The organism is Klebsiella sp. HMSC25G12, assembly GCF_001807705.1.
Taxonomy (GTDB): domain Bacteria; phylum Pseudomonadota; class Gammaproteobacteria; order Enterobacterales; family Enterobacteriaceae; genus Klebsiella; species Klebsiella variicola.
In genome coordinates, this window is sequence record NZ_KV789927.1 from 142,568 (window position 1) to 199,709 (window position 57,142).

The window sequence follows — 57,142 nt, forward strand, 5'->3', positions numbered from 1 at the left end:
GGCGCCGGCTCTGGCTGATACGCCTGCGGCGCCGGCTGACCGGCATGCGGAGCATAAGCCGGCTGCTGATACGGCGCCGACTCTGGCTGGTACGCCTGCGGCGCAGGCTGAGCGGCATACGGATCGTAAGTCGGCTGCTGATACGGCGCCGGCTCTGGCTGATACGCCTGCGGCGCAGGCTGAGCAGCATGCGAAGCATAAGCCGGCTGCTGATACGGCGCCGGCTCTGGCTGATACCCTTGCGGCGCAGGCTGAGCGGCATACGGATCGTAAGTCGGCTGCTGATACGGCGCCGGCTCTGGCTGATACGCCTGCGGCGCAGGCTGAGCAGCATGCGAAGCATAAGCCGGCTGCTGATACGGCGCCGGCTCTGGCTGGTACGCCTGCAGCGCCGGCTGACCAGCGTGCGGATCGTAAACCGGCTGCTGATACGGCGCCGGCTCTGGCTGGTACGCCTGCGGCGGGTAACCCGCTTCCGGCTGATAAGCAGGCGCAGCGCCCTGATGGCCAGCCGCGGATTCAGCCCACGCCTGTGGCGCGGCAGTGGCCGCCGCCGCTGCACCCACGGGCTCAGCGATACTATGACCATTCAGCAACGGATCGTAAGGGTCGAAATCTCCAGGGCGCGCGGCGCTGGCGCCGGAGAACAGCACATCATCCTCTGTGGGACGTGCCGCGCTGGCGCCGGAAAACAGTACATCGTCGGCGGCGACAGGCGCACCGCTGGCGCTGTATTGCACCGCCTCTTCACCGTCATCCATCCGTTTGCCGGAGAAAAGCGCCGCGTCGGTTTTACGCCCCATGGGGTTGGTAAACTTCTCGGCCAGACGCTTACGTCGCGCCAGCGCGCTGCGTAAAATACGGGCACGACGCGACTCCTGAGGGGTTGCCGCCTCTTCGTCGTCGTACTCTTCATCATCGTCTTCGTATTCGCCTTCATCGACCCAGGTATCATCCCGACGGGTACGGTTGCTGGCAAAGGTCAGTACCGACAGGATGCCGCCGCCCAGTTTTTCCGCAATGCTGACCCACGACCAGCCGGTGAACAGCGTCAGGCCGGCCGCCCAGATGCATAACAGGGCGATGGTGCCGCCGCTGCTGTGCAGCAGCGGTTGCAGCGTGGTGCTCAGCAGGCTGCCGATCACTCCGCCCGAGGCAAAGTACCAGATATCATCGGCGTTAATGGCTGCCAGACCACAGGAGGTCAGGATCAGGGCTAACGCGCCAATGAGGCGCAGGGAAACGGCGAAATAATCAATGTATTCGTCGTTTTCCTGATGCCGCCAGGCAAACCAGCATCCGCCAATAATGATGACCGGGATGGTGTAGGCCATGACGCCAAAAATGAAAAAGAGGGTATCGGCAAGCCAGGCTCCAGGGGCGCCGCCTAAATTATGAATAGGCTCATGCCACGCCGTCTGCGACCAGCTTGGATCCGAGGGGTTAAAGCTCAGTAGTGCCGCCATCAGCCAGATGGCGAAGAGGGAGCAAAGGATGAGCATCGCCTCAAGGAGTCGGCGCCCGCTGCTGAGTTTGGTTAGTTTGACTTCTTTGTCTTCGGTGTATTCCTGGCTCAAGAAAGGCTCTCCAGGTATCAGGCTGTTTCCTGCCTGCTGCTAAAACGGACAACAGCGCCGGGTCTCCCCGGCACTGTTGCTGTATGGATTAACAGGAGTGTAATCAAACTACGTCGATTTTGCACCTGTTCCGTGTTAGCGCGTCTTAATAACCAGACGATTACTTTGCTTGACTTCTTCCATCACCACGTAGGTACGGGTGTCGTTTACGCCCGGCAGGCGCAGCAAGGTCTCGCCCAGTAATTTACGATACGCTGACATATCCGGTACGCGGGTTTTCAACAGGTAGTCGAAATCACCGGAAACCAGATGACACTCTTGAATTTCTTCAAGTTTTTGCACTGCGGCGTTAAATTGCTCAAACACATCCGGTGCGCCACGATTCAGAGTAATCTCAACAAATACCAGAAGTGATGCATCCAGATAATGCGGGTTGAGCAGCGCCGTATAGCCCTGAATAAAACCCTGTCTTTCAAGACGACGCACGCGCTCAAGGCAAGGCGTCGGAGAAAGTCCCACCCGTTTAGAAAGCTCGACGTTAGAAATTCGCCCATCTTTTTGCAATTCATTCAGGATGTTACGATCAATGCGGTCGAGATCTTTGCCTGGGCGCTTCTTGCTATCTACCATTATTATTGTCTCTCTGTATTCCTTCCCTACTCCTGTTCCGGCTCTGTGCCTTCACTGCCAGAGCCCATCCTGTTATTACCCGTACGACAATGGGTAACCCAGGGGTACGTGAGAAGCCCGTTGCCTGACGGCAGTCACCGACATCACGCATGGCGTCTGTCCACACCATGCGTAGATTTCGTTAACCCGGATAAAAATGGCATTTGCGTGCATGAAAATTCGCCGCACGCTAAATACTGCTTTTCTTCTTCCATGAATGTTTTCGCAAAAGCACAGGGGATTGTCAAAGCAAAACATCGATTTTTAGTACAAGATGCCAGATATTCATCATCCCCCCTGGTTGATTCTCATTTTTTCGTCTTATAATTGTCCCGCTGACAGTAGAAATAGTTATATTCTTTGCCGGTAAAATCACCAATTCATCGGTCGCTTCTATTGCACACATCGTTAACAAAATCGCTGCGCTCTTTTTTTACGACAACAAATTCCCTACAATCTCTGCCCAATGTATGCCAATTATTATGGGGATCTCATGGGCACAGCCAAACACAGTAAACTGCTTATCCTTGGTTCTGGACCTGCGGGATACACCGCGGCGGTCTATGCCGCACGCGCCAACCTGCAGCCGGTGCTGATCACCGGGATGGAAAAAGGCGGTCAGCTGACCACCACGACGGAAGTGGAAAACTGGCCGGGCGATCCTAACGATCTCACTGGCCCGCTGCTGATGGAGCGCATGCACGAACATGCCGCGAAATTTGAAACGGAAATTATTTTCGACCACATCAGCCGCGTCGATCTGCAAAACCGTCCGTTCCGTCTGACAGGCGATAGCGGTGAGTACACCTGTGATGCGCTGATCATTGCCACCGGCGCATCGGCGCGCTACCTCGGTCTGCCATCGGAAGAGGCGTTTAAAGGCCGTGGCGTTTCAGCTTGCGCCACCTGTGACGGATTCTTCTATCGCAATCAGAAAGTGGCGGTGATCGGCGGCGGTAACACCGCGGTTGAAGAGGCTCTGTATCTGTCCAATATTGCCTCTGAGGTGCATCTGATCCACCGTCGCGACGCCTTCCGCGCGGAAAAAATCCTCATCAAACGTCTGATGGATAAAGTGGCGAGCGGCAACATCGTGCTGCATACCGACCGCACCCTCGAAGAGGTGACCGGCGACCAGATGGGCGTCAGCGGCCTGCGCCTGCGCGATACCAAAAACAGCGACAACGTCGAGTCTCTGGAAGTGGCAGGCTTGTTCGTTGCCATTGGCCACAGCCCGAACACCGCCATCTTTGAAGGTCAGCTGGAACTGGAAAACGGCTATATCAAAGTGCAGTCCGGGATCCACGGCAACGCCACGCAAACCAGTATCCCGGGCGTATTTGCCGCTGGCGATGTCATGGACCATATCTATCGTCAGGCGATCACCTCCGCCGGCACCGGCTGCATGGCGGCGCTGGACGCCGAGCGTTACCTGGACGGTTTGGCCGACGCTTGCAAATAATCTTTACAAGTCAGTAACAAAGGTAAAGAAGGCGACGAAAAGTCGCCTTTATTTTTGCCGCGATGTAACATTGCCGTGCCCAATATTCCCATAACGATACCTGCAAAGCGCGCAATGAATAAAACCCGTCAACAAGAGTTAACCCGCTGGTTAAAACAGCAAAGTATTATCTCCCGTCGCTGGTTGATGATTTCCCGCCTGCTTGGCGTGGCAAGCGGTCTGCTGATCGTCGCGCAGGCCTGGTTCCTGGCGCGGATCCTGCACCGGATGGTGATGGAAAATATTCCGGCAACCGCCCTGCTGCTGCCGCTGACGCTGCTGGTACTGGTCTTTGTGCTGCGCGCCTGGGTGGTCTGGCTGCGTGAGCGGGTCGGTTTTCAGGCCGGGCAGCATATCCGCTATGAAATTCGCCGTCAGGTTCTCGACCGCCTCCAGCAGGCGGGCCCAGCCTGGATCCAGGGCAAACCGGCCGGCAGTTGGGCAACGCTTATCCTTGAGCAGATCGATGATATGCACGATTATTATGCGCGCTACCTGCCCCAGATGACGCTGGCGGCCTGCGTGCCGCTGCTGATCGTTATCACTATTTTCCCGATTAACTGGGCCGCCGCGTTGATCCTCCTCGGCACCGCCCCGCTAATCCCGCTTTTCATGGCGCTGGTCGGGATGGGCGCCGCCGATGCCAACCGGCGTAACTTCCAGGCGCTGGCCCGCCTGAGCGGCCATTTCCTCGACCGCCTGCGCGGCATGGAAACCCTGCGTATTTTTCACCGCGGTCAGGCAGAAATCGATAATATTCGCGACGCCTCGCAGGATTTTCGCCAACGCACCATGGAAGTCCTGCGTCTGGCCTTCCTCTCCTCCGGGGTGCTGGAGTTTTTCACCTCCCTCTCCATTGCGCTGGTGGCGGTCTATTTTGGCTTCTCTTACCTTGGCGAGCTGAACTTCGGCCACTATGGCGCGGGCGTCACGCTGATGGCAGGCTTCCTGACGCTGATCCTCGCGCCGGAATTTTTCCAGCCATTACGTGACCTGGGCACTTTCTACCATGCCAAAGCCCAGGCCGTGGGCGCCGCAGACAGCCTGAAAACGTTTATGGAAACCCCATTGACCCAGGTGGAGCGCGGCGAAAAAACCTTAAATGATAACGATCTGATTGGCGTGGAAGCGCGCGATCTGGTGATCAAATCTCCGGAAGGTAAAGTCCTGGCCGGGCCGCTTAACTTTTCACTGCCTGCTGGCGCACGCGTTGTGCTGGTGGGTCAGAGCGGCTCCGGGAAAAGTTCGCTGCTGAACACACTGCTCGGCTTTTTGCCCTACGAGGGCTCGCTGAAGGTGAACGGCGCAGAGCTGCGCGAACTGGACGCCGATCGCTGGCGCCGCCTGTTAAGCTGGGTGGGACAGAATCCTCAACTACCTGCCGCCACGCTGCGGGAAAATGTGCTGCTGGCATGGCCCGAAGCCAGCGATGCCCAGCTTCGGCTGGCGCTGGACAAGGCCTGGGTCAGTGAGTTTATCGCCCTGTTGCCGGACGGGATCCATACCGCCGTGGGCGATCAGGCGGGTCGTCTGTCGGTAGGTCAGGCGCAGCGTATCGCGGTTGCTCGCGCGCTGTTGGTGCCCTGCCGCCTGCTGTTGCTGGATGAACCCTTCGCCAGCCTCGACGCCCATAGCGAACAACGGGTGATGCAGGCCCTGACCCATGCCTCCACCGAGCAAACCACGCTGCTGGTCACCCACCAGCTCGAGGGACTGGCTGACTGGGATTCCGTCTGGGTCATGCAGGACGGACAGATTATCGAGCAAGGCGACTACGCCACGCTGGCCCGTGCCGGTGGGGTCTTCTCGGCGCTGCTGGCCCATCGTCAGGAGGAGATTTAAATGCGCGCACTTTTACCCTATCTGGCGCTCTATAAACGCCATAAATGGATGCTGCTGCTCGGCGTCGTGCTGGCCATCGTGACTCTGCTGGCCAGCATCGGCCTGCTGACGCTCTCCGGCTGGTTCCTCTCCGCCTCAGCGGTGGTGGGTGTCGCCGGGATCTACAGTTTTAACTATATGCTGCCTGCCGCGGGCGTCCGCGGCGCGGCGATTATCCGTACCGCCGGGCGCTACTTCGAGCGTCTGGTCAGTCATGACGCGACCTTCCGCGTGCTGCAGCACCTGCGCGTCTTCACCTTCAGCAAACTACTCCCCCTCTCTCCCGCGGGGCTGGCGCGCTTTCGCCAGGGTGAACTGCTCAACCGGGTGGTGGCCGATGTCGATACCCTGGATCATCTCTACCTGCGGGTGATTTCACCGCTGGTCGGCGCGCTGGTGGTGATTGTAGTGGTCACCTGCGGATTAAGCCTGCTCGACGTTACCCTTGCGCTGACGCTCGGCGGCATCATGCTGGTCACCCTGCTGGTTATGCCGCCGCTGTTCTATCGCGCAGGTAAACCAGCCGGCGAAAGTATGACGCAGTTGCGCGGCCAGTATCGCCAACAGCTCACTGCCTGGCTGCAGGGCCAGGCAGAGCTGATGGTGTTTAACGCCAGCGACCGCTACCGCGCGCAAATGGAAAAGACCGAGCTCAGCTGGCAGGACGCACAGCGCCGTCAGGCCGAGCTGACCGCGCTTTCGCAGGCAGTAATGCTGTTAATCGGCGGCATCGCCGTGGTGGCCATGCTCTGGCTGGCGTCCGCCGGCATCGGGGGTAACAGCCAGCCAGGGGCGCTGATCGCGCTGTTTGTTTTCTGCGCCCTGGCGGCCTTCGAAGCCTTGGCGCCAGTCACTGGCGCTTTCCAGCATTTAGGTCAGGTGATCGCCTCCGCACGACGGATTTCGCAGATCACCGACCAGCAGCCGGAGGTCACTTTCGTCGAGGGTGAAGCCAGCGTGCCTGCGCAGGTGGCCTTAACCTTCACGCAGGTTACCTTCCGCTATCCGCACCAGCCCTCCCCCGCCCTGGAGAATATCTCCCTGCAGATTGCTGCCGGAGAGCATATCGCCATTCTTGGCCGGACCGGCTGCGGAAAGTCGACGCTGTTGCAACTCCTCACCCGGGCCTGGGATCCAACGCAGGGAGAGATTTTGCTCAACGACCAGCCGCTGTCCCAGCTCAGCGAAGCCACCCTGCGTCAGGCGATGAGCGTGGTGCCGCAGCGCGTGCACCTGTTCAGCGCTACGCTGCGCGACAACCTGCTGCTGGCGGCGCCAGACGCTGACGATACCGCGCTCTGCGCGACCCTCGAGAAAGTGGGGCTGGAAAAACTGCTGGAAGATGGCGGACTGAACAGCTGGCTGGGGGAAGGCGGGCGCCAGCTATCCGGCGGCGAACTGCGCCGGCTGGCGATTGCCCGCGCACTGCTCCACGATGCGCCGCTGATGCTGCTCGATGAGCCGACAGAAGGCCTGGATGCGGCCACCGAAAGCCAGATCCTGCATCTTCTGGCGGAAGTGATGCGCGAGAAAACCGTGCTGATGGTGACTCACCGCCTGCGGGGCCTGGCGCGTTTTAATCAGATAATAGTCATGGACAACGGCCAGATAATTGAGCAAGGTAGTCACGCGGATCTGCTCGCTAAACAGGGCCGGTACTTCCAGTTTAAACAGCGTCTGTAGGCTATTATCTAATTTTTGCTGATGCGTATTGAGGTTAAAATGCGTCTGGTTCAGCTCTCCCGGCATTCTATCGCCTTCCCTTCCCCGGAAGGCGCCCTCCGTGAACCTAACGGCCTGCTGGCGCTCGGCGGCGATCTGAGCCCGGCACGTCTGCTGATGGCCTATCAGCGCGGTATTTTTCCATGGTTTTCTCCGGGCGACCCGATCCTCTGGTGGTCGCCCGATCCCCGGGCGGTGCTCTGGCCGGAACAGTTTCATCTCAGCCGCAGCATGAAGCGTTTTCATCAGCGTTCGCCTTATCGCGTCACGCTGAATCATGCCTTTGGTGAGGTCATTGAAGGCTGCGCCAGCGATCGTGACGAAGGCACCTGGATAACCAGCAGTATCGTTCGCGCCTATCACCAACTCCATGAGCTGGGCCATGCCCATTCCATTGAAGTCTGGCAAGAGAATACGCTGGTAGGTGGAATGTACGGCGTGGCGCAGGGGGCGCTGTTTTGCGGCGAATCGATGTTCAGCCGGGCAGAAAATGCCTCCAAAACCGCGCTGCTGGTATTCTGTCAGGCTTTTACGCAGAGTGGTGGTAAATTAATCGACTGCCAGGTACTGAACAACCATACCGCCTCATTAGGCGCGGTGGATATTCCCCGCCGCGATTATCTTGACTACCTGTCAGTATTACGCGGCTACCGCCTGCCCGAGCTATTTTGGGTGCCGCGGGTGCTATTTCCGGGCGCGCAATAAAAATGTTTTCAGCACATTTTGCGTCAGGATGGTATAATTGCGCGGTAGAGTAGCTTCTGCCTGTTGCCCCGCCGCCGTTTGGGAATAATAAGAGTCAGATAACGCCCATCGTTCTGTCACTCCCCTTTACGTTTGCGCCTGTCACGCGGCATAGCCGTGTGTGTTCCGGGCAATGCGCCAAAACTACTTCGGCGATTCATACCCGTCATATATCCGTTGCCGGTGTGCTGACTGCGCACCTTGCGGCAAGGCGAATGATTCAGGGTAGATACGTAAAACTTTACTTACATGATGAACTTCGGCATTATCTTGCCGGTTCAAAACTACGGTAGTGATACCCCAGAGGACTAGATGGCCAAAGAAGACAATATTGAAATGCAGGGCACCGTACTTGAAACGTTGCCTAACACTATGTTCCGCGTAGAACTGGAAAACGGTCACGTGGTAACTGCGCATATTTCCGGTAAAATGCGTAAAAACTACATCCGCATTCTGACGGGCGACAAAGTGACTGTTGAGCTGACCCCGTACGACCTGAGCAAAGGCCGCATTGTCTTCCGTAGTCGCTGATTGTTTTCGCCCTTAAGGCGTCAGATGCTGAAGGCCGGGATAATTCCCGGTCTTTTCATATCTGCCGCCGGCAAAAAAAAACCGGCCCAGGGCCGGTTTTTACGTTGAAGACATCGCTTTAGTGGGCGGCTTCCGGTTTGTGCTTCTGCGCGCTCTGGAAATCGTAGGTCAGCGCATTCTTCGCGCTGTCCAGAGACACTGTCACCTGGCCACCATCGACCAGCGAGCCGAACAGCAGCTCGTTCGCCAGCGGCTTTTTCAGGTTGTCCTGAATGACGCGTCCCATTGGACGTGCACCCATCGCCCGGTCGTAACCTTTCTCCGCCAGCCAGTCGCGCGCTTCCTGACTGACTTCCAGGGAGACGCCTTTCTGGTCCAGCTGGACCTGCAGCTCGACGATAAACTTGTCGACAACCTGATGGATCACCGTGGTAGAGAGATGATCGAACCAGATAATGTTGTCGAGGCGGTTACGGAACTCCGGCGTAAAGATCTTCTTGATCTCATCCATTGCATCCGGACTGTTGTCCTGCTGAATAAGGCCAATCGATTTACGCTCAGTTTCCCGCACCCCGGCGTTAGTGGTCATCACCAGCACCACGTTGCGGAAGTCCGCTTTACGCCCGTTGTTATCGGTCAGCGTACCGTTATCCATCACCTGCAGCAGCAGGTTGAACACATCCGGATGCGCTTTTTCGATCTCATCAAGCAGCAGCACCGCGTGCGGATGTTTAATCACCGCATCGGTCAGCAGCCCGCCCTGATCGAAGCCAACGTAGCCCGGAGGCGCCCCGATTAAACGGCTGACGGTATGACGTTCCATATATTCGGACATGTCAAAACGCAGCAGCTCAATACCCAGCGCCTTCGCCAGCTGCACGGTCACTTCGGTTTTCCCGACCCCGGTAGGCCCGGCGAACAGGAATGACCCAACCGGCTTGTGCTCATGGCCCAGCCCGGCGCGCGCCATTTTGATGGCTTCGGTCAGCGCCTCAATGGCTTTATCCTGACCGAAGACCAGCATTTTCAGACGGTCGCCAAGGTTTTTCAGCGTATCGCGATCGCTCTGGGAGACGCTCTTCTCAGGGATCCGCGCAATCCGCGCCACCACTGACTCGATATCCGCCACATTGACCGTTTTCTTACGCTTGCTGACCGGCATTAAGCGCGCCCGCGCGCCCGCTTCGTCAATGACGTCAATTGCCTTATCCGGCAGATGACGATCGTTAATGTATTTTACCGCCAGCTCAACCGCCGCACGCACCGCCTTAGCGGTATAACGCACGTCATGGTGCGCTTCGTACTTCGGCTTCAGGCCGTTGATAATCTGCACCGTCTCTTCCACCGACGGTTCGGTGATATCGATCTTCTGGAAACGACGGGCCAGCGCACGATCTTTCTCAAAGATGTTGCTGAACTCCTGGTAGGTGGTGGAGCCGATCACCCGGATCTTGCCGCTGGAAAGCAGCGGTTTAATCAGGTTAGCCGCATCGACCTGGCCGCCAGAAGCCGCCCCCGCACCGATAATGGTGTGGATTTCATCAATAAACAGGATGCTGTTGGTATCCTGCTCCAGCTGTTTGAGCAACGCTTTGAAGCGTTTTTCAAAATCGCCACGATATTTGGTCCCTGCCAGCAAAGAGCCAATGTCGAGCGAGTAGATGGTGCAGTCGGCCATCACTTCCGGCACATCGCCCTGCACAATGCGCCAGGCAAGGCCTTCGGCGATCGCAGTTTTACCGACGCCGGATTCACCCACCAGCAATGGGTTATTTTTACGGCGACGGCACAGGACCTGAATCGCACGCTCCAGCTCTTTTTCACGGCCGATCAGGGGATCAATGCCGCCGACGCGAGCAAGCTGATTGAGGTTGGTGGTGAAGTTTTCCATACGTTCCTCCCCGCCGGCTTGCTCTTCATTGCCAGGCTGGCTTCCGCTGTTATCGGAAGACTGGCTCGGCTCGTCTTTGCGTGTACCATGAGAAATGAAGTTCACCACATCGAGTCGGCTGACTTCATGTTTACGCAGCAGGTAAGCGGCCTGCGACTCCTGCTCGCTGAAAATGGCCACCAGTACGTTGGCGCCGGTCACTTCGCTGCGGCCAGAAGATTGCACGTGGAAGACGGCGCGCTGCAGCACACGCTGGAAGCTCAGCGTCGGCTGGGTGTCGCGCTCTTCTTCCGTGGCTGGCAGGACGGGTGTGGTTTGTTCGATGAAGGCTTCAAGTTCCTGACGCAATGCCACCAGGTCCACTGAACACGCTTCCAGGGCCTCACGGGCCGAGGGGTTGCTTAGCAGAGCCAGCAGCAAGTGCTCGACGGTCATAAACTCATGACGGTGCTCGCGCGCTCTGGCGAAAGCCATATTTAAACTGAGTTCCAGTTCTTGATTGAGCATAGGCACCTCCCCCAATTTTCATGCCTGTATTCAGGCTTTTTCCAGCGTACACAGCAATGGATGCTCGTTCTCCCTCGCGTACTGATTCACCATAGCGACTTTGGTCTCCGCCACTTCCGCGGTAAACACGCCACAAATCGCCTTACCTTCATAGTGAACCGTGAGCATCAGTTGCGTTGCACGTTCAACATCATAAGAAAAGAATTTTTGTAACACGTCAATAACAAACTCCATTGGAGTGTAGTCATCATTGACCAATATCACTTTATACATAGATGGCGGTTTAATCGCATCACGAACTTCGTCGTCAACCAGGTGCTCGAAGTCCAGCCAATCTCTCTTACTCATCGTCAGTGTTCATCATCGGTTGCTGTTGCCAACAGGCGGAGGCCTGTCGATGACCAGAGGTTATGCTCATCACAAATCTACAACAGATCATAGATAACTATCATCTATCGCTTCTATCCGCGACGGCTGTCACATTCCCCGGCAATAGCGTTAACTGCTTCAAATTTTGACGCATTTTTCGCCGTCCCCCCTCCTCAATCGCTTGACGCGTTTTCGTATTTCTCTAAATTGTAGTGGCGAGAGTTGGCGAGCAATTGAACAACTCGTCACTCCACCACCGGTTCATTCCATCTTACTTATAAAGATTTACGAAGGATGTCGAAGTATGGAAATGGGTACTGTTAAGTGGTTCAACAATGCCAAAGGGTTCGGTTTTATCTGCCCTGAGGGCGGCGGCGAAGACATTTTCGCCCATTACTCCACCATCCAGATGGATGGTTACAGAACGCTAAAAGCCGGACAAGCCGTTCGGTTTGATGTTCACCAGGGGCCAAAAGGCAACCACGCCAGCGTGATCGTCCCTGTGGAAGCGGAAACGGCTGCATAACTCTTTTGCTTCATTGTGTACATCCTGCTAATAAAATGCCAGTCCTTCTGACTGGCATTTTTATTTCTATTCGCGTGCCAGCGCATCCACCGGATCGAGCCGTGCCGCGTTGCGCGCTGGCAGCCAACCAAACAGCACCCCAGTCAACGTCGAACAGAGAAAAGCCGTTAGCAGAGCCAGCGGGGAAAAACCGATCTCCCAGCCGGGCAGAAACAGCTGCAGAATAAATGCGATCATCAGCGATAACGTGACCCCCAGCGCGCCACCGACCAGGCAAACCAGCACCGCTTCGATGAGAAACTGCTGCAGTACATCGCTGGCCCGCGCGCCAACCGCCATGCGGATGCCGATTTCGCGCGTCCGTTCGGTCACCGACACCAGCATAATATTCATTACACCAATACCGCCAACCACCAGGGCAATCACCGCCACCAATGTCAGGAACAGCTGTAAGGTATGTGTGGTCCTTTCTGCGGTTTTCAAGATGCTGTCCATATTCCAGGTGAATACATCTTTTTTACCATGCCGCAGCTCCAGTAGACGCAGCAGCTGTTTCTCCGCGGTTTCACTGTCATAACCTTCATGAACGCGTACCGTAATGGAGTTCAGCCACGACTGGCCCATCACTCTTCCCGCCATGGTGGTGTAAGGCAACCAGACGCGGAGAATTTTACTGCTGCCAAACATTGACTGTTTTTCATCCGCGACGCCGATCACCGTGGCCGGCATATTGCCCACCAGAATCACCTCGCCCACCACTTTCGCTTTATTGGGAAACAGCTGGCGACGGGTATTGCTGTCGAGCACTACCACCTGCGCCCGACTGTTGAGCTGCAGTTCATTAAAGGTATTGCCTTCGCTGAAGGTCATGCCGTAAACATTAAAGTACTGCGGCCCGACCCCCTCCGCGCTGGCGGCAACGTCAATATTGTTGGCGCGCAGGCGCAGGCTTTTCGATACCGCCGGCGTGGCGGAACGCACCCATGGCTGTTTCTGGATCGCCAGCAAATCGTCATACTTCAGCGCCTGCTGATAACGCGGGTCGTCATCGCCAAAATCCTTTCCGGGATAGACATCGATGGTATTGGTGCCGATGGCGCGAATATCCGCCAGCACCATCTGTTTGGCGGCATCACCGACCACCACGATCGATACCACCGACGCAATGCCGATAATAATGCCGAGCATAGTCAGCAGGGTACGCATTTTATTCGCCGCCATCGCCCGCCACGCCATAACCAGCGCTTCGCGAAAGCCACTGGTAAACTGACGCCACGCCGAGGGTTCCGGCTGCTGACGGGCGCGCAGCCCACCGCCCTGGCGGCTGCCGGGCGGATTGCGGACGATCTCGCCATCGCGGATCTCAATGATCCGTTCCGCCTGGGCCGCGACCTGCGGATCGTGGGTGACAATGATGACCGTATGGCCCTGAGCTTTGAGCTGATGCAGGATCGCCATCACCTCTTCGCCGGAATGGCTGTCCAGCGCGCCGGTCGGTTCATCCGCCAGAATCACTTCCCCGCCGTTCATCAGCGCACGGGCGATACTCACCCGCTGCTGCTGGCCGCCGGACAGTTGCGACGGCTGATAGTCAGCCCGATCGCCAAGCCCCAGACGCACCAGCAGATCATGGGCGCGCGCCAGGCGTGCCCGTCGCTCGCTGCCGGCATACACCGCAGGCACTTCAACGTTCTGCGCGGCGGTAAGATGTGACAGCAAGTGGTAGCGTTGAAAGATAAAACCAAAGTGTTCCCGCCGCAGCCGAGCCAGCGCATCGCCATTCAGTTGCGCGATATCGGTTCCCGCCACCCGGTAGGTGCCGCTGGTCGGTTTGTCGAGACAGCCGAGAATATTCATCAGCGTCGATTTGCCCGAGCCGGAGGCACCCACGATCGCCACCATCTCCCCCGCATTGATGCTGAGGGTGATCCCCTTCAGTACCTCAACGCTGCCGTCGCCGGAAGGGTAGCTGCGACGAATATCACGCAGCTCAAGCAGCGCCGTCATTTTGCCGCCCCGCTCGCGCTCTCGCCGACGATCACTTCATCTCCCTCATCCAGCCCCTGCACCACCGCGACGTCGGTATCGTTGCGGGCGCCAATGGCAACCTCACGCTCTTTTACCTCGCCGGTGCGCAACAACCGGACGTGATAGCGGTTATCACCCACCGCGTCACCCAGGGCGCTCAGCGGGATGGTAATCACGTTTTTCACCTCGGCCAGCTGGATATGCACCTGCGCGGTCATGTCGAGACGCAGGATGCCCTGCGGATTCGGCACCTCGAAGCGGGCATAGTAGAAAATGGCGTCATTGACTTTTTCCGGCGTCGGCAAAATGTCTTTCAGCGTGCCTTCATAGCGAGTCAGCGGATCCCCCAGCACGGTAAACCACGCCTTTTGCCCCGGTCTGAGGTGGATGACATCCGCCTCAGAGACCTGCGCTTTGACCAGCATGGTGCTGAGATCCGCCAGCGTCAGAATGTTCGGCGCCTGCTGGGCGGCGATCACCGTCTGTCCCTGCAGGGTGGTAATTTGCGTCACTTCGCCAGCCATCGGCGCCAGGATCCGCGTGTAGTCGAGGTTGGTCTTCGCGGTGTCGAGCGTCGCCTGGTTACGCTTGATTTGCGCTTCAATAGTGCCGATCTGCGCTTGTTTCACCGCCAGATCGGTGGCCGCGGTATCAAGGTCCTGTCGCGAGACCAGCTGGCGCTGCGCCAGCTGCTGCTGACGGGCCAGAGTCACCTGCGCCAGTTTGCTCTCCGCGCGCGCCTGATTGAGCTGGGCACGCAGTTCCATCAGCGTCGCTTCAACCTCTTTAATTTGGTTTTGCGCCTGCTCCGGATCGATAACCCCCAGCAACTGGTCCTTTTTGACCTTATCGCCGATATTGACGTGCAGCGTTTTCAGCTGTCCGCTGACCTGGGCGCCGACGTCAACTTTCCGCAGGGCATCCAGCTTACCGGTGGCCAGCACGCTCTGCTGGAGGTCACCTTTGCGCACCACCAGCGTCTGGTAGTTCGGCAGCGGCGCATTCAGGATCCGCCATCCCCAGACGGCCAGACCCAGCACAACGATCGCTAACAACCACCAGATTGTTCTGCGTTTTCCCTTCACTTTCATTATCCGATTCCTGCTGTTTCCCTGCCGCTCCAGACGGTGATTCTATCCAAACCCGTCGACAACAGAACACCCATTTTTAACGTTGCTTACGTTTTGTTTAGCTACCGGAGAGCTTTGCGCCAGCCCTACGGCGCAGGTTAATCTGCACGACCACGAGCCAGCCACAGTACCCGCGAGAACATTTTCTTTAACAGCGTCGGCACCGCGTCCACCCCGCGTCGGCCGGCCTCCATCGCCACCTCAATCGCCAGGTCGGGCTTGGATGAACGATGGATGGCCTTAGTGATCACCCGCCGCATATTCATAGGGACATTATCCGGGATCTGCGCCACCCGGTGATAAACGTCATCAAATCCCTGGCGATACATAAAGTGCTCCATATCCATCGCGGGCAGGCTCGTCAAATGGTCACGCTCCAGCTCGCGATCGTTATTCAGCAGGCCGAGCACGGTGGCGGCATATTTTTTCCCCGCCTCATCGCCATCCACCAGCACGTGCCACTGGATCCCCATCCGGCGGGCAAATTTGATCAGTGGTTTAAGGCCTGACTGGGCGAACTCGATCACCTTCACGCCCTCGGCATCAAAATGATGGCCACACTGGCGGGCCAGTTCGTTGATAACCCAGGTCTCCGTCTCCCCTTCCACCAGCAGCCAACAGCGGGCGAAGAGCGATGAGGCGCGATTGAAGCGAATATGGAAGGCGATACGCCGGCTGTCTTCGGCATTCATTCCGCCGGGTCCCAGCCGCCATGCCGACACCCTCGACGACTCACGAACCAGTCGACAGACCTGCTCCACCGGCGTCAGGGACAACAGCTCCCCGGAGTTGGTGGTGGTCACGCGCTGCAGCGGCAATAAATTCAGCAGGTGCCAGGCGACAGAGAGCATAATCGGATGCAAACGCGTCTCCGGATCTTCAATCAGCAACAGCGGCCGCGCGTCGCGATCGAGGCGCACCGTCCCTTTTGCCTGCAGGAGGGTGGAAAACAGCCCCAGCAGAATCACCCGATGGCTGCGCCCGCCGGGTTTATCGATCATCCGGTTGATAATATCCAGATAGCGCCAGCTGCGCTGCTCATCATGGGAGCGCCGCCGCATCAGACGATGCCGCGTCTGGGCGCTGCTTTGCTCGGCAAAGTAATGCTCCAGCAGCTGCACCATGGCCGACAACCCCTCGCGGATCTGACCGTCCGATAAATTTTGCGGATGGCTGACCAGCTCCCGGGAGAGAAAATCGAGCTGGCGGGCGGTGATCTCTATCTGCGGCGAATGCGGTACCGTCCCGTTATGGATGCGCCGCATAAAGCGCGCGTCGCGCAGGCGCAGCACCGGCATCAGACGCACCAGGTGTCTGGCCAGATCATCAATATCCTCAACCGCCAGCGCTTCGCCTTCACCATCGATAAAGCTCCGCAGGGTCATCACGCTGTCGTCATCGGCGAGCTCGCCTTCCAGACGATAGAACACCCGATGATAACCATCGTCACAAGGTACCCAGCAGCGCTGAAGCGGACGAAAACGCCGGACCCGATGGCGCCCCGGTTCGGTTTCACGGAAGGTCAGGATAATATGCAAATGGTGCTCGCGCCCCTGGATGTCGCCCGGGGGAAACCAGAAGTCATCGCGGACAAAGTGATAAAGATCGAACTCAGGGGACAAAAGCAGGGTCAGCGCATCAAGCAGACTGGACTTCCCCCACGCGTTCTCCCCGATCAGGACGTTATTTTGCTCCAGCATCAACGACAAACGATTGATACCGCGAAAACCGACGATTTCTACGCGCTCAAGAAGCATATCCCCTCCGCTAAACCACCACTCTCCTTCAGTAATCAACAGTATAGCGAGGGCGACGGCAAGATGACACTCTGCTTAATCGCATCCGTGGCTCATATTCAGCGGATTAAATATATTCATAAAATTACTCACTTATCGCCTATTACCGGCTGTTGATTATTCATCAAACAAAATAGTTTTATTTCAGGCGTTATGATCTACACTATTGATAATCTTCCACGGATAAAGGAAAGACTACACTGGCAAACGGAATCCCTTCACCTTGCCCTAAATCAAATAATATCAATATATTTAACTGGCTCTGGGATGGCGATTATCTCTAGAATAACGCCGCTTTATTTTTATCGTCATCCCTTATCACGATAAATAAAGACCGGCACGGTCCGCTCGTGCGCGTATACAATTTAATTGAGGTGGTTATGTTCAGAAAATTAGCAGCAGAATGCTTCGGCACTTTCTGGCTTGTATTTGGTGGCTGCGGTAGCGCCGTGCTTGCCGCAGCCTTCCCTGAGCTCGGTATTGGTTTTGCCGGCGTCGCGCTGGCATTTGGCTTAACGGTATTAACCATGGCATTTGCGGTCGGCCATATTTCCGGGGGGCATTTCAACCCGGCGGTGACCTTGGGCCTGTGGGCCGGCGGCCGTTTCCCGGCGAAAGAAGTCATTGGCTATATTATCGCTCAGGTGGTCGGCGGCATTATTGCCGCGGCGGTGCTTTACGTGGTGGCCAGCGGTAAAGCCGGCTTTGATGCCGCCGCCAGCGGATTTGCCTCCAATGGCTATGGCGAACACTCCCCGGGCGGCTTCTCCATGCTGTCGGCTATCGTCATTGAAATTGTCCTGACCTGTGGCTTCCTGCTGGTTATCCATGGCGCGACCGATAAACACGCACCGGCGGGCTTTGCGCCGATCGCTATCGGCCTGGCGCTGACCCTCATCCATTTGATCAGCATTCCGGTTACCAACACCTCGGTCAACCCGGCGCGCAGCACCGCGGTAGCGATTTTCCAGGGCGGCTGGGCGCTGCAGCAGCTGTGGCTGTTCTGGGTCATGCCGATCGTCGGCGGGATCCTCGGCGGCGTGCTGTATCGCACCCTGCTGGAAAAACGCGATTAATCCTTTGTAAAGCCCGGGTTTCCGGGCTTTTTCTTTCTGGTGGCAGCTTTACTCGGCCCGGTGATTTGGGTAGTGTCATGGGCGCTATTCTCATTATGCAAGGGCTGCATCGTTCATGTTATCGGGACTCTTCATCATTCTGTTGCCGCTGGTTGTCGGCTATCTGGTGCCACTTCGTCAACCCTCCGCGCTAAAACTGATTAACCGGATGCTCAGCTGGATTGTCTATGTCATCCTTTTCTTTATGGGGATCAGCCTGGCATTCCTCGACAATCTGGCAAGCAACCTGCTGGCCATATTGCATTACGCTGCAGTGAGCGTGGTCATCATTTTACTGTGTAATATTGCCGCCCTGTTGTGGCTGGAAAGTAAAATGCCATGGCGCAGTCAGCATCGGCAGGAGAAATTACCTTCGCGCCTGGCCATGGCCCTGGAATCGCTGCAGCTGTGCGGCGTGGTCGTGCTCGGTTTTCTGCTCGGCCTGACCGGCCTGTCTTTTTTACAGCACGCGACCGAAGCCAGCGAATATACGCTGATCTTTCTCCTGTTCCTCGTCGGTATTCAATTACGCAATAATGGAATGAGTCTGCGACAAATAGTCCTTAACCGTCGGGGAATGATCGTCGCCATGGTGGTTATGGCCAGTTCATTACTTGGCGGGATACTTAACGCCTTTATTCTCGGTCTGCCGTTAAAGACCGGTCTGGCGATGGCGAGCGGTTTCGGCTGGTATTCGCTCTCCGGTATTTTACTCACTGAATCCTTTGGCCCGGTGATCGGCAGCGCGGCGTTCTTTAACGATCTGTGTCGCGAGCTGCTGGCTATCATGTTAATTCCGGGCCTTGTTCGCCGCAGCCGCTCCACAGCGCTGGGGCTGTGCGGCGCCACTTCGATGGACTTCACCTTACCGGTACTCCAGCGTTCCGGCGGCGTCGAGATTGTTCCTGCCGCTATCGTGCACGGTTTTCTGCTTAGCCTGCTGGTCCCGATCCTGATCGCCTTTTTTACCGCCTGAATACCCGCTGGCGGCAGACTTACTGCCGCCAAATTTGCGCTAAATCAATCTCCCTTTAAGTTGTATCAGAAATGCCTTTTCACCTTGTGCCATGCGGCATAACCTTAAACATGTATATTAAATATAACTTTAAAGGTGTGACCATGTTTTGTGTGCAATGTGAACAAACCATTCGTACCCCAGCCGGAAACGGCTGCTCTTACGCGCAGGGGATGTGCGGTAAAACAGCGGAAACCTCCGATCTGCAGGATCTGCTGATTGCATCACTGCAAGGCCTGTCCGCCTGGGCGCTCAAGGCCCGCGAATATGGCATTATCGATCATGAGGTCGACAGCTTTGCCCCCCGCGCCTTCTTCTCCACCCTGACCAACGTCAACTTCGATTCTCCGCGTATCGTCGGCTACGCCCGCCAGGCGATTGCCCTGCGTGAAGCGCTGAAAGCGCAGTGCCAGAACCTCGACGCCAGCGCCGCGGTTGATAACCAGGTAGCCGATTTACACCTGGTCAGCGACGATCTGGGTGACCTGCAGCGTCAGGCGGCAGACTATGCCCCAAATAAAGATAAAGCCGCCATCGGCGAGAATATTCTCGGTCTGCGTCTGCTGTGCCTGTACGGCCTGAAAGGCGCGGCGGCCTATATGGAGCACGCCCACGTACTCGGCCAGTACGACAACGCGATTTATGCCCAGTACCATAAAATCATGGCATGGCTGGGAACCTGGCCGGCGGATATGAACGCGCTGCTGGAATGTTCGATGGAAATCGGCCAGATGAACTTCCAGGTGATGAGCATCCTTGACGCTGGTGAAACCACTAAATATGGCCACCCGACGCCGACTCAGGTGAACGTTAAAGCCACCGAAGGGAAGTGCATCCTGATCTCCGGCCATGATCTGAAAGATCTGTATAACCTGCTTGAGCAGACGGAAGGCACCGGCGTTAACGTCTATACCCACGGCGAAATGCTGCCGGCGCACGGCTATCCGGAGCTGCGTAAATTCAAACATCTGATCGGCAACTACGGCAGCGGCTGGCAAAACCAGCAAGTGGAATTCGCCCGCTTCCCGGGCCCTATCGTGATGACCTCGAACTGCATCATCGACCCCACCGTCGGCGCCTACGACGACCGCATCTGGACCCGCAGCATCGTCGGCTGGCCGGGCGTGAACCATCTGGAAGGTGAAGACTTCGCCCCGGTTATCACCCAGGCGCAGCAGATGGCGGGCTTCCCGTACAGCGAAATCCCGCATCTGATCACCGTCGGCTTTGGCCGTCAGACCCTGCTTGGCGCGGCGGATACGCTGATCGATCTGGTCAGCCGTGAAAAACTGCGCCATATCTTCCTCGTCGGCGGCTGCGACGGCGCCCGCGGGGAGCGTAACTACTTCACCGATTTCGCCACCAGCGTGCCGGATGACTGTCTGATCCTGACCCTGGCCTGCGGTAAATACCGCTTCAACAAGCTGGACTTCGGCGATATCGAAGGTCTGCCGCGTCTGGTCGACGCCGGGCAGTGCAACGATGCCTACTCGGCAATTATTCTCGCGGTTACGCTGGCGGAAAAACTGGGCTGCGGTGTTAACGACCTACCGCTGTCGCTGGTGCTCTCCTGGTTCGAACAGAAAGCGATCGTCATTCTGCTGACGCTGCTGTCGCTGGGGGTGAAAAACATCGTCACCGGCCCGACGGCGCCTGGCTTCTTCACCCCGGATCTGCTGGCGGTCCTCAATGAGAAGTTTGGTCTGCGGTCCGTGACCACCGTGGAACAAGATATGCAGCAGCTGCTGAGCGCTTAAGGAGTCCCTGATGACCATGCCAACCTCCCAGTGCCCGTGGCGGATGCAGGTTCACCACATTCACCAGGAAACCCCGGACGTGTGGACCCTTTCGCTGCTGTGCCACGATTACTATCCGTACCGCGCCGGCCAGTATGCCCTGGTCAGCGTGCGTCACTCGGCGGAAACGCTGCGCGCCTATACCCTTTCCTCCACGCCGGGGGTCAGCGAGTACATTACGCTGACCGTTCGCCGTATTGACGAGGGCGCGGGTTCGCAGTGGTTGACCCGCGAGGTCAAACGCGGCGATTACCTTTGGCTGTCCGATGCGATGGGCGAGTTTACCTGCGACGATAAAGCGGAAGATAAATTCCTGCTGCTGGCCGCCGGCTGCGGCGTAACGCCGATAATGTCGATGCGTCGCTGGCTGGCGAAGTATCGACCGCAGGCCGACGTGCAGGTGATCTATAGCGTGCGTTCGCCGGAGGATGTGATCTTTGCCGAGGAGTGGCGCCAGTATCCGGTCACCCTGGTGGCAGAGCACCATGCCACTCATGGCTTTGTCGCCGGCCGTCTGACCCGGGAGCTGCTGCAGAGCGTGCCGGATTTAGCCAGCCGCACCGTGATGACCTGCGGCCCGGCGCCTTATATGGAGAAGGTCGAGCAGGATGTTGCCGCCCTGGGCGTCACCCGCTTCTTTAAGGAGAAGTTCTTCACCCCGGTGGCGGAAGCCGCGACCAGTGGACTGAAATTTACCAAACTGCAGCCGGCGCGCGAGTTTTACGCGCCGGTGGGCACCACACTGCTTGATGCGCTAGAGAGCAATAAAGTGCCGGTGACCGTCGCCTGCCGCGCCGGCGTCTGCGGCTGCTGTAAAACCAAAGTGGTTTCCGGGAAGTACAGCGTCAACAGCACCATGACGTTAACCGACGCCGAAATCGCCGACGGCTATGTGCTGGCCTGCTCCTGCCATCCGCAGAGCGATCTGGTTCTCGCCTGAGGTCAAAATCCCCGGTGGCGCTACCGCTTACCGGGGCTACAGCGCTGTGCGATTGGGTAGCCCGGAGAAGGCGCAATGCGCCGCCTCCGGGAAAATCCCGGGCGACAATAAACGCTCAGGCGACATGAGATAAACATTTTCTCAGACTGAAAAAGTTGCAAACCGGCAACAGTATCGACTTTACGCCCCAGGACGAATGAGGCATTTTTACCGCCAGGCCGACTGACCAGCCAGCGAATAACGCCCTGCGCCGAGTAGCGCAATCGCCAGCGCGCCAACAAAGAAATAGACCAGGTTCTCGATCGCCCACGCCCCCACCGCATCAAGCGCAAACGTCTTGCCGAGACCGACCATCAGCCACGCCACCACCATGGTGAACGCCAGCACCAGCGCCGCCGGACGGGTCAGGACGCCGAGAATTAACAAGCAGGGAGCGACCACTTCCCCCACCAGCACACCGTAGGCGATAAACCCCGGCAACCCCTTCGCCACCAGCATGCCGCTGATCCCGCCCACGCCGTCCAGCAGCTTGTGCAGACCGTGAAACAGCATTAACCCGCCGACGGCGAGTCGTAACAAGAGTTTACCGGCGTCGTCATGCGACAGCGTTTTATTTACTGCGTTTAACATTCCCTTAACCATCTGATGTGCTTCCTGTTTTACACCCTGTGAGATCCCTGAGTATGCACAATTTTTCAGCAATAAAACCAGCAAAAAATAAGGGACAATCGGCAACGTAACCTGCAGTTTCATCTAAGCTTGAAGGCGTTATCACAAAAAGGAGATGGAGATCATGAAACAAACCGTGGCCGCATACATTGCCAAAACGCTGGAACAGGCCGGCGTGAAACGTATCTGGGGCGTCACCGGAGATTCCCTCAATGGATTGAGCGATAGTCTGAACCGCATGGGCACCATCGACTGGATGCCCACCCGGCACGAAGAGGTCGCTGCTTTCGCCGCCGGCGCCGAGGCGCAACTGACCGGCGAGCTGGCGGTCTGCGCCGGTTCCTGCGGACCGGGTAACCTGCATTTGATCAACGGTCTGTTTGACTGTCATCGTAACCATGTACCGGTATTGGCCATTGCCGCCCACATCCCCTCCAGCGAAATCGGCAGCGGCTATTTTCAGGAGACCCATCCTCAGGAACTGTTCCGCGAATGCAGCCACTACTGCGAGCTGGTCTCCACCCCCGAACAGATTCCGCAGGTGCTGGCCATCGCCATGCGTAAAGCGGTGATTAACCGCGGCGTCTCGGTAGTGGTGCTGCCCGGCGACGTGGCCCTGAAGGCCGCCCCGGAGAGCGCCAGCAGCCACTGGTATCATGCGCCGTTGCCGACGGTCACTCCGGCGGAAGAAGAACTGCGCAAGCTGGCGCAGCTTATTCGCTACTCCAGCAATATCGCGCTCATGTGCGGCAGCGGCTGCGCCGGCGCTCATCAGGAGCTGGTGGAGTTCGCGGCCAAAATTAAAGCCCCCATCGTCCACGCCCTGCGCGGCAAAGAGCACGTGGAGTACGACAATCCGTACGATGTCGGCATGACCGGGCTGATTGGTTTCTCCTCTGGCTTTCACACCATGATGAACGCCGACACCCTGATCCTGCTGGGCACCCAGTTCCCCTATCGCGCCTTCTATCCAACCGACGCCAAAATTATTCAGATCGACATCAACCCCGGTAGCATCGGCGCGCACAGTAAGGTCGATATGGCGCTGGTGGGCGATATTAAATCGACGCTAAAAGCGCTGCTGCCGCTGCTGGAAGAGAAAACCGATCGCCACTTCCTCGATAAGGCGCTGGAGCACTATCGCGACGCGCGAAAAGGGCTCGACGATCTGGCAAAATCCAGCGATAAGGCAATCCACCCGCAATATCTGGCACAGCAGATCAGCCATTTTGCCGATGAAGACGCCATTTTCACCTGCGATGTCGGTACCCCAACCGTCTGGGCGGCACGCTACCTCAAAATGAACGGCAAACGCCGCCTGCTGGGCTCGTTCAACCACGGCTCAATGGCCAACGCCATGCCGCAGGCCATTGGCGCCCAGGCTACTGCCCCGGAGCGGCAGGTGGTGGCCATGTGCGGCGACGGCGGGTTCAGCATGCTGATGGGCGATTTTCTGTCGCTGGCGCAGATGAAGCTGCCGGTGAAAATTGTCATCTTTAACAACAGCGTGCTGGGCTTCGTGGCGATGGAGATGAAGGCCGGGGGCTATCTCACCGACGGTACAGAGCTGCACGATACCAACTTCGCCCGCATCGCCGAGGCCTGCGGTATCAAAGGTATACGCGTTGAAAAAGCCTCCGAGGTGGATGAAGCGCTGCAGACCGCCTTCCGCACCGACGGTCCGGTGCTGGTCGACGTCGTCGTCGCCAAAGAGGAGCTGGCTATCCCGCCGCAGATCAAGCTGGAGCAGGCGAAAGGCTTTAGCCTGTATATGCTGCGGGCGATCATCAGCGGGCGCGGCGATGAGGTCATCGAACTGGCGAAAACCAACTGGCTCAGGTAAAACAGAAGCCATACGTTGAACCAGACCAAGGAAAAGCCGTGATCGATTTACGCAGTGATACCGTTACCCGTCCCGGGCGCGCCATGCTGGAGGCCATGATGGCCGCCCCGGTCGGGGACGATGTGTATGGCGACGACCCTACCGTCAATGAACTGCAGCGCTATGCCGCCGACCTCGCCGGCAAAGAGGCGGCGCTTTTTCTGCCCACCGGCACCCAGGCCAACCTCGTTGGCCTGCTCAGCCACTGCCAGCGCGGCGAAGAGTATATCGTCGGCCAGGGGGCGCATAACTATCTGTACGAAGCCGGCGGTGCGGCAGTACTCGGCAGTATTCAGCCACAGCCGATTGACGCCGCGGCGGATGGTTCGCTGCCGCTGGATAAAGTGGCGGCGAAAATCAAACCCGACGATATCCATTTTGCCCCGACTCGCCTGCTGAGCCTGGAAAACACCCACAACGGTAAGGTGCTGCCGCGCGACTATCTGCAGGAAGCCTGGGCGTTTACCCGCCAGCGCGACCTGGCGCTGCACGTCGACGGCGCGCGTATCTTTAACGCCGTAGTGGCCTACGGCTGCGAACTGCGTGATATCGCTCAGTACTGCGACTCCTTCACCATCTGCCTGTCAAAGGGGCTTGGCACCCCGGTAGGCTCGCTATTGCTGGGCAGCGAGGCATACATTCGCCGTGCTATCCGCTGGCGGAAAATGGTCGGCGGCGGCATGCGCCAGGCGGGCATACTGGCCGCTGCCGGGCTGTACGCGCTGAAAAATAACGTACAGCGCCTGCAGGAGGATCATGACAACGCCGCGTGGATGGCGGAGCAGCTTCGCGCCATCGGCGCCGACGTCACCCGCCATGATACCAACATGCTGTTTGTGCGCGTTGGCGAAGCGCAGGCCCCGGCGCTCGGCGAGTTTATGCAGGCGCGCGGCGTGTTGATTAACGCCTCGCCTGTTGTCCGTCTGGTCACTCACCTGGATGTCAACCGTCAGCAGCTGAGCGAGGTGGTCGCTCACTGGCAGGCTTTTTTACAGCGCTAAGGAGTCAGGCGTGTCGCAATCGGTTCTGGTGCTCGGCGCCAGCGGCTATATTGGCCAGCATTTGGTGCACGAGTTAAGCGCGCGGGGTTATCCAGTGCTGGCGGCGGCACGCCACATCGACCGACTGCAAAAGCTCGATTTGCCCGGCGTCACCTGCCGGTCAGTCGATCTTAATCAGCCGCAGGCTCTGCCTGCACTGCTCGCCGGCATCGATACCCTTTATTATCTGGTCCACGGCATGGGCGAAGGCGGCGATTTTATCGCCCATGAGCGCCGGGTAGCCACGCATGTGCGCGATGCTCTGCGTCAGTCGTCAGTGCGCCAGGTGATATTTCTCAGTTCGCTACAGGCCCCGGCGCAGGAGCAATCTGACCATCTGCGCGCCCGCCAGGTGACCGGTGAGGTCCTGCGTGAGTCGGGTGTGCCGGTGACCGAACTGCGGGCCGGGATTATCGTCGGCGCCGGCTCTGCCGCCTTCGAGGTGATGCGCGATATGGTTTATAACCTGCCAGTGCTCACTCCCCCGCGCTGGGTACGCTCGCGTACCACCCCTGTCGCCCTGGAAAATCTGCTCTTTGACCTGGTTGAGCTGCTGAATCATCCGTCCAACGCGCATCGCGTCTTCGAAGCCGCCGGTCCGGAGGTGTTAAGCTATCAGCAGCAGTTTATCCACTTTATGGCCGTCAGCGGTAAACATCGCCCGCTCATTCCCATTCCCCTGCCGACGCGCTGGATCTCAGTGTGGTTTCTTAACGTTATCACCTCGGTGCCGCCTACCATCGCCAGGGCGCTGATTCAGGGGCTGAAGCACGATCTGATCGCCGACGACCGGGCGCTGCGAGCGCTGATCCCGCAAACGCTGATCCCCTTCGATCAGGCGGTTCACCGCACGCTGAAAGAAGAAGAGCAGCTGGTAAACTCCAGCGACTGGGGCTACGACGCCCAGGCTTTCGCCCGCTGGCGACCGGAGTACGGCTACTTTCCGAAACAGGCTGGCTGCACCGTCACCACCCAGGCGAACCGCCAGGCCCTGTGGCAGGTCGTTAACCAAATCGGTGGTAAAGAGGGGTATTTTTTCGGCAATCTGCTGTGGAAAACCCGTGGTGCGATGGACCTGCTGGTCGGCCATCGGTTAGCCAAAGGACGGCCGCAGCGCGACTATCTGCAAACCGGCGATACGGTCGACAGCTGGAAGGTAATTATCGTGGAGGAAGAAAAACAGCTCACCCTGCTGTTCGGTATGAAAGCGCCGGGGCTGGGCCGGTTAAGCTTTACGATAAACGATAAAGGCGACCATCGCGAACTGGACGTGCGCGCCTGGTGGCACCCGCACGGTATGCCCGGACTGATCTACTGGCTGCTGATGATCCCGGCGCACCTGTTTATTTTCCGCGGTATGGCGCAACGCATCGCCCGGCTGGCCGAACAAATCTCAGGCAGAGACCAAGGATAAGCATTATTCTTTCATGATTCTCATTGCATAGTCGGGAGAATCACGGAAAAATGCGCACGAAATTCTTTTCTGGGACAGTAGAGTGATATGAAGGTACTGGTTACCGGTGCGACCAGCGGATTAGGCCGCAACGCAGTGGAATATCTGCGCAATAAGGGCATCAGCGTGAGAGCCACCGGGCGCAACGAAGCGATGGGTAAGCTTCTGAGCAAAATGGGGGCAGAATTCATCCCGGCCGATTTAACCGAGCTGGTCTCTTCGCAGGCTAAAGTGATGCTCGCCGATATCGATACCCTGTGGCACTGTTCGAGTTTTACCTCGCCCTGGGGCACCCAGCAGGCTTTCGATCTCGCTAACGTCCGCGCCACCCGCCGTCTGGGCGAATGGTCTGTGGCATGGGGGGTGCGCAATTTCGTCCATATCTCTTCGCCATCGCTCTATTTCGATTATCACCACCATCGCGATATCCAGGAAGATTTCCGCCCGCATCGCTTCGCCAACGAGTTTGCCCGCAGCAAGGCGGCCAGCGAGGAGGTGATCAACCTGCTGGCGCAGGCCAACCCGCACACCCGTTTTACCATTCTGCGTCCGCAGAGCTTGTTCGGGCCGCACGATAAAGTCTTTATTCCCCGGCTGGCGCAAATGATGCAGCATTATGGCAGCGTCCTGTTGCCGCGGGGCGGCAGCGCGCTGGTCGACATGACCTATTATGAAAACGCCGTGCATGCGATGTGGCTGGCGAGCCAGTCGGCCTGCGATCATCTTCCTTCCGCCCGCGCGTGGAATATCAGCAACGGCGAACCGCGCACCTTGCGAAGCATCGTGCAGAAACTGATCGACGAGCTGGGCATCAAGTGCCGGATCCGCTCAGTTCCCTACCCGATGCTGGATATTATTGCCCGCAGCATGGAACGTTTTGGCGATAAAACAGCCAAAGAGCCCGCCTTTACCCACTACGGCGTTTCCAAACTTAACTTTGATTTTACGCTCGATATCACCCGCGCGCAGGATGAACTGGGCTATCAGCCGGTGGTGACGCTTGACGATGGCATTGTGCGTACCGCCGCCTGGCTACGCGACCACGGCAAACTTCACCGCTAACCCTGGCCATATTTTTCTAACAGCGCCTCGGCTATCGCTTCAGTTTGCGCATCCGCTACGCCATCCCAGCGCTGCGGACGGAAGTGCATCTGGAAGGCGATAATCACCCGCTTCTTCTGCGCGGGGGTCATCTCCGGCGTCACCTGATAGCCGTAGCGCGCCAGTAAATCCAGCACCACCTCTGGGTCAACGGGATCGCTGGCCGGCCGTCCGTTCAGATAAAAGGCCACTCGCTGCTCGTCAGGCCAGGCGCCAATCCCCTGCTGCGCCAGCTGTTGCCAGGGAAACAGCGGCCCCGGATCGTCTTTACGCTGCGGCGCGATATCGGCATGGGCCACCACGTTCTGCGGTGCGATGTGGTAGCGGGTGATAATATCGCGCGCCAGCGGGATCAGGGCCGCTATCTGTTCCGGGTGGAAGGGGGTAAAGCTTTTGACGCCCGCCGTCTTCTGCCAGCCGCGGTTCTCCAGCTCAATGCCGATGGACGTATCATTGATACGCGTACTGCCGCGCCAGTAGCTCACCCCGGCGTGCCAGGCTAAATCCTCTTCCGGCACCAGCTGCCAGATCCGCGGTTTATGCTGATAACGCGGCGGCTGCTCGGGGATTAAATAGTGGGAGCTGACCTCTTTATCGGTCAACGTCGCCAGAGAAACATCAAAATTGTCTGCCGTATAGTGGATCACCAGCACTTTTATTCGCGGATAGGCCGCCTGCGCCGGATGGCGAGTGTCCAGCTGGTATCCATCGCGATCGATAATTCCCTTTTCCCCGGCACAGCCGGTTAACAGCAGCGCCAGCAGGGCGACCTGCGCAATCCGTTTCATCCCCTTTCCCTCGCCCGGCAGTGGAGCCGGGTTAATAAGACCATTGATTACGTCCTTTATTTTTAGCCTGATACAACGCACTGTCCGCCCGGGCGATCAGCGTCTCCATCGGGACCGTGCCGTCGGAAGCCACCACGCCCATGCTGACGGTCACTACCGCCGCCACCGCAGAGGCTTCATGCGGCAAGGCCGCGTCGTGGATTTTCTGCTGAATGCGCTCGGCAATGACGGTGGCGTGCGCTAAGGAAACCCCCGGCAGCGCCACGACAAACTCCTCGCCGCCGTAGCGGGCCACCAAATCGTCCTCAGCCCGCACCGCCATTTTAAGCACCTGCGCGACAGACGATAAGCAGTCATCGCCGGCCTGATGGCCGTAATGGTCGTTATAACGCTTAAAGTAATCGACATCGATCATGATCAGCGCTAACGGCGCTTTTTGCTCCCAGAGCTGCGCCAGAAAAGCATTCAGTGCCCGGCGATTGGCCGTTCCGGTTAAGGCATCCCGGTTAGCGATACTTTCCAGCCGCTGGATAAGCTGCATATTTTCCTGATGCGTATCCCAGGCTTCATCATACCAGCGCTGCAGAATACGCCGTCCATAAAGCAAAATCGCGGTGAAAATAGCCCATAAGGTCAAAAAACGAAATTCACCGTCATAGTGAATCTGCACCCCTGCCAGCAAGGCGGTCACCCACATTGGGAGCATAAAGGCGATAATGCCGGGCCAGTGGTGATAGAGCGCGGTGAGGCCGGTGGTCATTAAAATCACCAGCAGCGGCCAGGCGAAGGGCAAGGTCCAGAAAAAGATAAAACAGTAATTACTCAGGGACCAGCACAGGCTGAGCGCCAGCAGCAGCCCGGTGATGATATTCAGCGTATATCGCCCCTGCGCCAGCCGCGGCGTGACGGCAATAATCACTAAAATGGCCGAAATAATAATAACCGCGATCAGCGCCACTTCGATATAAGGAATAACCGCCCGGTGCGTCAGTAACTTCTTATCAAAATAGGTAAAGATAAAATTGCGGAAGAAAATCATTAACGCAAAAGCGATATTGACAAAGGCCAGCCAGGGCATACTCATGGACAGCGCATGGCGCTGAACATTATCTTTGGTGGCCCACAACGCGGCTCGCTGCTGCCGGGCCCGCTCTCGCTTATTTGTTAACATCTTATCTCCCTGGTGACCTGCATGACCATGGGTGCAGCCCCTGCTGTTCTATATGATAAACCATGTTACCGGGAATGTCTTTCAGCGTCCCGGCCCCTTCTCCTGCGTGCGCCTCAGCTAATTTTCAGCTAACCACAGTAAAAAAAGGTCTTGCGTCGCCTTAATGTTCATTCCGCAAAAAAAAAGCAAGCATTATCAATGAGAACCTCGTCATCTTTTCTTTAAAAAAGCGTTAACTAATCGTCATAAAATTGCAGTATTTTGCTTGAAAAAAAAGCGGCGTTAGTACAATCTGAAATCGCTCATTGGTGAGTTAAAACAAGAGCATGATGATAGCAAAATAAACAATGGAGTCTAAAAATATGAAATATGCAGCTTTAGTGGCAGGTGCAGCATTGTTTTTAACGGCGAACGCCTTCTCCGCTGAGATTTTAACGAAAGAAGCCTTTAATAAGGTCCATACGCAATATACCAAAATCGGCACCATTTCCTCTACCGGCCAGACTGCGCCGAGCGATGCCCGTGAAGAGCTGATTAAAAAGGCCGATGAAAAAGGCGCGGACGTTATCGTGCTCTCTTCCGGTAATACCGATAAAAAACTGCACGTCTCCGCTAACATCTATAAGAAGAAGTAATTAATCTTATATCTCAAGAAACATTATCCTATTGTCCGGGTAATGTTTCTTGTTTGCCCAAAAAGTCTGTTTATTTTTAAACGGCGCCTGGTTTTTCCTGCCTGAATATCATTCGGTGATGCTCATTGTCGATTTCCTGCCCTAAGGCCGTTGTCACATCAAGGTCTTAGCTCTTTGCGTCAAGTACAATCCGCACGCTATACGCTATGCTTTAACGGAAACTGAAAACGTAGTTCGCTTATAAGGAAATCATCATGCGCTACAAACTTCTTGCTGTACTTCTCCCTTGCGCGCTGGCGCTCAGCGCCTGTACGACCGTCACCCCGGCCTATAAAGATAATGGTACCCGCAGCGGCCCCTGTGTCGAAGGCGGCCCTGACGACGTAGCGCAAAAATTCTATGACACTCAGATCCAGAACCGCACTCAGGATCCGGCGGCGCTGCGCCCCTATCTGAGCGACGGACTGGCGCAGTTACTCAATGACGCCCGCCAGGATCCGGCCAACAGCAAACTGCTGCAGGCTAACCCGTTCTCCAGCAGCAGCACCCCAGCAGACAGCGCCGTGGTCGCCAGCGCCTCCACCATCCCGAACCGTGATGCGCGCAATATTCCGCTGCGCGTCGAACTGAAACAGGGCACCCAGAGCTGGAAAGATGAAGTGCTGATGATCCAGGAAGGCCAGTGCTGGGCTGTCGATGACGTCCGCTATCTCGGCAACAACAGCCATGCGCCAGCCGGGACGCTGCGACAGAGTCTGGAGAAACGCTGATTCCGGAGTTGAAGCCACCCCGCTGAAACGATAACCCCGGTAAAATGTCGGTATTCGCCCCAGGAATGCCGACATTTGCGCCCCCCTCACCCACCAGGCCATATTTTGTGCTAACTTTAAAGCTAAACGTGGTTTAGATTTAACTTTTAACGCATAAATATTGCATAACTATTCTGCCAAAGGTAGTATTTGCGGCCTCAATAGCTATTCGTATCAGACTGCCCAGATGAGTATTAAACTAAACGGCATTAATTGCTTCTACGGCGCACACCAGGCGCTGTTCGACATCACGCTGGATTGCCCGCAGGGGGAAACGCTGGTGCTGCTCGGCCCCAGCGGTGCCGGGAAGAGCTCGCTGCTACGCGTACTCAACCTGCTGGAGATGCCGCGGTCCGGTTCGTTATCCATCGCCGGCAACCAATTCGACTTCACCAAAGCGCCGTCCGATAAAGCGATTCGCGAGCTGCGTCAGAACGTCGGCATGGTCTTCCAGCAATACAACCTGTGGCCGCACCTGACGGTACAGCAGAACCTGATCGAAGCCCCCTGCCGCGTACTGGGGTTAAGCAAGGATCAGGCGCTGGCTCGCGCAGAGAAACTGCTGGAGCGTCTGCGTCTGAAGCCTTACAGCGATCGCTACCCGCTGCATTTATCCGGCGGCCAGCAGCAGCGTGTGGCTATCGCCCGCGCGCTGATGATGGAGCCGCAGATCCTGCTGTTCGATGAGCCTACCGCGGCGCTTGACCCGGAAATCACGGCTCAGATCGTCAGCATCATTCGCGAGCTGGCTGAAACCGGCATCACCCAGGTTATCGTCACCCACGAAGTTGAAGTGGCGCGCAAGACGGCCAGCCGGGTGGTGTATATGGAAAATGGCCATATCGTCGAGCAAGGGGATGCCTCCTGCTTCACGCATCCGCAAACTGACGCGTTTAAAAACTATCTTTCACATTGATGTTCTTCGGGGAAATGACGATGAAAAAAGTACTGATAGCCGCCCTGCTCGCAGGCATGAGCCTCTCCGCTTCCGCCGCGCAGACCATTCGTTTCGCCACCGAGGCCTCCTACCCTCCGTTTGAGCTGGTGGACGCCAACAACCAGATCGTCGGTTTCGATGTCGATCTGGCGAACGCGCTGTGTAAAGAGATCGATGCCACTTGTACCTTTACCAACCAGGCCTTTGACAGCCTGATCCCGGGACTGAAATTCCGCCGTTTCGACGCGGTCATGGCCGGGATGGACATCACGCCGGAGCGTGAAAAGCAGGTGCTGTTCTCTACCCCGTATTATGACAACTCGGCGCTGTTCGTCGGTCAGCAGGGTAAGTTCACCAGCATTGACCAGCTGAAGGGCAAAAAAGTGGGCGTGCAGAATGGCACCACCCACCAGAAATTCATCACCGATAAACATCCGGAAATTACTACCGTTCCTTACGACAGCTACCAGAATGCGAAGCTGGACCTGCAGAACGGTCGTATTGACGCGGTCTTTGGCGATACCGCCGTGGTCACCGAATGGCTGAAGAGCAATCCGAAGCTGGCGGCCGTGGGCGACAAAGTGACCGACAAAGCCTATTTCGGCACCGGGCTGGGCATTGCCGTGCGTCAGGGCAACACCGATCTGCAGCAGAAATTTAACGCTGCGCTGGAAAAAGTGAAGAAAGACGGCACTTACCAGACCATCTATAACAAATGGTTCCAGAAGTAAGACTGAATGAACGAAATTTTTCCATTAGCAAGCGCCGCCGGGATGACCGTCGGCCTTGCCGTTTGCGCGCTCGTCATCGGCCTGGTCCTGGCGATGCTCTTTGCGGTACTGGAGTCAGTGAAATGGCGCCCGGTAGCCTGGCTTGCAACCGGCATTGTGACCATCCTGCGCGGACTACCGGAAATTCTGGTGGTGCTGTTTATCTATTTCGGCTCTTCCCAGCTGCTGCTGACGCTCTCTGACGGTTTTACCATCCCGCTCGGGTTCACGCAGATCCCGGTGCAGATGCAGATTGAGAACTTTGACGTCAGTCCGTTCCTCTGCGGGGCGATCGCCCTGTCGCTGCTGTATGCCGCCTACGCCTCGCAAACGCTGCGCGGCGCGCTGAAAGCCGTTCCGCAGGGTCAGTGGGAGTCCGGCCAGGCGCTGGGGCTGTCGAAAGCGGCTATATTCTTCCGTCTGGTGATGCCGCAGATGTGGCGCCATGCTCTGCCTGGCCTCGGTAACCAGTGGCTGGTGCTGCTGAAGGACACCGCGCTGGTGAGCCTGATCAGCGTCAACGATCTGATGCTGCAGACCAAAAGCATCGCCACCCGCACTCAGGAACCCTTTAACTGGTATATCATTGCGGCGGCAATCTATCTCGTCATCACCCTGTTGAGTCAATACATCCTTAAGCGGATTGACCAGCGTGCGACGCGCTTCGAACGGAGACCAGGCTGATGCTCGACTACTTACCCGAACTGCTGAAAGGGCTTCATACCAGCCTGACGCTGACCGTGGCGTCGATTATCGTGGCGCTGATCCTGTCGCTGATTTTTACCATTATCCTGACGCTGAAGACGCCGGGGCTGGTGTGGATAGTCCGCGGCTATATCACCCTGTTTACCGGTACGCCGCTGCTGGTGCAGATCTTCCTGATTTACTACGGCCCCGGACAGTTTCCTTCGCTGCAGGATTATCCGTGGCTGTGGCATCTTATCTCTGAACCGTGGCTGTGCGCTCTGATCGCCCTGTCGCTCAATAGCGCCGCCTACACCACTCAGTTGTTTTATGGCGCCATCCGGGCGATCCCCGACGGGCAATGGCAGTCGTGCAGCGCACTGGGGATGAGTAAAAAGGATACCCTGGCGATCCTGCTGCCGTATGCCTTTAAGCGTGCGCTGTCGTCCTATTCCAACGAAGTGGTGCTGGTTTTCAAGAGTACCTCTCTGGCCTACACCATCACCCTGATGGAAGTAATGGGCCACGGCCAGCTGCTGTACGGACGCACCTACGACGTGATGGTGTTCGGCGCCGCCGGGATTATCTATCTCATCGTCAACGGACTGCTGACGCTGCTGATGCGCCTGGTGGAACGTAAAGCGCTGGCCTTCGAGCGACGTAACTAGCGCCTGAGCCTTATTGCATAAAAAGCAGACAACAAGACGGACAAGTCTAACACCTGTCCGTCTTTTTCTATGGCATTAAAAATATTTAATCATATTTATTGCATATAAATTCATTTAATGGCATTGTCACTCTATGCCGCAGACACGGCGAATAATCATAAGATTGACAGACGGGAGTTCCACGATGAAAAAGTTAGTTCTGGCTGCACTGCTCACCACGTTCACCTTCGGCGCTGCCGCCGCAGAGAAAATCAGCTTCGGCGTGTCCGCAACCTATCCGCCGTTTGAATCGATGGATGCCAATAATCAGATTGTTGGTTTCGATCTCGACCTGGCCAAAGCGCTGTGCAAACAAATGCAGGCAGAATGTACCTTTACCAACCACGCTTTTGACAGCCTGATCCCGGCACTGAAGTTCAAGAAATATGATGCGGTGATTTCCGGAATGGATATTACGCCGGAACGCAGCAAGCAGGTGGCCTTCACCGACCCGTACTACGCCAACTCGGCGCTGGTGATCGCCAAAAAAGACGCGTTCCATTCCTTCGATGACCTGAAAGGCAAACGGATCGGCATGGAAAACGGCACCACCCATCAGAAATATCTGCAGGATAAACATCCTGAGGTGAAGACCGTCGCCTATGACAGCTACCAGAATGCGATTATCGATCTGAAAAATGGCCGTATCGACGGCGTGTTCGGCGATACCGCAGTGGTCAACGAGTGGCTGAAAACCAACCCGCAGTTGGGCGCAGCCACGCCGAAAGTGACGGATCCGCAATACTTCGGCACCGGACTCGGCATTGCCGTGCGCCCGGATAACAAGGCGCTGCTGGAGAAACTGAACGCCGCGCTGAAAGCGATTAAGGCCGACGGTACCTACCAGAAAATCAGCAACCAGTGGTTCCCGGAGTAAATTTTTTGCCGGGTGGCACTGCGCTTACCCGGCCTACTCTTCCCCCGTAGCCGGGTAAGGCGTATCCGCCATCCGGCAATGTCTTAAAGTGGCACGAAGAACCTGAACCGCGCCCCGCTTACCGACTCCACCAGTCTGATACCGCCCCCGTGCAACTCCAGCATTCGTTTCACAATCAGTAGCCCTAACCCGCCGCGATCCTCCCGCGATGCCTGGGTAGACAACGCCGACGGCCGCTGGAACAGATCGTCGCGCAGCGCGGCATCGACGCCCGTTCCGTTGTCGGCCACTTCCACCTGGAGCTGTTGATCCTCCTGCCAGACCGCCAGACGGATCTCCCCGCCGACGGGCGTATGCCGCATCGCGTTATCGAGCAGGTTGGTCACCACCCTCTCAATCATCGACACATCGGCGTTAATCAGCGGCAGCGGTCCCGGCACATCAATACGCAGGTTCACCTCGCGCGTGCGGGCAGTTAATTCAAACTTCTGCGCGACATCGGAGATCAGCTCCCCCATCGCAAAACGCTCGCGCTGCGGCTTAATGCTCCCGTGCTCCAGTCGCGCCAGCTCAAACAGCTGCTGCGAGAGATGGCGCACTTTGTTGCCCTGACGCAGGGCGATGGTGAGATATTGCCTGCGCTCCTCGGCGGTCAGCCGTTCATCCTTCAGCGTCAGCGTTTCCAGATATCCCAGCAGCGAGGTGAGCGGCGTACGCAAATCATGGGAGATATTGGCCACAAATTCGCGGCGCTGGCGGTCGCTGTCGGCCAGCCGATCCCACTGGCCGGCTATCTGCTGCGCAAGGTCAATAAAGCGATTCTCGAGCACCGCCACCTCGTTACCAGGCAGGGGCTCCGGCGTGCGGGCCGCCAGAGTTTTGATGGCGCTGATGCTGTCCTGGCCGCTCGCCGCGACCTGGGCGGTGAGCTGGCGGACCGGCCGGGTGACCCAGAACCATGCCAGCCCCCCTGTCAGAAGGCCAAACAGGGCCACCAGCAGCAGCGTCCACAGAACAATGCTCCACAGCGTTTTTTGCCAGGCGTCGGCCGCCAGCTGATTAAAGGTCTCTCCCTGCAAAATGATATACAGGTAGCCGCGCAGCTGCCCGTCGACGCGCAGCGGAGCGGCGCTGAAGACTTTTCGTCCGTCGAGACTACGTGGATCGTCGCCATACACCGGCGACGCACTGCCGGTGAGAAAAGCCTGCACTGGCGCCATATCGATACGCTGGCGCTGGATATGTCCCGGCGGCGCCGCATCGGCCAGCAGGTCGCCATCCGGCGACAGCAGATAGAGCTCCACGCTGGGGTTAAAGGTCATCAGGCGGTCGAACAACGACTTCAGGGTTTGCCGGTTGACCCCGCCGTGGGCGTCCAGCAGCGGCTCGCGGGCGACAATCTGCTGAGCCAGCCCGGCGGAGAGGCGCTGCACCATGGCGTTGCCATACTGCGCGCTGCTGTGTAACTGAACGGCGCATACCGCCGCCGCGCACAGCATCAGCAGGGAGACCACCACCAGCGCCAACCGCTGGCTGAGGCTCAGGCGGCGGATCACGGGGCGACCTCTTGCGACATCGGGGCGAATTTATAGCCTTTACCCCAGACGGTAAGAATAATGTCCGGCTCCGCCGGGTCACGTTCGATTTTGCTGCGCAGGCGGTTGATATGGGTATTAACCGTGTGCTCATAGCCCTCGTGCTGATATCCCCAGACCTGCTCCAGCAGCGCCAGCCGCGAAAACACCTCACCGGGATGGCGGGCGAAGTAATAGAGCAGATCGAATTCGCGCGGCGTCAGGTCCACCACCTCGCCGCGCAGCTTCACTTCGCGCGACAGCGGATCGATGCTCAGGCCATGGCAGGACAGGCGCCCAGCGTCCATCAGCAGGTTCTGCCCCATCGCCTCCTGGCGACGAAACAGCGCTTTGACGCGGGCGATAAGCTCCAGCAGTGAAAAGGGCTTCGCCAGATAATCATCGGCGCCCATCTCCAGGCCCAGCACGCGGTGCATTTCGCTGGTGCGAGCGCTGATGATAATTACTGGCAGGTAGCGGGTCATCTGACGGATACGCCGGCAGATCTCCAGACCATCGACGCCAGGCAGCATCAAATCAAGGATCACCGCATCCCAGACCTGCTTTTCCAGCTGGACAAGGGCCTGGTCGCCGTCGGCTTCATGCACAATCTGATAGCCCTCATCCTGAAGATTGAGCCGCAGCAGCGTGGCAATATCCTCGTCATCTTCCACCAGCAGAATGGTTTTGGCCATTAGATTCCCCCCACCAATAACAAAACATGCAGCGCCAAGCTTACCTGATTTCAGCGACGCAAAGCCTTCACATTTTGTTTAAACTTCGCGGACCAGCAGGGTCAGCACTTCGTAGTGCGCGGTGTGAGGGAACATATCAAACAGCTGGACCCGCTCGACGCGATAGCCGCGAAGACGGGCAATATCGGTCGCCATGGTGCGAGCGTTACAGCTGGAATAGATGATATAGGGCGGTGCCATGCGGCTTAAATAGTCGCACAGTTCGGCGCCAATGCCGCGGCGCGGCGGGTTGACCAACACCAGCTGCGGGATATCCGCTTCATGAGTGGCGAACTGCGTCGAGTCCAGCGCCTGAAAATGCAGATTGCTGAGCCCCAGCTGCGCGGCTGACTGTCTGGCGCAGGCGATCGCTTCCGGGGCAATCTCGATACCGGTCAGGCGCATCGCCGGCGTCGCGCAGTGCAGGCCAAATCCCCCGACGCCGCAAAACAGATCCCACATATGCTGGACCGGCAGCGCGCGCACCCAGTCGCGGGCGGTGGCATACAGCCGACTGGCTACCGCCGGGTTGGTCTGAAAGAAACTTTGCGGGCGGATCCACAGCGGCACCTCGTTAAAGACCTCCCCCAGCGCCTGCTGTTCGGTGAAGAAGATCTCCTGCTCGCCTTCCATGATTGCCATATGCACCGGCTGGATATTCGCCGTGATCACTTTGAGCTGCGGGAGCTGCGCCTGCAGCCACGGCAGCGCGGCGCGCAGCTGAGCCACCTTGGCCTCTGAGCGCAGCACGAAGCGCAGCATCATCTCCCCCTGCTGGCTGGCGGTTAGCAGCAGATATTTCAGCTCCCCGCGCTTGCGCGCGACGTTATAGGGGGTTAACCCGGCGCGGGCGATAAAGGGCTTCAGGACGGCAAACACCGGCGCAAACGATGAAGGATAGAGCGGGCAGTCGGTGAGATCCACCGGGGTGCCATCGCGATGCAACATCCCCAGCAGCGGACGCTCAACGCTGCCGCTGACCACCATCTTGGCCTTGTTACGAAAGGCCGTCTCTGGCCCGCTGACCGGCTCGCCCCAGGCAGCGACCGGGATCGCCGCCAGCAGCGTGCGCAGATCGGCCATTTTATCGGCGAGCTGTTGCGGGACCGGCCGCTCCAGCCATTGACAGGAGCGGCAGCGGCCGGCGTCGTAGAGTGCGCAATGCATAATTGACCTTCAAAAATCCAGGGGCGGGGATTGTATCACCGTTATTGCAGGCGGAAAAACCGACGGCAGTTCGCCGGCACAAACAGCAGCGTCAGAACCAGCAGATCCGGCAGTTTTTGCATCACCAGCGAGTGGAAGATCTCCCGTTTGGATTCGCCGGGAATGCTGAACAGTTCCGGATACCCGTAGCCCAGCGACGCCGCCCACAGGTAGCCGGCGGCGATAATCTGCGTCAGCAGATAGACCCAGCGCGCCCAGTTGCGCCCTTTCACCAGCGAGAAGGCGCACCAGATTTCGACAAATACCAGCGCCAGGCTGCCGAGGAAGACCAGCGTCAGGTTCCAGGTCTGGACGCTGCGGTGTATGAATTCGTTCAGCCCCTGCAGACCCAACAGATTGAGGATCATCAGCAGGTCCAGAGCGCGGATCAAAATAATAGCAAAGGCCGCCACCTGCACCAGCGCAGGGACGTTAAGGCGGGCATGCGATGAGCGAGTTTTCGTAAACAATCCCAACGTAATGTCTTCCATGAAAACGGCGCCACAGGGTGGCGCCGACCGGAGGCTGCTGTACCGATTTTAGGTGGTTCAGCCTTGTCTTGCACGCTGGATATCGCGCACTCGCTGCTTTTCTGCGCGGGCCATCAAATACCAGGCGATAAAACCAACAATACCGACCACGCCAAGGATGAGCGTCGCCAGGGCGTTAATCTCCGGGTTGACCCCCATGCGCACGCTGGAGAAGACCAGCATCGGTAACGTCGTGGCCCCGGGACCGGAGACAAAGCTGGCGATCACCAGGTCATCCAGCGACAGCGTGAACGCCAGCAGCCAGCCGGAGATCACCGCTGGCATAATCATCGGCAGCGTGATGACGAAAAAGACCTTCAGCGGCGCGGCGCCCAGATCCATCGCCGCCTCTTCGATCGAGTGGTCCAGTTCACGCAGCCGCGAGGAGATCACCACCGCCACATAGGCGGTACAGAAGGTGACGTGCGCCAGCCAGATGGTCAACATCCCGCGATCCGACGGCCAGCCAATGGCATGTCCCAGCGCCACGAACAGCAGCAGCAGCGAGAGACCGGTGATCACGTCCGGCATAACCAGCGGCGCGGTGATCATAAATGCGAAGCCATTAGACCCGCGAAAGCGTCCAAAACGCACCATCACCACCGCGGCGATGGTACCGAGGATCGCCGCCGCCGTCGCCGCGCAGGCGGCGATGGTCAGGCTCAACCCTACCGCGCTCATCATCGCATCATCGTGGAACAGTTCGCTATACCAGCGCGTCGACCACCCGGCCCAGACCGTTACCAGCTTCGAGCTGTTGAACGAGTAGATCACCAGCATCAGCATCGGGGCATAGAGGAAGGTGAACCCAAGCACGAGGATCAGAATGCGCCACGGCGAGCGTACTACCGGCAAGTCGTTCATCCCTGCTCTCCCATCTGTTTTTGCTGGTGCTTGTGGAACCACATGATCGGCACGATCAGCAGCAGCAGCATGACAATCGCCACCGCCGAGGCGACCGGCCAGTCGCGGTTGTTAAAGAACTCCTGCCACAGCACGCGGCCAATCATAATGCTGTCCGGCCCGCCCAGCAGTTCCGGGATCACGAACTCCCCCACCGCCGGGATAAACACCAGCATGGAGCCGGCAATAATGCCGCCTTTGGTGAGCGGGACGATCACCTGGAAGAAGGTCTTCAGCGGCCGGGCGCCGAGATCCAGCGAGGCCTCCACCAGCGAATAGTCGATGCGGGTCAGCGCGGTGTAGATCGGCAGCACCATAAACGGCAGATAGGCATACACAATACCGATATACACCGCCAGGTTGGTGTGCAGGATCTCCAGCGGCTGATCGATAACCCCTAACCACAGCAGGAAGTTATTCAACACGCCGTTGCTTTTCAGCAGCCCCATCCAGGCATAGACGCGGATTAAGAATGACGTCCACGACGGCAGGATCACCAGCAGCAGCAGAATATTGCGCGTCGACGGCTTGCTGTGCGCCACCGCCCAGGCCAGCGGATAGCCCAGCAGCAGGCAGCAGATCGTCGATATGCCCGCCACCTGCAGCGACTGGAGATAAGCTTCGAAATAGAGCGGATCGTCAGTCAACTGCAGGAAGTTGGCAAAGTTGAGGGTCAGCGTCAGCTGGCCATCCGCCCACTCCATCAGCTCGGTGTAGGGAGGGATCGCCCGCGCCATCTCGGCAAGACTTATCTTGAACACGATCAGGAACGGCAGCATGAACAACAGGATCAGCCACAGATAGGGCAGCGCAATCACCAGCTTGCGGCCATGCGCCATCTGCAGGCGCGCCGCCCACAGCCCGAAGCCGCCCGGTTTTTTCGCCCCTGACGGGGATTCAACGGTACTCATCGCCCTCTCCTTACACCGTCAGCACTACGCAGCTATCCGCATCCCAGCATAAACGCACCTCGTCACCCCAGGTGGGCGTTCCTTTCCGATGGCGGTGTTCATTCTGCAACTGGGCGCTGATCATCTGCCCGCTTTGCAGGCGCACATGATAGATAGAGAGATCCCCGAGATAGGCGATATGAATCACCTCGCCGACGGCAAAATTGTAGCCGTCCGCCGGTGGTTCATCGCACAGCATGATCTTCTCCGGGCGCAGCGCCACCCAGACCGGCACGTTATCCACCACCGACGCGTCGGGGTCGACCTTCAGCGGATGCATCAATCCCGGCGAGCTTAGCACCAGGCCATCCTCCAGACGCTCCTTCACCAGCCCTTCAAAGACGTTTACCGAGCCGATGAACTCGGCGCTATAGCGGGTGGTCGGGTGCTCGTAAATCTCTTCCGGTTCGCCAATCTGCACAAACTTGCCGCGGTTCATGATGGCGATACGGCCCGCCATGGTCATCGCCTCTTCCTGGTCGTGGGTCACCATTACGCAGGTCACGCCAACGCGTTCAAGGATATCCACCACCTCCAGCTGCATGCGATCGCGCAGCTTTTTGTCCAGCGCGCCCATCGGCTCATCGAGCAGCAGCAGCTTCGGCCGTTTCGCCAGGCTACGCGCCAGCGCGACGCGCTGGCGCTGGCCGCCAGAGAGCTGGTGCGGCTTGCGTTTGGCATATTCCTGCATATGCACCAGAGCCAGCATCTCCTGCACCCGGGCGGTGATTTCCGCCTTAGGCAGACGATCCTGCTTCAGACCGAAGGCGATATTCTGCTCAACGGTCATATGGGGAAACAGGGCGTAGGACTGGAACATCATATTGATAGGCCGCTGATAGGGCGGCACGCGCGCCAGATCCACGCCGTCGAGCATAATCTGCCCGGCGGTCGGTTGTTCAAAGCCCGCCAGCATACGCAGCAGGGTCGATTTCCCGCAGCCTGATGCGCCCAGCAGAGCAAAAATTTCGCCTTTATAGATAGTGAGACTGACGTCGTCGACCGCGTGCTGGCCATCGAACGACTTGGTTAAGTTACGGATTTCCAGTAGCGGGGTCAGCGCTTTGGGGGCTTTCGCCTGTGGGCGGGGCATTACGTCGTTCAATCGGGTGCTCTCCGGCAAAAAAACGATCACCATATGGTCCGGTGCCATACTTCGTGCTTAACAGTGCAATTGCACCATCCTGGTGCTTCTGCTCGCCGGGCGCGCTGCCATTTCCCGGCGAGTGCAGATCTGATTCGGCCCGTGTTCGACGGGCCGTCAGAGATTATTTGCCGCTCTTCACTTTGGTCCACGCGCGAGTGCGCACGCGGTCAATCTTCGGATCCTGCACCTTCAGCGTGAACAGTTTGGCGAACACATCCGCTGGCGGATAAATCGCCGGGTTGTTACGGATCGTCTCGCTGACCAGCGGTGTGGAGGCCTTGTTGCCGTTGGCGTAGAACACCTGGTCGCTGATTTTAGCGATCACATCCGGGCGCATCAGATAGTTAAGGAACTGATAGGCTTCATCTTTATTCTTGGCGTCGGCCGGCATGGCAAAGACATCAAAGAACGCCAGCGCGCCTTCTTTCGGAATAAAGTAGGAGACGTTAACGCCGTTCTTCGCCTCTTTCGCGCGGTTGGCCGCCTGCCAGACATCCCCTGCCCAGCCGATCGCCACGCAGATGTCGCCGTTGGCAAGGTCATTAATATATTGCGAAGAGTGGAAGTAGCGAATGTTCGGCCGCAGCTTCAGCAGCAGATCGGTCGCCGGGCCGGTGTAATCATCCGCTTTGCTGCTGTTCGGATCCTTGCCGAGGTAGTTCAGCACGGTGGCGAAAATCTCTTCCGGCGCGTCGAGGAAGGAGACGCCGCAGCTTTTCAGTTTTTCAAGGTTCTCCGGCTTCAGCACCAGATCCCAGCTGTCCACCGGCGCATCTTTACCGAGGACGGCTTTCACCTTATCCACGTTGTAGCCAATGCCCGTCGTCGCCCACAGGTAAGGCATGGCGTATTTATTCTCAGGGTCATGCTTGGCGACCAGCTTCAACACTTCGGGATCAAGGTTCTTCCAGTTGGGCAGCTTGCTCTTGTCCAGCGGCTGGAACACGCCCGCCGCCAGCTGGCGCTCAAGGAAGCTTGCCGACGGTACCACCAGGTCGAAACCGGTGCTGCCGGCCATTAATTTGCCTTCCAGTACTTCGTTGGAATCAAAAACGTCATACACGACTTTAATCCCGGTCTCTTTTTCAAAATTCGCTACCGTGTCCGGCGCAATATAATCAGACCAGTTATAAACATGCAGGGTTTTTTGTTCGGCGGCGAGCGAACCGGCAGAGACGGCCATCAGCGCACCCGTAACCAGACCTGTTAACCATTTTTTACCAAAGGCGGTCATATCTCTTATCCTTCTCAACGCCCGTTAATTTACGGGCTCAAATATACGCATTTCAACGCATGCAAGAATCATGCATATTTTTTCATTGCCTGAGAAAAGGAGAGCGGATCTCTCCCGGAGTGGTTGCTCGCAACTGGAAGCATCGCCAGAATAACTGTAGCCAGAATAAGAGGCTATAGCCCAGGTAAAAAAACGCCTTTTATCAAATTTTTATGCAATAACGGTCTACGTGATAAGCCAAAACGGCCTGAATGGCGGTGAATAATGCTTTAAGAGAAGGGTAAACGCAGAATAAAAGCGGGTAATACGCAGCCGCTGCGGTAGTGGCTGCGCTAATTTTAGGCAGGTTTAGTGAAGAAAATGGTATTGCACGTTTTCCGCCGCGGGCTCTTCTTCTTCGCCTTTGTACAGCAGCTGGTTGGCGCCGGCTTCGAGGATCACCATTGAGATCTGCTCTTCGCTTTGGCGGAAGAACCAGGCGAACTGCTCCATGGTCACCCCCGGGCCGATAGACAACGACTGACAGACCACCAGCTTGGGCAAGTTATCGTCCTGAATATCGATAAACGCCTTCACAGTTAACGAACTGGCGTTGATAGCCGAGAGATCCGCCGACAGCGCCAGCAGAGCGGACGGCTTCACCTCTGCGAGGGCGGAAAAGAGCACCACGTTGTCTACCAGGTCAATTTTGGCATCAAAAATACCGTCGAAATTCTGCATATGCGGCAGATGCAATGCCTGGCAGGAATCGCACTCAAAAAAGCTGATGCCGATCTCATCCAGCCAGCGGCGTAGCGTATCCAGACCTGGAACGACCAGTGAATCCATAGTGCCTGTGACCCCTTACAATGAAAAAACGACGCCATAGCTTACGCAAAAAAAGCGCCGCATACCATGACAGACTTGCATCCAGCGGCTAGCCGCCTATTTTCAAACAGAATTCCGGCGTCGCCTGGCGCTCGATCCAGGCGATCATCCGGCTGGCGATGTCCACGCCGGTGGTGGTTTCCACCCCTTCCAGCCCCGGCGAGGCATTCACCTCCATCACCAGCGGCCCGCGGGTGGCGCGTAAAATATCGACACCGGCGACATCGAGCCCAAGGGTTTGCGTCGCCTTGATGGCAATCGCCCGCTCCTCGTCGCTAATCTGCACCACCGTGGCCATGCCGCCGCGGTGCAGGTTAGAACGAAAGTCGCCCTCTTTAGCCCGCCGTTCGATCGCCGCCACCACCTCATTGCCGACCACCAGGCAGCGAATATCGCAGCCTTTCGCCTCGGCAATATATTCCTGCACCAGAATATGCGCATTCAGCCCGCGAAAGGCGTCGATCACGCTCTCCGCCGCCTGACGGGTCTCCGCCAGCACCACGCCGATCCCCTGGGTGCCTTCCACCAGCTTCACCACCAGCGGTGCCCCGCCCACCATGGCGATCAGGTCGCTGGTGTCATCGGGGGAGTGAGCGATGCCGGTCAGCGGCAAATCGATACCCTGGCGCGCCAGCAGCTGCAGCGAGCGCAGCTTATCGCGAGCGCGGGTGATGGCGACCGACTCATTCAGCGGATAGCTTCCCAATAGTTCAAACTGACGCAAAGCCGCGGTGCCATAGTAGGTGATCGCCGAGCCAATCCGCGGGATCACCGCATCAAAATGCGGTAGCTGACGCCCTTTGTAGTGGATGGACGACGCCACCGGACTGACATTCATATAGCAGGAAAGCGGATCGAGGATCTCGACCTGATGCCCGCGCTGTTGCGCCGCTTCGCGCAGGCGTCGACATGAATAAAGCGTTCCATCCCGGGATAATATGGCAATTTTCATCCTGCACCTCTGCAAAAAGACCCGCTCTGGCGGGCCTCAGCTATCGAACACACTTTCACCTTTCCTGCGGCCGGCGGCGGAGATCACCTGGCCGGAGCAGCAGTGTACACGTAATCAGCGTGTTGCCCACCCCTGCTTATGCAGATAGTCGAGAATAAACGGACGACTCTCTTTCACGATAGTGCGACGGATATGATCGCTCCAGGTATCGCGGCGGGCGTTGCTGCCGCGCGACAGATAATAGTGCGCCAGCTGGTCGTCATAGTCCGCCAGCAGCGCGTTATCCAGCGGCTGATAGCGGTTCTCATGCACCAGCATGGCGGCCGGCATCCGCGGCTTGATGTCCGGGTTATCCGCCGGCCAGCCAAGGCAAAGACCGAACAGCGGCAGGACGTGCTGCGGCAGCGCCAGCAGCTCAGTCACCGCCTCGATGCTATTACGCAACCCGCCGATATAGACGCCGCCCAGCCCGAGGGACTCGGCGGCAATCAGCGCGTTTTGCGCCAGCAGCGCCGTATCGACGACGCCGATCAGCAGCTGTTCAGCCAGCCCCAGCTGCGCCTGTGGGCAAATCTGCAGGTGGCGGTTAAAGTCGGCGCAGAAGACCCAAAACTCCGCCGCCTGGGCGACGTGCTGCTGGCCGCCGGTCAGCGGGACCAGTTGCTCACGCAGCGCCGGGTCGGTAATACGGATGATGGAGGTGCACTGTAAAAAACTCGAGGTAGATGCCGCTTGCGCGCTGGCGATAATCTCTGCGCGCTGTTCGTCGCTCACGGGGGCATCGGTGAAGTGGCGGATGGAACGATGGCTGCGCAGCAGCTCAATGGTCGGCGTCATTACGTTTTTCTCTGTCAGACAAGGATTCAGGCTTTGGAGAGTGCGTTAACTGCGGGGCCACGATCTGTGCCATCCGCCACATAACGACGATGGCGGCGGGGATCATCAGCACGATCCCGGCAAAGAGCATCACCAGCGCCGCGGTCGGGCTGGCAATGGGCGCAGGCAGCTGGACATACTGGTTAAGCGAGAGCCAGGCGAGGGTTAACAGCCCCATCCCGAGGATCTCAACCAGCAGAATGCTTTTCGGCAACGGGGCAAATTTTCGCATCACGCCTCTCCGGTTGATAAGCGCGGCGCATCAGACAATCTCACTACGCCGCCGGGTCAGTATACGGGTTTTGATAGTACGACATTTATCAAACATAGCCGTAAACCATCGAAGCAAAAGGCAGAACCTTCTTTCCCTCACCGGTCAATGCAGGCATCATAAGCGCCATTCGCCATCCGGCTGAGGTTTAAGGAGAGAAGCAATGTTTACCGTTATTTTTGGTCGTCCAGGCTGCCCTTACTGCGTTCGCGCCAAAGAGCTGGCAGAAAAACTGACCAACGAGCGTGATGATTTTAACTACCGTTACGTGGATATTCACGCCGAAGGCATCAGCAAAGCTGACCTGGAAAAGACCGTCGGCAAACCGGTTGAAACCGTGCCGCAGATCTTCGTCGACCAGAAACACATCGGCGGTTGCACCGATTTCGAAGCCTGGGCGAAAGAGAACCTTGGCCTGTTTGCCTGAGTCAATTTATTTGCTCGATGAGTGACTGCGCCAGGTATCAAGCCAGGCGCAGATAAACAAAAAGCACAACGCCCCGAGTGCGCACCAGAACACCGCGCTCAGTACCCACGCCATCTCCTGCCAGAACGTTCTGTGCGTCACGAAGAACAGCCGCATCGTCACCATACAGACCGGCGCCGCCAGCATCGCACCCAGCAAAGGACGCAGTACCCGCTGTCCGGGAGAGAGGCAGCTCGCCGCCGCCCCTGGCAGCAAAAAGAAGAGCAGGCCCAGCTCCGGGTTGCCGCTGGCGCGAAAGGCCCCTTTCATATGTAATAGCAGCGATAAGCACACCACAATGAACAGAACGAAGCCGCAGATAATACCGGCCCAACTACGCTCAGACTTCACCGTATCCTCCTGATGTTGCCTCTAACTCACGTCCACGTCGCCCAGTCAGATAAAGCATTTCGGCAATCCATGCCAATAACTCCCCTACCAGCCTAAAAACGATTGTCACTAGCCGTCGCATCCAGGAAGGATTAAACTAGCGGGTATATTTTTGCTGGTTATAACAGGGTGCCAGAATAGGTTCGCCACAACGCGAACGCCTGAGCAACCTTAGACCAAATAACCATTTCCTTCAACAACTTACTAGTAAATGAGAAGTTGGCTTTCGTGAATATAAACGTCGCAGATTTGTTAAACGGGAATTACATCCTGTTATTATTCGTTGTACTTGCATTAGGACTATGCCTGGGAAAACTGCGTCTCGGCTCAGTACAACTTGGTAATTCCATTGGCGTTTTAGTCGTTTCTCTCTTATTAGGTCAACAGCATTTCGCGATTAACACTGATGCCCTTAATCTCGGCTTTATGCTGTTTATTTTTTGCGTCGGCGTGGAAGCCGGGCCCAACTTTTTTTCCATTTTTTTCCGCGACGGCAAAAACTACCTGATGCTGGCGCTGGTGATGGTCGGCAGCGCGATGCTGATCGCCACCGTGCTGGGCAAAGTGTTCGGCTGGGATATTGGTCTTACCGCCGGTATGCTGGCGGGCGCCATGACCTCCACCCCGGTGCTGGTGGGCGCGGGCGACACCCTGCGCCATTTCGGCCTGCCCAGCGATCAGCTGGCGCAGTCGCTTGACCATCTGAGCCTCGGCTATGCCCTGACCTACCTGGTCGGCCTGGTGAGTCTGATCGTCGGCGCCCGCTATATGCCCAAGCTGCAGCATCAGGATCTGCAGACCAGCGCCCAACAAATCGCCCGCGAGCGCGGCCTCGATACCGATTCAAAACGTAAAGTGTACCTGCCGGTGATCCGCGCCTACCGCGTTGGCCCGGAGCTGGTGGCCTGGGCGGATGGCAAAAATCTGCGCGAACTGGGGATTTATCGCCAGACCGGCTGCTATATCGAACGCATCCGCCGCAACGGCATTCTGGCCAACCCGGACGGCGACGCGGTGCTGCAGATGGGCGACGATATTGCGCTGGTGGGCTATCCGGACGCGCACGCCCGCCTCGACCCGAGCTTCCGTAACGGCAAAGAGGTATTCGACCGCGATCTGCTCGACATGCGCATCGTCACCGAAGAGATTGTGGTCAAAAATCACAACGCCGTCGGCCGCCGCCTGGCGCAGCTGAAACTCACCGACCACGGCTGCTTCTTAAACCGGGTGATCCGCAGCCAGATTGAAATGCCTATCGACGATAACGTGGTGCTGAACAAAGGCGACGTGCTGCAGGTCAGCGGCGACGCCCGCCGCGTAAAAACCGTGGCCGACCGCATCGGCTTCATCTCCATTCACAGCCAGGTGACCGACCTGCTGGCCTTCTGCGCCTTCTTTATCGTCGGCCTGATGATCGGCATGATCACCTTCCAGTTCAGCTCTTTTAGCTTCGGCATCGGCAACGCCGCCGGCCTGTTGTTCGCCGGCATTATGCTTGGCTTCCTGCGCGCCAACCACCCAACCTTCGGCTATATCCCGCAGGGGGCGCTGAACATGGTGAAAGAGTTTGGCCTGATGGTGTTTATGGCCGGGGTCGGACTTAGCGCCGGGGCCGGGATCAATAATGGTCTGGGCGCCGTCGGCGGCCAGATGCTGGCGGCAGGGCTTATCGTCAGCCTGTTGCCGGTAGTGATCTGCTTCCTGTTCGGCGCCTATGTGCTGCGCATGAACCGGGCGATGCTGTTTGGCGCCATGATGGGCGCCCGCACCTGCGCCCCGGCAATGGAGATCATCAGCGATACCGCGCGCAGCAACATTCCGGCGCTCGGCTACGCAGGCACCTACGCCATCGCCAACGTGCTGCTTACCCTTGCCGGGACGCTCATCGTGATCATCTGGCCAGGGCTACAATAAATTTTTGAGAAAAAAGCCGTCACAGGCAGAACTTTTTCTCAGGGCATCAGTCATAAGTAATGCCACTGCTTTTCTTTGATGTCCCCATTTTGTGGAGCCCATCAACCCCGCCACTTCGGTTCAAGGTTGATGGGTTTTTTGTTGCCTGAATTTATCCCTCACGCATGTCTCGCACCGCCTCAGCGCCCCTCTTCCTGCGCCCTCTCCCCCGCCAGCTGCCCAACCAGCAGCCGGATTGCCGCCTTCGACAGCGGCGCGCGGTCGGTGACAAAGTGCAAAGTCATTCCTTCAATAAAGGCGTCGAGGCCGCGGGCGGTATCGGGGGCGAACCATTGCTCCAGCGTCTGCTGGCTGCGCCGCATCCAGTTCTGCATCACCCCCTTTAGCGCCGGCTGACTGCTGCAGAACGCGTACAGCTGATACATCAGCTCCATATTGCGCGCCGTGGTCACCTGGGCGCTGAAGATCAGCTCCGCGATGGCATCGCAGGCTTGTTCCCGGTTCGTTACCCCGGCAAAGCATTGCTGATACTGCGCCGACATCTCGGCGGTAAACAGGCTGAACGCCTCCTCAACCAGCGCCTCGATGCCGCTGAAATAATAGGTCAACGACCCCAGCGGCACATTCGCGCAGAGGGCGATTTTGCGGTGCGTCACCGCCTGGACGCCGTGCGCCGCGATGGTGTCCAGCGTCGCCTGCAGGATGCGCTCGCGGCGCTGCGGATCGTTCGGTCTACGGGCCATGATTTTCCTCTTCCGGTTTATGTACAAATGTACACATGCTTGCTACTGTTGTCTTCACTCTTCTCCTTTAAGGCGTTTACGGATGACGACGCAAACCTCGCGCAGAGCGCTCCAGCTTCGGCTGTGGGCGCTGTTTATGTTCTTTTTCATCCCCGGCTTATTAATGGCCTCCTGGGCTACCCGCACGCCGGCGATCCGCGATCAGTTGATGCTTTCTACGGCAGAAATGGGCGTGGTGCTGTTTGGTCTGTCGGTGGGGTCGATGAGCGGTATTCTCTGCTCAGCGTGGCTGGTGAAGCGCTTTGGTACCCGCAAGGTCATCCGCACCACCATGTCCTTCGCCGTACTCGGCATGCTGGTGCTCAGCCTGGCGCTGTGGGTCTCTTCCGCCCCGCTGTTCGCCTTCGGCCTGGCCATCTTTGGCGCCAGCTTTGGCTCTGCAGAAGTCGCTATTAACGTCGAAGGCGCGGCCATCGAGCGAGAGATGAATAAAACGGTGCTGCCGATGATGCATGGCTTTTACAGTTTCGGCACCCTGTTCGGCGCCGGGGTGGGCATGGCAGTGACCGGATTCGGCCTGCCTGCCGCCCCGCATATCCTGGCGGCCGCGCTGGTGGCTATTCTGCCCATCGCCATTGCCATCCGCGCCATTCCCGATGGCACCGGTAAAAATGCCGCCGAAGCCGCCCACGGAGAGGCGAAAGGTCTGCCGGTATGGCGCGACGCGCAGTTGCTGCTGATCGGGGTCATCGTCCTGGCGATGGCCTTTGCCGAAGGCTCGGCCAACGACTGGCTGCCGCTGCTGATGGTGGACGGCCACGGCTTTAGCCCCACCTCCGGCTCGCTGATCTATGCCGGCTTCACCCTCGGCATGACGCTGGGCCGCTTTACCGGCGGCTGGTTTATCGATCGCTACAGCCGGGTGACGGTGGTCCGCGGCAGCGCGGTGATGGGCGCCCTGGGTATTGGCCTGATCATCTTCGTCGATAACCCCTGGGTGGCGGGCATCTCGGTACTGCTGTGGGGCATCGGCGCCTCGCTCGGCTTCCCGCTGACCATCTCCGCCGCCAGCGATACCGGGCCGGACGCGCCCAAGCGCGTCAGCGTGGTGGCGATCACCGGTTATCTTGCTTTCCTCGTCGGGCCGCCGCTGCTGGGCTTCCTCGGCGAACACTTCGGCCTGCGCAGCGCCATGATGGTGGTGCTGGGTCTGGTGATGGTGGCGGCACTAGTCGCCCGCGCGGTGGCTAAGCCACAATCTGAACCCGTTATGGAGAACAGCTAATGAGCATCAAACTGATTGCGGTGGATATGGACGGCACCTTTTTAAGCGATGCCAAAACTTACAACCGGCCGCGCTTCCTCGCCCAGTACCAGCGAATGCGTGAACAGAATATTCGCTTCGTGGTCGCCAGCGGCAACCAGTATTATCAGCTGATCTCCTTTTTCCCGGAGATCGCCCATCAGATCGCCTTTGTGGCGGAAAACGGCGGCTGGGTGGTGAGCGGCAATGAAGACGTCTTCAACTGCCAGCTGCCGCTCCACCATTTCAACGCCGTGGTCGATCATCTGCAGACCCTGCCGAATATCGAAATCATCGCATGCGGGAAGCGCAGCGCCTACACTCTCAACCGCTATAACGACGCGCTGAAGACGGTGGCGGCGAAGTATTATCACCGCCTCGAACTGGTGGATGATTTTAACCACCTTGATGATGCGATCCTCAAATTTGGTCTCAACGTACCGGACAGCCTGATCCCGGAAATTCAGCCGAAGCTGCACGCGGCGCTGGGGGATATGGTCACCGCGGTGGCCACCGGCTACGGCAGTATTGACTTAATTATGCCTGGGGTGCACAAAGCCAACGGCTTGCGCATTTTGCAGCAGCGCTGGGGCATTGAGGATCATGAGGTGGTGGCGTTCGGCGATAGCGGCAATGATATCGAGATGCTGCAGCACGCCGGATTTGGCTTTGCCATGGCCAACGCCCGGGAAGACGTCAAAGCCGTCGCCAGCCATCACGCGCCGCACAACAATGAAGAAGGCGTGCTGCAGATTATTGATAAGGTGTTAAATCGCGAAGCGCCGTTCGCCTGATAAGACCCCGGATGCCTTTGTGCATCCGGGTTTGCCACCGGTTACGCCTGCTGCGAATTGCCGACGCTTTTATCTTTCAGGAAGTAGATCATCAGCCCCAGCCACAGTACTCCGCCCAGCAGGTTAAACAGGCTGAACAAGCCGTTGCCCCCCAGCTCATAAGCATGTTTGCTGAGCTCAATGCCGACGGTGAAGATCAGCATCTGCAGCATTCCCATCGCCGCCGAGACCGTGCCTTTGCTCATCTCGCTGGCGAACAGCGTTAAGCGCACGAGCCCGGCATTCGCGAGGCCAATTCCGAAGGCGTAAAAGCTCAGGCCGGCGGTCATCCACAGATAAGCGTGGGAAGAGACCACAGTCGCCGCCGCGGAGAGGATCAGACCAAACATGATCGGCCAGCCGCCCATGATAATCAGCGAGCGCACGGTACGGCGCGAAGTCAGGCGCGCCAGCACCAGGTTACCGGCAATCAGCGCGCCGAAAATCGGCACCTGCAGCATGCCATACTCATAGCTGGTGGCCTGTTCGCCGCTGATAATAATCACCGGCGACTGGGCAATCCACGCCAGCAACGGCAGGCTGACGAAGCCTGTCGCCAGCGCACCGGCGACGAAGCGCAGGTTTTTCAGCACCAGGCGATAATCGCGGCCCAGCTCTTTAACCGACAGCTTTTCGCCCAACCGCGTCGCGGTTTCCGGCATCGCCCGCTGCAGCCCGACGAATGAGATGGCCGCCAGCACGGCGAACAGGACGAACATCATCTCCCATGGCAGCACGTGCACCCAGGCGGCGCCCACCAGCGGCCCCAGCAGCGGGGCAATCAGCGCCACGTTGGCCATCAGGGCGGTGATTTTGATACACACCGCCTCCTCAAAGGACTCCTGAATCGCCGCATAGCCTACCGCGCCGATAAAGCACAGGCTGATCCCCTGCAGGAAGCGCAGCAGGGTAAACTGCTCAATGGTCTGCGCCAGCAGCGTCGCCAGACAGGTGACGATAAACCATACCACCCCGGTCAACATCACCGGGCGGCGGCCAATACGGTCCGACAGCGGCCCCAGCAGCCACTGTAAAAACATGCCGCCGGCCAGATAGGCGGTCATCGAGGTAGGTACCCATTCGTTGCCCACCTGAAACTCCTGAACCACGGCCAGCATACCCGGCTGGATCATATCGTTGCCGATATAGGTGGAAAACTCGTACAGCACCAGACATAGCGGGAACAGCAACGCCTGCCTTCCGAGGCGGCGGCCTGAAAGCGAATAATTTTGCATGAAATCTCTTATCTATCAAAAATCGCGCAAAGTGTAATGAAACTCCCGGCGCGGAGATAGTGAATTGTGGGTGACACCGCACAATATTGCGAATTGCGCGCCGCCGTCCGCACTCTCCCCCTGCTATTCAGCCTGCGTATATATTCCGTTTATGTTTCAGCAATGTGACAAACGATATACTGGCGCTTTTCAGGCGGTTAGCATTGAAATCCATTTGCAAGATTTCTTAACAACCTGATCTTTAAGACAATGCTGCTTTATCTCCACACCGCTTTTTTTAGGGTAGGCGGCTTATTTGCTATCGGACCAACGAGCCTGGAAGTCTATGCTGGAAAATATTAACTACGCGCTGTTCGCCCTGATCAACGCGACGCCGGCCTCGCCGCAGTGGGCCATTGAGGTGGCGATCCTGATCGCCAAAGATCTGATTCTCATCGTGCCCTTGCTGGTAGTGACATTATGGCTGTGGGGGCCTGCCCAGCGGCAGATGGTGTTTAAGCTGATGCTGGCGCTGATGATTAGCCTGACCGTGTCGTGGGCGATCGGCCACCTCTATCCGCACGATCGGCCGTTTGTCGCCGGCGTAGGCTATAACTTCCTGCATCACGCGGCGGACGACTCCTTCCCCAGCGATCATGGCACCGTCAGCTTTACCTTTGCCCTGGCTTTTCTGTTCTGGCACCGCCTGTGGTCCGGCGCGCTGCTGATGGCCATCGCCGCCGCCATCGCCTGGTCCCGCGTCTATCTCGGCGTGCACTGGCCTCTGGATATGGTCGGCGGTCTGCTGGCCGGAATGTGCGGCTGCCTCGGCGCGGCGCTGATCTGGCATACGTTCGGACCGGCGCTGTATCGCCAGCTGCAGCGACTGTATCGTCTCTGCTTCTCCCTGCCGATCCGCAAAGGCTGGGTACGCGGCTAAACGCCAGCCGTCGCTGCGGCCACCGCGTGACTAACCCGTAAGCGACAGGTAAAATCCCGCTAACGCCCTGCCCCCGCAGGGCGATTTTAGCGCAGAGGGAATATGGAAACTCGCCGTGACGAACGTATCAGTCAGCTCATTCAGGCACTCAAACGCAGCGATAAGCTACATCTGAAAGAAGCCGCCTCCCTGCTTGGAGTGTCGGAAATGACCATTCGTCGCGACCTCAATGGCCATAGCGGCCCGGTTGTGCTGCTCGGCGGATACATTGTGCTGGAGCCGCGCAGCGCCACCCATTACCTGCTCAGCGATCAAAAAACCCGGCTGGTCGAGGAAAAGCGCCGCGCCGCTCGCCATGCGGCCGCGCTGCTGGAGGCCCATCAGATGGCTTTCTTCGACTGCGGGACCACCACGCCGTGGATCATTGACGCCATCGATGATGCCCTGCCCTTCACCGGCGTCTGTTACTCCCTGAATACCTTCCTGGCCCTGCAGGAGAAACCGCAGTGTCGCGCGGTCCTGTGCGGTGGGGAATTTCACGCCAGCAACGCGATTTTTATGCCGCTGAGCCTTGAGGATACCCTCAGCCATCTGAGCCCCGACATCGCCTTTTACTCGGCGGCAGGCATTGACTGCGAGCAGGGGGCGACCTGCTATAACCTGGAGGAGCTGCCGGTCAAGCACTGGGCGATGCGTCACGCGCGCTACCATGTGCTGGTGGTCGACCACAGTAAGTTTGGCAAAGTGCGTCCGGCGCGCATGGGGGCGTTAGCGAAATTTGACGTGATCGCCAGCGATATCTGCCCGGATGATGAGCTGGTCGCGCTGGCGAAGGCGCAGCAGATCTCCCTGCTGTATTGAGGCGTCACTGACCGCGCCCCGCCGGGCGCGGTCATGGCATCAGGAGAACCAGCTGCCGAACCAGCCGTGGAGTTTCATCAGTACGAAGTCGATCATCCGGCTGAAGAAACCGCCCTCTTTCACCGGCTCCATGACGATCAGCGGGCGCTGCTCGATGGTTTTATCATTCAGCTTAAAGTCGATAGTCCCGACCACCTGCCCCTTCTCCAGCGGAGCGGTAAGCTGCGGCTGATTTAAGGTGTAGCTGGCTTTCAGGTTTTTCAGCTGGCCCTTCGGCAGGGTGATAGAGCCCGCCTCGCCGGCTCCCAGTTTCGCTTCGCTGCTGTCGCCAAACCACACGCGCTGGGTAACGAAGGTGGCATCCGGTTTAATCGGCGTCACGGTTTCATAGAAGCGGAAGCCCCAGGTCAGCAGTTTTTCTGACTCGTTAAAGCGAATGCGGTCAGTTTTGGTCCCCAGTACCACGGCGATCAGACGCATATCACCCTGGGTGGCTGAGGAGACCAGGTTATAGCCGGCCCCGGCGGTGGTCCCGGTTTTCACACCATCGGCGTTGAGGTTGGTGCTCCACAGCAGACGGTTGCGGTTCGGCTGGCGAATTTTATTGAAGGTGAACTCTTTCTCTTTATGTACCGCGTACTCTTCCGGCACATCGTGGATCATCGCTTTGGTCAGCAGCGCCATGTCGCGGGCGGTACTGAACTGACCCGGCGCATCAAGGCCGTGGACGGTCATAAAGGTGGTGTTGGTCAGCCCCATTTTTTTGGCATAGCCGTTCATCAGGCTGACGAATGCGTCCTGGCTGCCCGCCACGTAGTCGGCAATGGCAATGCTGGCGTCGTTACCGGACTGAATAATGACCCCTTTATTCAGATCTTCCACCGAGACCTGCATGCCGGGCTTGAGGAACATCACCGATGAGCCGCGCAGCGCCGGGTTGCCGGTCGCCCAGGCATCACGTCCGACGGTCACCATATCGGTGAGCTTGATTTTTCCCGCTTTTATCGCCTGCCCCACCACGTAGCTGGTCATGATCTTCGTCAGACTGGCCGGGTCGAGTTTTTCATCGGCATTGCCTTCGCTGAGCACCTTCCCGCTGGCGTAGTCCATCAGGATCCAGGCGCGAGCGTCAATCGAAGGGGCGTCGGGGAGTTGTTCTGCAGCCTGCACCGCAGGTGCGACAAGAAATAACAGCGCGCAACCTGCAGCGAGGCCGCGAAGGGAAAAAGCGTCATGCATCATAAGAGCCACCCAAGTATCCTTTCCAAACAAAATATGCCGCACCACTCTGACCGCGCCGCAGCAACCGGTGAGTAAAGCGTACAAATGACCTTAAAGAAACAGCGAGTTGGTAAAGTTTTTAAAGTTTACGCAATAACGTGCCGCTGTGCTTTAATCAGAACAACTTTTTTGATCGTGATTGCCTAAATATTAACTTTATCCCAACATGATCGCCGATCGCGCTGCAACGGCAGTGAAACAAACTCAGGAGCGAAAATGATTACACTGTGGGGACGTAATAACTCGACCAACGTGAAGAAAGTACGCTGGGTGCTGGAGGAGTTGGATCTTCCTTATGAGCAGATCCTCGCCGGGCTGGAGTTTGGTCTCAATCATGACCCGGAATATCTGGCGATGAACCCGAACGGGCTGGTGCCGCTGTTAAAAGACGATGCTACCGGGGTGGTGTTGTGGGAATCAAATACCATTATTCGCTACCTTGCCGCCCAGTACGGCGTCGATCGCCTGTGGCTGGCCGCACCGGCGCAGCGCGCGCAAGGGGAAAAGTGGATGGACTGGTCCAACGGCACGCTCTCTCCCGCCCATCGCCCGGTGTTAATGGGCCTGGTCAGGACGCCGCCGGAGCAGCGCGACCCGGCGGTCATCGCCGCGGGGATCAGCGCATGTGAATCGCTGTTTGCCATGCTTGATGACGAACTGGCGAAAACGCCATGGCTCTCTGGCGAGCACTT

General features: G+C 57.9%; 54 protein-coding genes (1 of these 54 only partly in view). 28 read left to right on the forward strand and 26 right to left on the reverse strand.

The features are described 5' to 3' along the window. Window positions 1-1,577, reverse strand: a 1,577-nt coding sequence (locus HMPREF3096_RS31690; RefSeq protein WP_228704815.1) for a DNA translocase FtsK 4TM domain-containing protein, incomplete at its 3' end; no start/stop codon positions are given. Window positions 1,578-1,712: 135 nt separating this feature from the next. Then, window positions 1,713-2,207 (reverse strand): leucine-responsive transcriptional regulator Lrp, encoded by a 495-nt coding sequence (gene lrp / locus HMPREF3096_RS27325; RefSeq protein WP_000228469.1) that lies wholly within the window; start codon window positions 2,205-2,207, stop codon window positions 1,713-1,715. Between the two features lie 532 nt (window positions 2,208-2,739). Between lrp and trxB the strand changes: the two genes are divergently transcribed. From trxB to infA, 5 genes are all read left to right on the forward strand, one after another. After that, window positions 2,740-3,708, forward strand: coding sequence for a thioredoxin-disulfide reductase (gene trxB / locus HMPREF3096_RS27330; RefSeq protein ID WP_012542328.1), 969 nt, complete (start codon window positions 2,740-2,742; stop codon window positions 3,706-3,708). Window positions 3,709-3,822: 114 nt separating this feature from the next. After that, the gene (gene cydD, locus HMPREF3096_RS27335) at window positions 3,823-5,589 is read left to right on the forward strand and encodes a heme ABC transporter permease/ATP-binding protein CydD (protein WP_032729864.1); all 1,767 of its coding nucleotides are present in this window, start codon (window positions 3,823-3,825) and stop codon (window positions 5,587-5,589) included. Beyond that, the gene (cydC, locus tag HMPREF3096_RS27340; RefSeq protein ID WP_023322275.1) at window positions 5,590-7,311 is read left to right on the forward strand and encodes a heme ABC transporter ATP-binding protein/permease CydC; all 1,722 of its coding nucleotides are present in this window, start codon (window positions 5,590-5,592) and stop codon (window positions 7,309-7,311) included. Between the two features lie 39 nt (window positions 7,312-7,350). After that, the gene (gene aat, locus HMPREF3096_RS27345; RefSeq protein ID WP_008805841.1) at window positions 7,351-8,055 is read left to right on the forward strand and encodes a leucyl/phenylalanyl-tRNA--protein transferase; all 705 of its coding nucleotides are present in this window, start codon (window positions 7,351-7,353) and stop codon (window positions 8,053-8,055) included. Window positions 8,056-8,406: 351 nt separating this feature from the next. Then, window positions 8,407-8,625 (forward strand): translation initiation factor IF-1, encoded by a 219-nt coding sequence (gene infA, locus HMPREF3096_RS27350; protein ID WP_001040187.1) that lies wholly within the window; start codon window positions 8,407-8,409, stop codon window positions 8,623-8,625. Between the two features lie 118 nt (window positions 8,626-8,743). Here infA and clpA read toward each other — a convergent pair whose 3' ends face one another. Next, entirely contained in the window at window positions 8,744-11,023 is a 2,280-nt protein-coding gene (clpA, locus tag HMPREF3096_RS27355) for an ATP-dependent Clp protease ATP-binding subunit ClpA (protein WP_012542332.1), read from the reverse strand. 30 nt (window positions 11,024-11,053) lie between these two features. Further along, window positions 11,054-11,371 (reverse strand): ATP-dependent Clp protease adapter ClpS, encoded by a 318-nt coding sequence (clpS, locus tag HMPREF3096_RS27360; protein ID WP_002896520.1) that lies wholly within the window; start codon window positions 11,369-11,371, stop codon window positions 11,054-11,056. 325 nt (window positions 11,372-11,696) lie between these two features. Here clpS and cspD point away from each other — a divergent pair, with 325 nt between their 5' ends. Beyond that, complete coding sequence (gene cspD / locus HMPREF3096_RS27365; protein ID WP_002896516.1) at window positions 11,697-11,918, forward strand: cold shock-like protein CspD; 222 nt, start codon at window positions 11,697-11,699, stop codon at window positions 11,916-11,918. Window positions 11,919-11,984: 66 nt separating this feature from the next. Here cspD and macB read toward each other — a convergent pair whose 3' ends face one another. The 3 genes from macB to HMPREF3096_RS27380 form a co-directional block, all read right to left on the reverse strand. Further along, entirely contained in the window at window positions 11,985-13,925 is a 1,941-nt protein-coding gene (macB, locus tag HMPREF3096_RS27370) for a macrolide ABC transporter ATP-binding protein/permease MacB (protein ID WP_008805839.1), read from the reverse strand. After that, window positions 13,922-15,037, reverse strand: a complete 1,116-nt coding sequence (gene macA / locus HMPREF3096_RS27375) for a macrolide transporter subunit MacA (RefSeq protein ID WP_008805838.1) — start codon at window positions 15,035-15,037, stop codon at window positions 13,922-13,924. The genes macB and macA overlap by 4 nt, the downstream gene beginning before the upstream one ends. A gap of 137 nt (window positions 15,038-15,174) precedes the next feature. Beyond that, window positions 15,175-16,833, reverse strand: a complete 1,659-nt coding sequence (locus HMPREF3096_RS27380) for an ATP-dependent endonuclease (protein ID WP_008805837.1) — start codon at window positions 16,831-16,833, stop codon at window positions 15,175-15,177. A gap of 419 nt (window positions 16,834-17,252) precedes the next feature. Here HMPREF3096_RS27380 and aqpZ point away from each other — a divergent pair, with 419 nt between their 5' ends. The 4 genes from aqpZ to hcr all read left to right on the forward strand — a co-directional run bounded on the left by aqpZ (window position 17,253) and on the right by hcr (window position 21,738). Further along, window positions 17,253-17,948, forward strand: a complete 696-nt coding sequence (aqpZ, locus tag HMPREF3096_RS27385; protein ID WP_002896434.1) for an aquaporin Z — start codon at window positions 17,253-17,255, stop codon at window positions 17,946-17,948. A 115-nt stretch (window positions 17,949-18,063) separates the two neighbouring features. After that, a complete protein-coding gene (locus tag HMPREF3096_RS27390) occupies window positions 18,064-18,963 on the forward strand; it encodes a LysO family transporter (RefSeq protein WP_008805835.1) in 900 nt (299 codons plus the stop codon). A 143-nt stretch (window positions 18,964-19,106) separates the two neighbouring features. After that, complete coding sequence (hcp, locus tag HMPREF3096_RS27395) at window positions 19,107-20,759, forward strand: hydroxylamine reductase (protein ID WP_032730978.1); 1,653 nt, start codon at window positions 19,107-19,109, stop codon at window positions 20,757-20,759. Between the two features lie 10 nt (window positions 20,760-20,769). Next, complete coding sequence (gene hcr, locus HMPREF3096_RS27400) at window positions 20,770-21,738, forward strand: NADH oxidoreductase (RefSeq protein ID WP_032729859.1); 969 nt, start codon at window positions 20,770-20,772, stop codon at window positions 21,736-21,738. A gap of 207 nt (window positions 21,739-21,945) precedes the next feature. Here the strand turns inward: hcr and HMPREF3096_RS27405 are convergent, their stop codons facing one another. After that, complete coding sequence (locus HMPREF3096_RS27405; RefSeq protein ID WP_016160554.1) at window positions 21,946-22,380, reverse strand: DoxX family protein; 435 nt, start codon at window positions 22,378-22,380, stop codon at window positions 21,946-21,948. A 151-nt stretch (window positions 22,381-22,531) separates the two neighbouring features. Between HMPREF3096_RS27405 and poxB the strand changes: the two genes are divergently transcribed. From poxB to HMPREF3096_RS27425, 4 genes are all read left to right on the forward strand, one after another. Next, window positions 22,532-24,250 carry a ubiquinone-dependent pyruvate dehydrogenase gene (gene poxB, locus HMPREF3096_RS27410; protein ID WP_070544671.1) on the forward strand — a complete coding sequence of 573 codons (1,719 nt, stop codon included), beginning with the start codon at window positions 22,532-22,534 and terminating at the stop codon, window positions 24,248-24,250. Window positions 24,251-24,288: 38 nt separating this feature from the next. After that, entirely contained in the window at window positions 24,289-25,290 is a 1,002-nt protein-coding gene (ltaE, locus tag HMPREF3096_RS27415; RefSeq protein ID WP_023297312.1) for a low-specificity L-threonine aldolase, read from the forward strand. 10 nt (window positions 25,291-25,300) lie between these two features. Continuing rightward, window positions 25,301-26,743, forward strand: coding sequence for an SDR family oxidoreductase (locus HMPREF3096_RS27420; RefSeq protein ID WP_032729857.1), 1,443 nt, complete (start codon window positions 25,301-25,303; stop codon window positions 26,741-26,743). An 87-nt stretch (window positions 26,744-26,830) separates the two neighbouring features. Next, the gene (locus HMPREF3096_RS27425; RefSeq protein WP_032729856.1) at window positions 26,831-27,844 is read left to right on the forward strand and encodes an NAD-dependent epimerase/dehydratase family protein; all 1,014 of its coding nucleotides are present in this window, start codon (window positions 26,831-26,833) and stop codon (window positions 27,842-27,844) included. Here the strand turns inward: HMPREF3096_RS27425 and HMPREF3096_RS27430 are convergent. Continuing rightward, the gene (locus HMPREF3096_RS27430; protein WP_008805827.1) at window positions 27,841-28,671 is read right to left on the reverse strand and encodes an N-acetylmuramoyl-L-alanine amidase; all 831 of its coding nucleotides are present in this window, start codon (window positions 28,669-28,671) and stop codon (window positions 27,841-27,843) included. The genes HMPREF3096_RS27425 and HMPREF3096_RS27430 overlap by 4 nt on opposite strands. A gap of 31 nt (window positions 28,672-28,702) precedes the next feature. Further along, window positions 28,703-29,842 (reverse strand): GGDEF domain-containing protein, encoded by a 1,140-nt coding sequence (locus HMPREF3096_RS27435; protein ID WP_032739411.1) that lies wholly within the window; start codon window positions 29,840-29,842, stop codon window positions 28,703-28,705. A 362-nt stretch (window positions 29,843-30,204) separates the two neighbouring features. Between HMPREF3096_RS27435 and yahO the strand changes: the two genes are divergently transcribed. From yahO to artJ, 7 genes are all read left to right on the forward strand, one after another. Next, window positions 30,205-30,477: a DUF1471 family periplasmic protein YahO gene (gene yahO, locus HMPREF3096_RS27440; RefSeq protein ID WP_008805825.1), complete on the forward strand. Its 273-nt coding sequence runs from the start codon at window positions 30,205-30,207 to the stop codon at window positions 30,475-30,477. A 254-nt stretch (window positions 30,478-30,731) separates the two neighbouring features. After that, window positions 30,732-31,247 carry a lipoprotein gene (locus HMPREF3096_RS27445; protein WP_012968629.1) on the forward strand — a complete coding sequence of 172 codons (516 nt, stop codon included), beginning with the start codon at window positions 30,732-30,734 and terminating at the stop codon, window positions 31,245-31,247. Between the two features lie 226 nt (window positions 31,248-31,473). Beyond that, entirely contained in the window at window positions 31,474-32,202 is a 729-nt protein-coding gene (artP, locus tag HMPREF3096_RS27450) for an arginine ABC transporter ATP-binding protein ArtP (protein WP_032729852.1), read from the forward strand. Window positions 32,203-32,222: 20 nt separating this feature from the next. After that, entirely contained in the window at window positions 32,223-32,954 is a 732-nt protein-coding gene (gene artI / locus HMPREF3096_RS27455; protein ID WP_002896390.1) for an arginine ABC transporter substrate-binding protein ArtI, read from the forward strand. Between the two features lie 6 nt (window positions 32,955-32,960). Continuing rightward, window positions 32,961-33,677 carry an arginine ABC transporter permease ArtQ gene (gene artQ / locus HMPREF3096_RS27460; protein WP_002896386.1) on the forward strand — a complete coding sequence of 239 codons (717 nt, stop codon included), beginning with the start codon at window positions 32,961-32,963 and terminating at the stop codon, window positions 33,675-33,677. Further along, window positions 33,677-34,345: an arginine ABC transporter permease ArtM gene (gene artM / locus HMPREF3096_RS27465; protein WP_008805822.1), complete on the forward strand. Its 669-nt coding sequence runs from the start codon at window positions 33,677-33,679 to the stop codon at window positions 34,343-34,345. The genes artQ and artM overlap by 1 nt, the downstream gene beginning before the upstream one ends. A gap of 184 nt (window positions 34,346-34,529) precedes the next feature. Further along, window positions 34,530-35,261, forward strand: coding sequence for an arginine ABC transporter substrate-binding protein ArtJ (gene artJ / locus HMPREF3096_RS27470; RefSeq protein ID WP_008805821.1), 732 nt, complete (start codon window positions 34,530-34,532; stop codon window positions 35,259-35,261). 83 nt (window positions 35,262-35,344) lie between these two features. Here the strand turns inward: artJ and HMPREF3096_RS27475 are convergent, their stop codons facing one another. The 12 genes from HMPREF3096_RS27475 to HMPREF3096_RS27530 form a co-directional block, all read right to left on the reverse strand. Then, complete coding sequence (locus tag HMPREF3096_RS27475) at window positions 35,345-36,817, reverse strand: sensor histidine kinase (RefSeq protein WP_012542344.1); 1,473 nt, start codon at window positions 36,815-36,817, stop codon at window positions 35,345-35,347. Further along, window positions 36,814-37,530, reverse strand: coding sequence for a response regulator transcription factor (locus HMPREF3096_RS27480; protein ID WP_012542345.1), 717 nt, complete (start codon window positions 37,528-37,530; stop codon window positions 36,814-36,816). The genes HMPREF3096_RS27475 and HMPREF3096_RS27480 overlap by 4 nt, the downstream gene beginning before the upstream one ends. Before the next feature lie 78 nt (window positions 37,531-37,608). Beyond that, complete coding sequence (gene rlmC, locus HMPREF3096_RS27485; RefSeq protein ID WP_032729848.1) at window positions 37,609-38,736, reverse strand: 23S rRNA (uracil(747)-C(5))-methyltransferase RlmC; 1,128 nt, start codon at window positions 38,734-38,736, stop codon at window positions 37,609-37,611. A 41-nt stretch (window positions 38,737-38,777) separates the two neighbouring features. Further along, complete coding sequence (locus tag HMPREF3096_RS27490) at window positions 38,778-39,266, reverse strand: YbjO family protein (RefSeq protein WP_008805817.1); 489 nt, start codon at window positions 39,264-39,266, stop codon at window positions 38,778-38,780. Window positions 39,267-39,323: 57 nt separating this feature from the next. Further along, the gene (gene potI, locus HMPREF3096_RS27495) at window positions 39,324-40,169 is read right to left on the reverse strand and encodes a putrescine ABC transporter permease PotI (protein WP_002896372.1); all 846 of its coding nucleotides are present in this window, start codon (window positions 40,167-40,169) and stop codon (window positions 39,324-39,326) included. Further along, window positions 40,166-41,119, reverse strand: coding sequence for a putrescine ABC transporter permease PotH (gene potH, locus HMPREF3096_RS27500; RefSeq protein ID WP_008805816.1), 954 nt, complete (start codon window positions 41,117-41,119; stop codon window positions 40,166-40,168). Before potH ends, potI begins: the two co-directional genes overlap by 4 nt. A 10-nt stretch (window positions 41,120-41,129) precedes the next feature. Then, complete coding sequence (potG, locus tag HMPREF3096_RS27505; RefSeq protein WP_046622770.1) at window positions 41,130-42,263, reverse strand: putrescine ABC transporter ATP-binding subunit PotG; 1,134 nt, start codon at window positions 42,261-42,263, stop codon at window positions 41,130-41,132. 163 nt (window positions 42,264-42,426) lie between these two features. Beyond that, window positions 42,427-43,539 carry a spermidine/putrescine ABC transporter substrate-binding protein PotF gene (gene potF, locus HMPREF3096_RS27510; protein ID WP_002896368.1) on the reverse strand — a complete coding sequence of 371 codons (1,113 nt, stop codon included), beginning with the start codon at window positions 43,537-43,539 and terminating at the stop codon, window positions 42,427-42,429. A 348-nt stretch (window positions 43,540-43,887) separates the two neighbouring features. Beyond that, the gene (locus tag HMPREF3096_RS27515; protein ID WP_002896365.1) at window positions 43,888-44,367 is read right to left on the reverse strand and encodes a type III secretion system chaperone family protein; all 480 of its coding nucleotides are present in this window, start codon (window positions 44,365-44,367) and stop codon (window positions 43,888-43,890) included. Window positions 44,368-44,455: 88 nt separating this feature from the next. After that, window positions 44,456-45,358 (reverse strand): 30S ribosomal protein S6--L-glutamate ligase, encoded by a 903-nt coding sequence (gene rimK / locus HMPREF3096_RS27520; protein WP_032729846.1) that lies wholly within the window; start codon window positions 45,356-45,358, stop codon window positions 44,456-44,458. Between the two features lie 114 nt (window positions 45,359-45,472). After that, window positions 45,473-46,195: a nitroreductase NfsA gene (gene nfsA / locus HMPREF3096_RS27525; protein ID WP_016160548.1), complete on the reverse strand. Its 723-nt coding sequence runs from the start codon at window positions 46,193-46,195 to the stop codon at window positions 45,473-45,475. Further along, entirely contained in the window at window positions 46,179-46,466 is a 288-nt protein-coding gene (locus HMPREF3096_RS27530; protein ID WP_008805812.1) for a YbjC family protein, read from the reverse strand. Before HMPREF3096_RS27530 ends, nfsA begins: the two co-directional genes overlap by 17 nt. 202 nt (window positions 46,467-46,668) lie before the next feature. On the opposite strand from HMPREF3096_RS27530, the gene HMPREF3096_RS27535 reads away from it, so the two are divergent. After that, window positions 46,669-46,932, forward strand: a complete 264-nt coding sequence (locus HMPREF3096_RS27535) for a GrxA family glutaredoxin (RefSeq protein WP_002896352.1) — start codon at window positions 46,669-46,671, stop codon at window positions 46,930-46,932. 6 nt (window positions 46,933-46,938) lie between these two features. On the opposite strand, the gene ybjM is transcribed toward HMPREF3096_RS27535, so the two are convergent. Next, on the reverse strand, window positions 46,939-47,322 hold the full coding sequence (ybjM, locus tag HMPREF3096_RS27540; protein WP_008805811.1) for an inner membrane protein YbjM: 384 nt from the start codon (window positions 47,320-47,322) through the stop codon (window positions 46,939-46,941). Window positions 47,323-47,589: 267 nt separating this feature from the next. Between ybjM and HMPREF3096_RS27545 the strand changes: the two genes are divergently transcribed. Beyond that, window positions 47,590-49,275: an aspartate:alanine antiporter gene (locus HMPREF3096_RS27545; protein WP_008805810.1), complete on the forward strand. Its 1,686-nt coding sequence runs from the start codon at window positions 47,590-47,592 to the stop codon at window positions 49,273-49,275. Between the two features lie 179 nt (window positions 49,276-49,454). On the opposite strand, the gene HMPREF3096_RS27550 is transcribed toward HMPREF3096_RS27545, so the two are convergent. Further along, on the reverse strand, window positions 49,455-50,018 hold the full coding sequence (locus tag HMPREF3096_RS27550; RefSeq protein ID WP_012542353.1) for a TetR/AcrR family transcriptional regulator: 564 nt from the start codon (window positions 50,016-50,018) through the stop codon (window positions 49,455-49,457). Between the two features lie 82 nt (window positions 50,019-50,100). On the opposite strand from HMPREF3096_RS27550, the gene HMPREF3096_RS27555 reads away from it, so the two are divergent. Together HMPREF3096_RS27555 and HMPREF3096_RS27560 are read left to right on the forward strand one after the other, a co-directional pair. After that, window positions 50,101-51,303, forward strand: coding sequence for an MFS transporter (locus HMPREF3096_RS27555; RefSeq protein ID WP_008805808.1), 1,203 nt, complete (start codon window positions 50,101-50,103; stop codon window positions 51,301-51,303). Next, complete coding sequence (locus tag HMPREF3096_RS27560; RefSeq protein ID WP_008805807.1) at window positions 51,303-52,115, forward strand: Cof-type HAD-IIB family hydrolase; 813 nt, start codon at window positions 51,303-51,305, stop codon at window positions 52,113-52,115. Before HMPREF3096_RS27555 ends, HMPREF3096_RS27560 begins: the two co-directional genes overlap by 1 nt. A 41-nt stretch (window positions 52,116-52,156) precedes the next feature. Here HMPREF3096_RS27560 and kdeA read toward each other — a convergent pair whose 3' ends face one another. Next, window positions 52,157-53,389, reverse strand: coding sequence for a multidrug efflux MFS transporter KdeA (kdeA, locus tag HMPREF3096_RS27565; RefSeq protein WP_008805806.1), 1,233 nt, complete (start codon window positions 53,387-53,389; stop codon window positions 52,157-52,159). A gap of 325 nt (window positions 53,390-53,714) precedes the next feature. On the opposite strand from kdeA, the gene ybjG reads away from it, so the two are divergent. Together ybjG and deoR are read left to right on the forward strand one after the other, a co-directional pair. Next, entirely contained in the window at window positions 53,715-54,308 is a 594-nt protein-coding gene (ybjG, locus tag HMPREF3096_RS27570) for an undecaprenyl-diphosphate phosphatase (protein WP_012542354.1), read from the forward strand. 102 nt (window positions 54,309-54,410) lie between these two features. Further along, on the forward strand, window positions 54,411-55,169 hold the full coding sequence (deoR, locus tag HMPREF3096_RS27575) for a DNA-binding transcriptional repressor DeoR (protein WP_004151717.1): 759 nt from the start codon (window positions 54,411-54,413) through the stop codon (window positions 55,167-55,169). Between the two features lie 39 nt (window positions 55,170-55,208). Here deoR and dacC read toward each other — a convergent pair whose 3' ends face one another. After that, on the reverse strand, window positions 55,209-56,411 hold the full coding sequence (gene dacC, locus HMPREF3096_RS27580) for a serine-type D-Ala-D-Ala carboxypeptidase (RefSeq protein WP_004201290.1): 1,203 nt from the start codon (window positions 56,409-56,411) through the stop codon (window positions 55,209-55,211). A gap of 255 nt (window positions 56,412-56,666) precedes the next feature. Here dacC and HMPREF3096_RS27585 point away from each other — a divergent pair, with 255 nt between their 5' ends. Then, a protein-coding gene (locus tag HMPREF3096_RS27585; protein ID WP_032729752.1) for a glutathione S-transferase family protein crosses the window boundary here: on the forward strand, window positions 56,667-57,142 show its 5' portion. The gene runs 151 nt beyond the window's last position; 476 of the gene's 627 nt are visible here — the first part of the coding sequence; its start codon is at window positions 56,667-56,669; its stop codon lies off the right edge, out of view.

Excerpts from the sequence above, each read along its gene's own strand:
- hcr (WP_032729859.1), top strand. The coding sequence starts at position 20,770 with ATGACCATGCCAACCTCCCAGTGCCCGTGGCGGATGCAGGTTCACCAC.
- lrp (WP_000228469.1), bottom strand. The coding sequence starts at position 2,207 with ATGGTAGATAGCAAGAAGCGCCCAGGCAAAGATCTCGACCGCATTGAT.
- macB (WP_008805839.1), bottom strand. The coding sequence starts at position 13,925 with ATGACGGCGCTGCTTGAGCTGCGTGATATTCGTCGCAGCTACCCTTCC.
- potH (WP_008805816.1), bottom strand. The coding sequence starts at position 41,119 with ATGAGTACCGTTGAATCCCCGTCAGGGGCGAAAAAACCGGGCGGCTTC.
- infA (WP_001040187.1), top strand. The coding sequence starts at position 8,407 with ATGGCCAAAGAAGACAATATTGAAATGCAGGGCACCGTACTTGAAACG.
- HMPREF3096_RS27390 (WP_008805835.1), top strand. The coding sequence starts at position 18,064 with ATGTTATCGGGACTCTTCATCATTCTGTTGCCGCTGGTTGTCGGCTAT.
- HMPREF3096_RS27530 (WP_008805812.1), bottom strand. The coding sequence starts at position 46,466 with ATGCGAAAATTTGCCCCGTTGCCGAAAAGCATTCTGCTGGTTGAGATC.
- aqpZ (WP_002896434.1), top strand. The coding sequence starts at position 17,253 with ATGTTCAGAAAATTAGCAGCAGAATGCTTCGGCACTTTCTGGCTTGTA.
- nfsA (WP_016160548.1), bottom strand. The coding sequence starts at position 46,195 with ATGACGCCGACCATTGAGCTGCTGCGCAGCCATCGTTCCATCCGCCAC.
- rlmC (WP_032729848.1), bottom strand. The coding sequence starts at position 38,736 with ATGCATTGCGCACTCTACGACGCCGGCCGCTGCCGCTCCTGTCAATGG.
- HMPREF3096_RS27490 (WP_008805817.1), bottom strand. The coding sequence starts at position 39,266 with ATGGAAGACATTACGTTGGGATTGTTTACGAAAACTCGCTCATCGCAT.
- clpS (WP_002896520.1), bottom strand. The coding sequence starts at position 11,371 with ATGAGTAAGAGAGATTGGCTGGACTTCGAGCACCTGGTTGACGACGAA.
- HMPREF3096_RS27560 (WP_008805807.1), top strand. The coding sequence starts at position 51,303 with ATGAGCATCAAACTGATTGCGGTGGATATGGACGGCACCTTTTTAAGC.
- artI (WP_002896390.1), top strand. The coding sequence starts at position 32,223 with ATGAAAAAAGTACTGATAGCCGCCCTGCTCGCAGGCATGAGCCTCTCC.
- cspD (WP_002896516.1), top strand. The coding sequence starts at position 11,697 with ATGGAAATGGGTACTGTTAAGTGGTTCAACAATGCCAAAGGGTTCGGT.
- HMPREF3096_RS27480 (WP_012542345.1), bottom strand. The coding sequence starts at position 37,530 with ATGGCCAAAACCATTCTGCTGGTGGAAGATGACGAGGATATTGCCACG.
- cydD (WP_032729864.1), top strand. The coding sequence starts at position 3,823 with ATGAATAAAACCCGTCAACAAGAGTTAACCCGCTGGTTAAAACAGCAA.
- clpA (WP_012542332.1), bottom strand. The coding sequence starts at position 11,023 with ATGCTCAATCAAGAACTGGAACTCAGTTTAAATATGGCTTTCGCCAGA.
- macA (WP_008805838.1), bottom strand. The coding sequence starts at position 15,037 with ATGAAAGTGAAGGGAAAACGCAGAACAATCTGGTGGTTGTTAGCGATC.
- HMPREF3096_RS27435 (WP_032739411.1), bottom strand. The coding sequence starts at position 29,842 with ATGTTAACAAATAAGCGAGAGCGGGCCCGGCAGCAGCGAGCCGCGTTG.
- kdeA (WP_008805806.1), bottom strand. The coding sequence starts at position 53,389 with ATGCAAAATTATTCGCTTTCAGGCCGCCGCCTCGGAAGGCAGGCGTTG.
- rimK (WP_032729846.1), bottom strand. The coding sequence starts at position 45,358 with ATGAAAATTGCCATATTATCCCGGGATGGAACGCTTTATTCATGTCGA.
- HMPREF3096_RS27550 (WP_012542353.1), bottom strand. The coding sequence starts at position 50,018 with ATGGCCCGTAGACCGAACGATCCGCAGCGCCGCGAGCGCATCCTGCAG.
- artQ (WP_002896386.1), top strand. The coding sequence starts at position 32,961 with ATGAACGAAATTTTTCCATTAGCAAGCGCCGCCGGGATGACCGTCGGC.
- trxB (WP_012542328.1), top strand. The coding sequence starts at position 2,740 with ATGGGCACAGCCAAACACAGTAAACTGCTTATCCTTGGTTCTGGACCT.
- HMPREF3096_RS27535 (WP_002896352.1), top strand. The coding sequence starts at position 46,669 with ATGTTTACCGTTATTTTTGGTCGTCCAGGCTGCCCTTACTGCGTTCGC.
- HMPREF3096_RS27445 (WP_012968629.1), top strand. The coding sequence starts at position 30,732 with ATGCGCTACAAACTTCTTGCTGTACTTCTCCCTTGCGCGCTGGCGCTC.
- dacC (WP_004201290.1), bottom strand. The coding sequence starts at position 56,411 with ATGATGCATGACGCTTTTTCCCTTCGCGGCCTCGCTGCAGGTTGCGCG.
- artM (WP_008805822.1), top strand. The coding sequence starts at position 33,677 with ATGCTCGACTACTTACCCGAACTGCTGAAAGGGCTTCATACCAGCCTG.
- hcp (WP_032730978.1), top strand. The coding sequence starts at position 19,107 with ATGTTTTGTGTGCAATGTGAACAAACCATTCGTACCCCAGCCGGAAAC.
- potF (WP_002896368.1), bottom strand. The coding sequence starts at position 43,539 with ATGACCGCCTTTGGTAAAAAATGGTTAACAGGTCTGGTTACGGGTGCG.
- cydC (WP_023322275.1), top strand. The coding sequence starts at position 5,590 with ATGCGCGCACTTTTACCCTATCTGGCGCTCTATAAACGCCATAAATGG.
- HMPREF3096_RS27405 (WP_016160554.1), bottom strand. The coding sequence starts at position 22,380 with ATGGTTAAGGGAATGTTAAACGCAGTAAATAAAACGCTGTCGCATGAC.
- HMPREF3096_RS27515 (WP_002896365.1), bottom strand. The coding sequence starts at position 44,367 with ATGGATTCACTGGTCGTTCCAGGTCTGGATACGCTACGCCGCTGGCTG.
- HMPREF3096_RS27380 (WP_008805837.1), bottom strand. The coding sequence starts at position 16,833 with ATGCTTCTTGAGCGCGTAGAAATCGTCGGTTTTCGCGGTATCAATCGT.
- deoR (WP_004151717.1), top strand. The coding sequence starts at position 54,411 with ATGGAAACTCGCCGTGACGAACGTATCAGTCAGCTCATTCAGGCACTC.
- ybjG (WP_012542354.1), top strand. The coding sequence starts at position 53,715 with ATGCTGGAAAATATTAACTACGCGCTGTTCGCCCTGATCAACGCGACG.
- aat (WP_008805841.1), top strand. The coding sequence starts at position 7,351 with ATGCGTCTGGTTCAGCTCTCCCGGCATTCTATCGCCTTCCCTTCCCCG.
- artP (WP_032729852.1), top strand. The coding sequence starts at position 31,474 with ATGAGTATTAAACTAAACGGCATTAATTGCTTCTACGGCGCACACCAG.
- yahO (WP_008805825.1), top strand. The coding sequence starts at position 30,205 with ATGAAATATGCAGCTTTAGTGGCAGGTGCAGCATTGTTTTTAACGGCG.
- HMPREF3096_RS27430 (WP_008805827.1), bottom strand. The coding sequence starts at position 28,671 with ATGAAACGGATTGCGCAGGTCGCCCTGCTGGCGCTGCTGTTAACCGGC.
- HMPREF3096_RS27425 (WP_032729856.1), top strand. The coding sequence starts at position 26,831 with ATGAAGGTACTGGTTACCGGTGCGACCAGCGGATTAGGCCGCAACGCA.
- artJ (WP_008805821.1), top strand. The coding sequence starts at position 34,530 with ATGAAAAAGTTAGTTCTGGCTGCACTGCTCACCACGTTCACCTTCGGC.
- potI (WP_002896372.1), bottom strand. The coding sequence starts at position 40,169 with ATGAACGACTTGCCGGTAGTACGCTCGCCGTGGCGCATTCTGATCCTC.
- poxB (WP_070544671.1), top strand. The coding sequence starts at position 22,532 with ATGAAACAAACCGTGGCCGCATACATTGCCAAAACGCTGGAACAGGCC.
- HMPREF3096_RS27555 (WP_008805808.1), top strand. The coding sequence starts at position 50,101 with ATGACGACGCAAACCTCGCGCAGAGCGCTCCAGCTTCGGCTGTGGGCG.